This window comes from Haloarcula sp. 1CSR25-25, from assembly GCF_032027985.1.
GTDB lineage: Archaea > Halobacteriota > Halobacteria > Halobacteriales > Haloarculaceae > Haloarcula.
In genome coordinates this window covers 1-55,467 of the sequence record NZ_JAHYBW010000006.1, presented here as the reverse complement: position 1 = coordinate 55,467, position 55,467 = coordinate 1, and the positions used below count along the sequence as shown (strand labels likewise).

Below are 55,467 nucleotides of genomic sequence, written 5' to 3'. Positions count from 1 at the left end.
CATCTGGTCTTGCACGAGTCCCACCGGTGCATTCGGGACCCGAGCGTCCAGGAGAACATCGCGATTCCCGTCCACGAGATCAAACAGCCCTCGACCGCGTTCATCCAGGACGAGGTCGTCGGTATCGACACCGACGCCCAGGAGGTGGCCCTCGCCGAGTCCGACACCGTCGAGTATGACTACCTGCTGGTGGGGCTGGGCTCGCGGACGGCCTTCTTCGGTATCGATGGTCTCAGAGAGCACGCGCTGACGCTGAAGAGCCTCGACGACGCCCTGGAGATCCACGACGCCGTCCAGCAGGCCGCCCGTGAAGCTTCCCAGAACGACCCCGCGCAGGTCGTCATCGGCGGCGCTGGCCTCTCTGGCATCCAGACCGCCGGCGAGGTCGCGGAGTTCCGCGACGAACACAACGCGCCCATCGACATCCATCTGGTCGAAGGACTCGATAACGTTCTCCCCAACAGTGACCCGGAACTGCAGGGCGCGCTGCGCAAGCGACTCGAAGCCGCCGACGTGAACATCGAGTGCGGTGAGTTCATCGGCGAGGTCGACGAGGAGACCGTCTACATCGGCGACGAGGAGGAACTGGACTACGACGTGTTGGTCTGGACGGGCGGCATCACCGGCCGGGAGTGCATGCACGATGTCGACCTCGACAAGGACGAGCGCAACCACCGGGTCCACGCGGAGGGGAACTTCCAGACCGACGACGAGCGCGTTCTGGCCATCGGCGATTCGGCACTCATCGACCAGCCGGGCGACCAGCCCGCGCCGCCGACGGCCCAGGCCGCCTGGCAGGCCGCCGAGGTGGCCGGGGAGAACCTGGCCCGTGCCGTTCGGGGCCAGCCGCTGAAGACCTGGACCCACAAGGACAAGGGCACGGTCGTCTCCGTCGGGGAGAAAGCCGTGGCCCACGACGTGATGAACGTCCCGATAGAGACGTTCGGCGGGATGCCGGCGAAACTGCTGAAGAAAGCCATCGCCGCCCGCTGGATCAACGACGTGACCGGCATCGGTCGGGCCGCAAAGGCCTGGCCCGACATGTAGTACCTTTTTATTTTGTCGCCCTTCCTCGCGCGCTCGTAGAGTGCGCTGCGGGAGGGCTCTCTGCTCACGGGCGCAAAGCGCCCGTTCGCACGGCCAGCGGGACCGACGGTCCCGCTCGGCTCGGGAAAATCTACGCTACAAACACCTTCTCGCTCCCGCTGGTCGCGAGACGTGAAACCGCGCCGAAGGCGCGGTATGCCGGTTCTACCGCCGCCCTGAACGACGTTCGATTCGGGCGCTACCAGGCCGACTCTAATACGTCGACAATATCGTCTCGGGCTGGCTCCAGTCCCGACGGGGCGTTCGCCATGAACGAGTCTTCGAGGACGGCGTCGGCGACTTCGGGAAACTCCTCGCGGTCGGGGCCGGCTACGTCCCGGAGTCGCGTCGGGAGTCCAAGCGCCGTCACCACGTCGCTGACCCGGTCGACGACCGCAGCAGCGGGGTCGGCCTCGTCACCGACGCCGAGTGAATCGGCGAGCAGCGACCGCCGTCCGTCGACCTGCTCGAAGAGGTACGAGAGCGCGTGGGGAGCAACGACTGCGTGGGCCGCGCCCTGCTGGACCTCGTAGGTCCGGGTCAGCCCGTGACCGAAGGCGTGAATCAGCGAGAGCGTCGTCCCGTCGACCCGCGAGATGCCGTACTGGACGAGCATGATACCCTGCGCGAGCGACTGATACACCCAGGGGTCCTCGACGCCGTTCCCGAACGCGAGCAGTCCTTCTGTGAGGAGGCTGAGACCGTGTGACGCCGTGGCATCGGTTATCGGCGTCGCGTTGGCCGCGTACAGCGTCTCGATACCTTTATCGAAGCCGTTCATGGCCGACGCCGCGAGGACCGATCGGGGCGTCGTCGCAATCAGTTCGGGGTCGTAACAGACGGCCGCAGGCATCAGGTTCGGGTGGCCGACGCCGCCACCGGCCGGCTCGTTCACGGGGCAGGTGTCGGGTGCGGCTGTGACGCCGGCGACGATGGAGAGGTCGGCGCCGGCCAGCGTCGTCGGGACGGTGACGATGGGTGGGAGGGCCGCCTCTGGAACAGGTATCGTTCCGGAGTCGACAAAGGCCTGGCCGACAGCGGCCGGGTCGCGGTCGGTGGCCGCGAGGATACTGATGATTTTCGCCACGTCGAGGCTGCTCCCGCCACCGACGGCGACGAGACAGTCGGCGTTGACCCCGCGGAAGGATTCGAGCCCGTCGTAGGCGGTGCCGAGTCGCTTCGCCGGCGTCGTCTCCGCGAAGACGCCGCCCAGCCGGTCGCCGAGGCCCGCCCGAACAGGGTCCATCACGGCTGGCGTCTCGCCGACGGTTGTGCCACAGACGACCAGCGCGCGGTCACAGCCCTGTGCGGCCAACTCCGCGTCCAGTGCACGGGTGGCATCGGGCCCGTACCGAAGTACGGCAGGGTCGTACTCGAACCGGAACGGAGCTTCGAGGTCGCCGGCAACCGGTGTGTCGGGCATCGCTGTGACTCACTCTCGTGGCCACAGTCTCTACTTTTTCGATAGGAGTCCTGCAGCGATTTTTCGCGATAGGGCTCGTGTCTGGGCCGGCTTCCTCACTGCGGCTCAATGCCGGTCATCCCGTCGGTGAGCGAGTCGAGGTCGTCGAGCGTCTCGGCGAGCGCGCCGACGCTGTCCTTCTCCCGGCGGTCAGGATTCACCAGTACTCGAACCGGTTGCGTACCCAGCGAGACGAACCCGAGGTCGAGTTTCGCCGCCGTAGCGTGGAGGCCGAGGCCCGCGTCCGCATCGCCTGCCAGGACCTTCCTGGCGGGGCTTTCGTGTGCCTTCGTCGTGAGCTCGTAGCCGTCTATCGCGTCGACGACTTCGGCGCGGCCGAGGCCGCGTTCCTCGCCGAAGGCGTCGAGTGCGTCGTCGAAGCTCCGTCGCAGACCGGAGGCGGTGTCGCGGTTGACGAAGCGGTAGTCACCGTCGACGAGGTCGCCCAGGTCGGACACGTCGGTATCCTGGCCGACGACGAGTCCCCAGTCGCGCTGCCAGCCGCCGATGTCTGTCGCTCCGTGGTCGCTGTCGGTCGGACCCGCGACGACGGCAACGTCGGGCACGCCGTTGCCGAGGCGGCGGAGCCCCTCGGTCGACCCGAGGGAGAGATACCGCGGGCGGTCGACCGTGTCGAGCAGGCGCGAGAGGAGCGGGTCGTCTTCGCCCATACCCAGGAGCGTGGGCGGCCTGACTGCCGGGGAGAACAGCGTCACGTCGACTGCCTCCCCTTCGGCCAGGTAGTCAGTCCCCGGGGGCACGTCGACGAAGCCGTCGGCGTCGACGAGGCTCGTCGTCGCGCCGCTGCCCTTGTCGACGGGGTAGACCAGCAGCGACTCCGCTTCGTCCTCGACCAGCCCGGCCGGCATGAGGCGCCTGCGCCCCTCACCGTAGCGTTCCTGGACCGCCATCGTCCCGGAGACAGTTGCCGTCTGTGGCGGGTCCCGTCCGGCGGCGTCCCGGACCGCCGGCGCGACGAACGTCTGGAAGATGGTCAGCGCCGACACCGGATACCCCGGCAGACCGACGTAGGCGGAGTCACCGATGGTGCCCACGAGCATCGGCTTGCCGGGCTTGACGGCGACGCCGTGGAGCCTGAGTTCGCCGCGCTCCTCGATGACGCGGTAGATGACGTCGACGGCGCTCGCGCTGGTCGACCCCGAGGAGAGGACGAGGTCGCACTCGTCGGCCGCTTCGTGGAGCAACCGCTCCATCTCCGCGTAGTCGTCGCCGGCGTGGGGGTACATCACCGGGTCGCCGCCGGCCTCCGCGACCGCGCCCGCCAGCGTGTAGCTGTTCACGTCGTATATCTGGCCGGCGGCGCTGTCGAGGGGGTTCCCGGGTCGGACGAGCTCGTCGCCGGTCGAGAGGATGCCGACCCGGGGCCGGCCACGCACCGGAACCTCGTCGACACCCAGCGCCGAGAGAAGCCCGATTTCGCGTGGCGTGATGCGCGTTCCGGGGCCGAGCGCGCGCGCCCCGGCCGCGATGTCCGCGCCGGCGAGCATCACGTTGTCACCGGGCGCGACCGAGGTTCGTATCTCGACGCCGTCGTCAGTCTCGGTCGTTCGCTCGACCATCACGACGGCGTCCGCGCCGGGCGGCATCACTGCGCCAGTGGAGATTTCCGCGACGGACCCCGGCTCGACCGTTACGTCGGGCTCCTCGCCCGCGTGGACCTCGCCGGCGACCGACAGCGCCACCGGGTCGGCCTCGTCAGCGCCGAAGGTGTCTCTGGCCCGGACCGCGTAGCCGTCCATGCTCGCGCGGTCGAAGCCAGGCACGTCGATGTCGGCGTCGACCCGCTGGGCGAGGACGCGGTCGCGGGCGTCAGCCAGCGGGACCGTCTCCGGGTCGGGGTCGATGTCGAGGCCCGCGACGACGTCGTGGGCCTTCTCGGGCGAGGCCAGGTCGCGGAACTCGCGGCGGTCGCTCACTGTGACCACTCCCAGTCCTCGACGGGCACGGTGTCGCCGGCGTCGTACCCCTCGACTGACTCCGGCACGACGACCCAGCCGTCGGCGAGTGCGACGCTCGAGAGGACGCCGGAGCCGCTGGCCCGCGTCGGCGTCGCGGTCGTGCTGTCGCCGTCCTCGTCGTGCAGTTCCACCCGGGCGTAGGTTCGAGTCCCCGGTTCGCTGGCTATCTTCCGTGTCAGTTCGGCCTCGGTCGTCGGCGGGTCAGCCGTCGGGAGGTGGCCCACCCGACGGAGCGCCGGCCGGAGGAACTGGACGGCGTTGACGATGCAGGCGACCGGATAGCCCGGGAGCATGAGTACCGGCGTCCCTTCGACCACGCCCAGCGCGACCGGGTGGCCCGGCTTCAGCGCGACACCGTGGACCAGCACCTCACCGAGTCCGTCGACGACCTCCGGCAGCAGGTCGCGCTCGCCGACGGAGGAGCCGCCGGTCGTCACCACGACGTCGTGGTCCAGGTCGTCGCTGATGGCCGCCCGGAGCGCGTCCACGTCGTCGGTGACGATGTTGCGGTAGGTCGCCGTGCCGCCCCAGCGCTCGACGTACTGCGTGACCGTCTGGCCGTTCGTCTCGATGACCTCGCCCGGGTCCGGGTCGTCCTGCACCAGTTCCTCCCCGGTCGGAATCACGCTGACAGTCGGCCGCTCGTACACCTCGACAGTGTCGTTCCCGACTGATTTCAACAGCCCGAGGTCCGACGGGCGGAGCCTGTGCCCGTCCTCGTAGAGGGTCTGTCCTTCCGCCACGTCCTCGCCGATTGGGGCGACGTTCTCTCCGCCCGCGACCGCGTCGAACACCGTGACGGTGTCGCCGGCCACCTCGGTCTCCTCGACCATCACGACGGCGTCGGCACCCGCCGGGAGTTCGCTCCCCGTGTGCACGCGGGCCGCTGTTCCTGTGGTCACTGTGTCGCCGGCCCGGAGCGACTCCGGCGACCGCTGGCTCGCGCCGAACGTGTCCTCGGCTCTGACGGCGAAGCCGTCCATCGCCGCGCGCCGGTAGTGGGGCACCGCTCGCTCGGCAGTGATCTCCCCCGCGACGACGCGCTCGTCGGCGTCGCGCAGCGGGACGCGCTCCGTCCGCTCGTGTGGGGACACTGCGTCAAGCAGCGTCTCTCTGGCTGCCGTCACCGGCGTCCGGTCCTTGAACCCGGCCGACTTTCGGGACTCGTTGCTCATGTGGGTACGAATGGCCGACACACCAAAAAGCTCGTCAGGTTCAGGGTCGGAGGGGGACGTATGGCCGAGTCGGACCTGCACTGTCGCCTCTGCGGGAGCGAACTCTCGACGGGGCTGGTCGCGACCGACAGCCGCCACTGCTGTCTCAACGCCACCCCTATCGCCGGGACCTGTCCAGAGCACGGCCCGGTGGGGCCACACCACGCAGTGGAGCGGTGAAATACGCCGACCGTGTTCTGAATCAGTCGAGACGGTCGAGGTCTCCGCGACGTTCGCGGTGCATGACGCCCCCGGCGAACCGACGCAGTGTGTCGACGAGTTCTGCCGCTGTTTCATACGTCTCAATTCGCAGGTCCCAACGCACCGACGCCGACCGAATCATCGCACTCGTGACCTCGTCCTCGTGGACGAACACCATCCGGTCTCCGTGCGTGTCCGCGAGGCGCTCGAGGATACTGCCAGCCTCCTCGCCGACGCCGAAGTTGTGCCCGAGAAACGGCAGAATAAACGCAGTGGCGTTGCTGCATCGGGCGAACTCGATACTCTGTGTTGCCGCGTCAACGTCATCGGTGTCGATGTCGATATCGATGGCCAGGAAGGCGTTAACGCCCGGGTCGGCCCGAAGCGAGCCCTGCACCCGCCGTAACAACCCTTTCGCTGCGTCGATTTCGTCTTTATTCTGAAACAGCGTCCGAAGTGGTCCGGGCAAGTCAGCAATATCGATTTCGTCTCGTTCAGATTCGCTGAGAACGTAGTTGAGATTAAACGACTTGTAAGGACCCATCAGATAGAACAGGAACTGGTCGTATCGGACGTCTCCGACCTGGTCCGTAATTCGCTCACGGGTTATCTCAGTCGTCATGCTGACGGTACTTCGCTGTAGGTATATAAAAATAAGTATTTTCAGTATTATTTGGCTTGACAACAGCTAAATGGAGGCTGTACGTATACTTAACCAGGATGTCGACAGACAAACCGCGACCGGTGGACGGGCAACCGCCGGACGACCCGGCCGACCTGCTGCCCGATGACAGCGTTCTCAACCTCGATGAGTACCTGGACATGCACGCTGCGGTCGGTAACCGGACCCGGTACGAGATTCTCTATCGTCTCGTCCACGGTGGCGCGATGAGCCCGACAGAGCTGGACGATGTGCTGGACGTCGACGACAGCACGCTCCACTATCACCTCAACACGCTTGCCGATGCCGGCCTCGTCGAGAAGCGCCAGCGGACGGACCGCGGTCAGGACGGTCTCTACACCTACTACAGCGCGACGGTCTTCGGCGAGGTGACGCTTACCGAGGGTGTCGACGAACTCATCCGTGGCGAGCAGGGCTTCGACGGTATGTACGACAGTTCGGTGGAGTGAGGTGATGAAGACGCGGCCGGTGCGGAGATTCAAGTACGGGGACGCGGCCACGCCTCGGTATGCTCCCGGGGACGCCCACCGCCGACCCGACGACGACGCTCGCGCTACTCGCCGCGGTCGGCGCGGGTGTCGGGCTGGGAACACTCAGCGGGCTCGTTCCGGGGTTGCACGCCAACACGTTCGCGCTCCTGCTCGCGGCCGCGGCGAGCAGTCTGCCCGGGCCGCGGCTCTACGTCGGCGTCGCGATGCTTGCGGCCGGGGTGACACACACCTTTCTCGACGTGATTCCGGCGCTGGCACTCGGTGTCCCGGACCCGGCGATGGCGGCCAGTGCGCTACCGAGCCACCAGCTGGTCATCGAGGGGCGCGGCCGGGAGGCACTTCGCCTGTCTGCGCTGGGGAGCGGGCTGGCCGTGGCGTTTGCCGTCCCCCTCGCGGTTCCGCTAACCCTCGTTATGGAGCGTGTGTATCCGCTGCTCCGGCCGCGGCTCCCGGTGCTTCTCGCGGGGGTCGCCGTTCTGCTCGTGGGCACGGAACACGGCCGCCGCCAGCAGGCCGGCGCGGCGTGTTCGCTCGCCGCAAGCGGGCTGCTCGGGATCGGCCTGCTCGATGCACCGGTAACCGGAGCGTTGCCCGTGTCGGACGTGCTGGTCCCGCTGTTCTCGGGGCTGTTCGGCGCGCCGGTGCTCCTGGCCGCTATCGAAGGGGACGGCGTCCCGCCACAGGCCGACGCGACGGTGACGATGCCGCCCCGAACGGTCGGCGTTCTGGGCGGCATCGGCACGCTCTGTGGCGGTGCCGTCGGCTACATCCCAGGCGTCTCCAGCGCAATCGCGGCCACGCTGGCTCTGGGCCTGGTCGCCGACCAGGGGCCGCGGGCGTTCATCGTCACGACGAGCGGCGTCAACACGGCGACGGCGGTCTTTGCCCTGTTCGCGCTCGTCTCGCTCGGGACGCCCCGAACCGGTGTCCTCGTCGCGCTCGACCGGGCCGAGGTCCCGCTCGTGCTCCCGGTGCTGCTCGCTTCGGTCGCCATCGCCGCCGTCGCCGGCGCGATACTCGTTCCGACGCTGGGCGACCGCTACCTCCGGGTCGTCGGCCAGCTTGACCCGACATGGCTCTCGCTGTCGGTGATTGTGGTCCTCGTCTGTCTCTCCGCGCTCTTCGCCGGCCCTGTCGGTGTCGGCGCGTTCGGGGCCGCCACCGCCGTGGGTCACCTTCCCCCGAAGTTCGGGGCTCGGCGGGCGACCCTGATGGGGGTGTTGCTCGTCCCGCTGGCGCTATAGGTAGCCCCGCTGGCGGAAATGGCCGAGCAGTATGCCGACGACGACCCCCATCCCGACCATCACCGCCGGATAGCCGAACGTCCAGCCCAGTTCCGGCATGTTGTACGGGCTGTCCGCGAAGTTCATGCCGTAGACCCCCACGACGAAGGTCAGCGGGATGAAGATGGTCGCAACGACAGTCAGCACCTTCATCACCTCGTTGGTCGACTGCGAGACGGTGTTGAGATAGATGTCCCGCGCGCCCGAGACGAGGTCACGGTAGGTCTCGGTCAGGTCCACGATCTGGACGAGGTGGTCGTAGACATCCCGGAAGTACTTCTCAGTCTGTGGCTGGATCTGTTCGGGGTCCCCGCGAGCGAGGCTGCCGACGGCCTCGCGTGCGGGCCAGGCCTGCTTGCGGAAGGACAGCAGGTCCCGCCGGACGTCGTTTATTTTCTCGATGGTCTCGCTGTCAGTGGAGACGGTGACCTCCTCCTCTATCTCCTCGATGTCGGTTTCGATGTCGTCGAGCAGGTCGAAGTAGGCGTCGACGATCACGTCGACGACGCGGTAGGCGGTAAAGTCCGGGCCGCGCTGGAGCAACCGCTCGTCCCCCCTGCGGGCGGCGTCCATCACGCGCTGGACCGGCCGCGTGTCGTCCAGCCCCAGCGAGACGACCCAGTCGGAACCGACGAACACGCCCACCGGACTGGTCGTCACCTCTTTCTCGAACGTAGTCTCGCCGGGGGTTAGCCGCATCGTCTTCAGCAGGACGAAGGTGTAGTCGCTGTACTCCTCGGTCTTGGCCCGGACGTCGCCCCGGAGGTCGTCGATGGTGAGCGGGTGCAGGTCGAAGGCCGACTGGACGGCGGCGAGTTCCTCGTCGGTCGCTTCGGCAGCGTGGACCCACGTGGTGCCCGTGGCCGCGCGAGCCGCCTCGACGTCCTCGTAGGGCTCGGCCGCATCGCCGGCGTAGACGAGCGCGGATATCACGCCGCGGCCTCCGTCTCACCCGAGCGGCCGACGGCCAGCAGCGTCACCCCGGCCAGCAGCGCGGTCACCGAGAACGCGCGGCCGGGATAGGGCACCGCGACGCCCACGACGTAGCCGGCCAGTCCGACGACGGTGAGCCCCAGGCCCAGCGCCAGGACGGTGTTCATGGCCCAGCAATTACAGCGCCCAACAAAAAGCGTATGCCCGACGGATCGGGGACGGATGTCTGGCAGCGAGCGGTGGTAAACGGGAAAGCCCAGGCCGGGCCTGGAGCCGCTCAGTCGCGTAGCGAAGTACGACGGGACTCCAGTCAGTCGCCGCTGTGCCGGAGGCCGGTCAGCAGGTCGTCGACGGCGTCGGTTTCGTCGGTGTTCTCGGGGTGGATGGCGACAGCGATGATGACGTCACCCTCGTGTTCGAAGCTGACGAGGTGGAGCCGAACGTCGAGCGACTGGCCCGCCACCTGTGTCGTGCCGGTGAACTCACTGACCCGGCGGTCCGCGCCCAGTGCTCGGACCGTCCGGTTTCCGGCCGGTTCGACGTCGTCGGTGCCACTGGTCCGGCCCAGAACCGCCTCGAGGACCCGTCGGTTCGCCCAGTCCGCGGCGGGGTTGAGCGTCTGGCCGCTGACGGTCGCACTCGGCATCGAGACGACGATAAACCGCGACAGCTCCACCACGTCGACGCCGAAGACCGAGCCGCTTCTGGTGTACTGTCTGCGTTCGGTCACGAGCCGAATCGTCCGGTCCTGCCCGGCGACGGTCACGTCGCGAGTGATGTTCGCCTGCGTTGCGTTCTGGAGCTCGTAGCCGGTCGAGTCCAGCGTGCTGTCCGAGACGGTCGCGGGCGAGGCCTCGAACGTGATCGTTTCACCGGTGATGAGGCCGACACAGCCGGACGTTACGAGAAGGAGGGCGACCGCTACGGGGAGCAAACGACGTGACATCCAGTTGCAAAAACTATCGGTACGGCAAAACGTTTTGTGGCCGCTTCGTCGGCGAGTGGGCCGGCTGCCTCAGCCGAAGATGCCCTGAAGGACGCTCCCGACGATGTTGATGACGGCCCACTTCACCTGGCTGACTGTCCCGATGCCAGAGATGGTGATATCGTCGTCGACGACGGCGTTCTTGAACTCCGTCGAGGGACCGCTGGAGGCGATGATGCGGTCCATGGTCGCCTTGTCGGTGCTCATCTGGATCGTCGCGTCGTCACGGGTTCCCAGTTCCAGTTCCTGCATCCGAAGGTCGGTGTCCAGGGTGAACGACACGGACGCCTCGGTTCCGTTCGCCGGGTCGTCCACGACGAGGTTCACGTTCTCGCCTTGCAGCTGGCCGGCCATGATTCCGAAGTCACTCGCGTCGACGTTCGCGTTGTACGTCTCGACCATCGGCCCCATGTCCTCGAACATCTGGACGGCCCAGTCGGGCTGGTCACCCTGAGCTGTCGCCGGGCTGGCGACTGCGCCGGCCGCGGCGACGACGAGCACGAGAGAGACGACTACCCGGGCGAAATCTGTAGTAGTTGGTATGTATTTCATAACGAATATATAATCGTTCGGATAGTATATAAACTCGTAGTGAGCCGTGTTACACCGTCTCCGGTCCACTCTCCGTAGGTCGGAGCGTCAGAGCCGGTAGGTCGGCCCGTCGTCGGTGTCCTGGACCTCGACGCCGAGCGCTTCGAGTTCGTCCCGGAGCTCGTCGGCGCGCTCGTAGTTTCCGGCGTCCCGTTCCTGCTCGCGGACGTCCAGGACCAGGTCGACCACGTCGCCGGCCAGCGACACGTCGCCGCTGTCGTCGTCGCCGAACGCCAGTCCGAGAATCCCGCCGCCCAGCCCCTCGAACGTTTCGACGGCACGTCTGAGCCCCTGGTAGTCCCGCTGTTTTTCGGCATCCAGGTGGGAGTTCACTGCGGCCGTCAGGTCAAGCAGTGCGGTCGTCGCTTCCCGCGTGTTGAAGTCGTCGTTCATCGCGTCCTCGAACGTCGAGCGAGCGTCTTCGACGGCCGCACGCAGGGACTCGTCGGTCACCTTCGCGTAGGCGTCCACGTCGTCGCAGGCCCCGACCGCGCGCTCGTAGCCCCGGGAGAGGCGGTCCCAGCGCTCCTCGGCCTCCGCGATGGTCTCGTCGCTGTAGGTCGCCCGCGAGGTGTAGGCCGTCGACAGCAGGAACGTCCGGAGCACGTCGGGGCCGAACTCCGCGACGGCGTCGGCGACGGTGAAGTAGTTGCCAAGCGAGGAGGACATCTTCTCCTCCTCGGTCTCCAGCAAGCGGACGTGGAGCCAGTACTTCGCGAACTGTCGGCCGGTCGCGGCCTCGCTCTGGGCCACTTCGTTCTCGTGGTGGGGGAAAACGAGGTCCTGCCCACCGACGTGGATGTCGATGCTCTCGCCGAGGTGGGTCATCGACATCGCCGAGCACTCGATGTGCCAGCCGGGTCGCCCCTCGCCCCACGGCGAGTCCCACGTCTGGGCCGTCGCACAGGCCTCCTCGGCCGGGGCGGCCCCGGGGTGCTGGTGCTCGGCGATGTCCTCGGGGTCGACGCCGCCGGCCTTCCAGAGCGCGAAGTCCGCCGGGTGGCGCTTCTCGCCCGCGGTGTCCGCGCCCTGGGACTCGATGTCGTCGACGGACTGGTTCGAGAGCTTCCCGTAGTCCTCGAAGCTGGTCACGTCGAAGTAGACGGAGCCGTTTCGCTCGTAGGCGTGGCCCCCCTCGACGAGCCGTTCGACGAGGTCGATGATCTCCGGGACGTGCTCGGAGACGCGTGGGTACACCTCAGCGCGGCCGAGGTTGAGCGACCGCATGTCCTCGATGACCTGCTGGACGTAGTGGCGGGCCACGCTCTCCTCGCTGTCGCCGTCCTCGCCGACGCGGGCGACGATCTTCTCGTTGACGTCGGTGAAGTTCTCGACGTGGTGGACATCATAGCCCAGACGGTCGAGCCAGCGGGCCATCACGTCGACGTGGACCCAGCCGCGCGCGTGACCGAGGTGGGGCGGGTCGGAGGTCGTCAGCCCGCAGTAGTACAGCAACACGGAGTCGGGGTCGCGCGGCTCGAAGGGCTCTTTCTCACCGGTCAACGTGTTCGTCACGCGAAGCGTCATTATCGGGGGAACTGTGTCCGCCCGCATTAAGCCGTCGGAAGGCGACTCACCCCTGTACCGTCGCCTCGACCACGCGGAGCGCGTCCGGTCCCGCGCGGCGGCTCACTACCACTACGAGGGCGCCGTCGGTGACGCCGGCGGCGTCGACGGGAACGTCCGCCGCCCGCAGCCGGCCCAGCACCTCGGCCAGCGCCGGCGGCGAGAGGTCGCCGGTGGCGACGATGCCCGTCAGCGAGCCAGCGCCCCCGGCGAAGGCGGCGTCCCCGACTTCGAGGACAGTCTCGGCGTCGGCCGCCTCGACCCGTCCCAGCCCGCTCTGCATCGACACACGGGCGTCGCTGTCGTGGGCCGGGGCGTCGTGCAGTTCCTCGGCGAAGCGGCGGAGGGCAGTCGCGATGGCCTCCGCGTCGCCGTCGACATCGAGCGTGCGGGCGGCGGACGTGTAGTTGACGACGCCGGCCCGAAGTGCGTCATAGAGGAACGGGCGCTCGCGGACGGCGTCCCTTGTCGCGGCTGCGAGTGACATTGGCATCGGCCACGGCCGGCGCGGGCAAAAGTAGTTCCATCGGGGGCGAGCGGCCAGTGACGGCCGTAAGCGCCACATCGGCGGGCTACCCCCTCAGAACTGCGGGCCCACTCCCAGCGAGTGAGAACAGGCATGGGGGATTGTCCCTCTCGAGGGCCACTGTCTACACGAGGGAAGGACAATGGCGATTGCACAACGAGAGCGGAAGGCGTTCGGACAGCCCCTGGGAGCAGCGGAGCGAGTCATCGGCGGCATCGTCGTCGCTGCCGGCGCGCTGGGACACGCGGCACTGATTGCGGCCGCCGGAGTGTTGTTCTACGTGCTCCTGTTCGGACTGTGAGCGGACGGAACCGGCCGGAAACTACTCTCTCCGAGTTCAAGACCGGACAGCCTGCCGGCTGTCCCGACGGGCCAACGAAGGCCCTAAGAACGGCTCGCCCCAACCAGGCGGTATGGACGAAGCCCTCGTTATCGCGGCCCACGGCTCCCACCTGAACGCCGAGTCGAGTACGCCCACCTACGACCACGCGGACACCATCCGGTCGACCGGCGCGTTCGCCGAGGTCCGTGAATCGTTCTGGAAGGAGGAACCGTCGTTCCGGGAGGCCCTGCGGACCGTCGACGCCGACGAGGTGTATCTGGTTCCGCTGTTCATCTCTGAGGGCTACTTCACCGAACAGGTCATCCCCAGGGAATTCCGCCTGGAGGACTGGGACCCCGAGCTGTGGGACTCCGACGGGACGAGCGCCACACACGCGACGCTCAAAGCCGAAGACACGGGCCAGACGGTCCACTACTGTGGCCCCGCGGGCACCCACGACGCGATGAGCGACGTCATCGTCCAGCGGGCCGAGTCCGTCACCGGCGACCCCGACGTCGGCGAGGGCTTTGGCCTCGCGGTCGTCGGCCACGGCACGGAGCGCAACGCGAACTCCGCGAAGGCGATCCAGTACCACGCCGACCGCATCCGAGAGCGAGCCCGCTTCGACGAGGTGCAGTCGCTGTTCATGGACGAGGACCCCGAGGTCGACGACGTCGCGGACTACTTCGAGAGCGACGACATCGTCGTCGTGCCGCTGTTCATCGCCGACGGCTTCCACACCCAGGAGGACATCCCCGAGGACATGGGGCTGACCGACGACTATCGGACCGGCTACGACGTGCCGACCGCTGTTGAGGGCCACGACATCTGGTACGCCGGCGCGGTCGGGACGGAGCCGCTGATGGCCGACGTGGTGCTCGAACGGGCCGCTGACGCGGGGGCCGACGTGCGCAGCGCCATCGAGCAGGTACGCGAGGAGACCGGCGGCGCAACGCCCGCGACCGGCGACTGACGGCTCCGACTGTTGCCGTCAGGGCAGAAATCGCGACGGAATCCGCCGCTGGCTGGCCGGAACCAGCCGACTTTTGCCGACTGAGTCCCGTTTTCCGGTATGGACGGCGAGTACGTGGACGCGCTGGTGGCAACCGCCCCCGATGGCATCGCCTTCGACGACCTCCACGTGGCCCACGAGACCGACGGGTACACGTTCCAGACGCCGGACGTGGACCACAGTGGTATCGACGAAGAGACGCTCCGGACGGTGGCGGCGGAGTCGCCCCACGTCCGGAACTGGTATTTCTGGCACGCCACCGCACCTCAGAAGGCGGACCGCTGGGCGTTCCTCCGCTGGCTCGAAGGGGCACAAAGGCGGGACGTGGCCGAGCGCTACGACGCGCTCGCCGATGGCGTTTCCGCGACCTGGGGCGAACTCCACCTGACGGTCACACTCTCCGACGGGGAGCGTACCTACGGCGTCCGGCACCGCGCTGACGCCGATGTCGGAACCAGCGCGCTCGAGGGCTACGAGGACCCGCTCGACGCGCGCGAACTCGCGAAACACGACGACGACGGCGGCTACCGGCCGCTCAAAACCGCGCCGTCGCTCCAGACCGGCTGGGCGTTCTCCGAGCTAGGGGCAGGCGAGTTCGTCACGACGGTCGATGCGTTCTACCCGGCGACAATCGCGAACTGGCACCGCGAGCGGGAGGGCGAACTCGACGTGACCCACTGGCGGGACACCGTCGAGCGGCAGACCGGAATCTACGGAGTCGTCAAGACCTGGGACCGCGGCGACGGCCACGAACACGTCAACTGGGTCGCCGAGGCCTGCTGTGACGATTCCCAGTGTCTCAAACGCCGGGAGTGGCAGTACGACGACGAGACGGACCTCGACGTCGACGGTGGGTCGGGGACGTTCCCCTGCCGCGAACCCTGCTCGCTCGTGATCGCAGGGGCACGCAAGTGGACGAAGCTCGAAGGCGAGCAGTCACAGACCTACGAGTTCGAGCTCACGCCCAGCGAGAAAGAACAGGTCGAGGACATCATCGAGGCCGTCGCCGACGGCGAGGCAGACGACATCCGCGAGGCCGATATCTACGAGGGCGCCAACCGGTACCGGGCGCGGTTCCTGCGGGCGAAACTGTTCGACGACGCGGGGAACCTCGGCGGCGGCGAGACGGAACACTAAGGCTCGAGGCGTCAGGCCGAGCGGACAGCGACAGACAGGAGTCCCAGCACGACTGCGACCGCGAGGACCACGCCGACGGTCATCAGCACGTTCCCGGTGAGTACCAGCGTGACGAGTCCTGCAATCAGGGCCGTGAAACCGCCGGCCGCCAGAATCGGCCCCGGGGACAGGTCTTCGAGGCTGGGGTCCGACTTCCCCGCCGGTTTGGGCTGTGGTCTGGACAGCTCCTCGTCGACGATGACCGGTTCGTTCTCGACTCCGCCCTCCGGGATGTAGATGTCGACGTACCGGGTCTCGGCGCCGTAGGCCGTCACGACCTTGAGTTTGCCACGGACCGGCCCGTCACCGTCGACAGTCACCCTGACCAGTCGGTCGCTTTCTGCCTGCACGTGGTGGTTCGTGGCGTCGAGCGATGCGATTGACGACAGTGAGTCGTCGAGATGGAGATGGACGTGCAGTGCCTCGCCGTGGTTGCGTAACTGCACGTCGAAACTCCCTGTCGCGTCGAACTCGTTTGGAACCTCCAGGCTGTGGATGTCCGTCCGGTTCAGGTGCACGGGCAGGGAGTCAGGCACGGACGTGACTCCGCGGGGCGAGGAAAAAAAGGTTCAGGCCGGTGCCTCGTCGCGCATGTCCGGCGGGAGCAGGTTCGGAATCCCGTCCTCGATGGGGAACGTCTCGCCGCACTCGGTGCAGACGAGCTCGCCCGACAGTATCTCGCCGTCGTCGCGCTCAGTCACTTCGAGGTCGAGGTCGTGTTTGTCCAGAGGGCAGCAGATAATTTCCATCAGGTCCTCTTTCATACGGTCAGCCAGGACCGGCGGTCGCAAAAGTCTGCCGCTCTCCCAGTCGTGGTACGCGGGGATTCAGACGGCGAATCCGACAGGGAACTCCGTCAGAACGGCTGCTCGCGGACGATGGTTTCGCCGCGACCGGGACCGACACCGATGGCGTAGGCCGGCGTGTCGAGCTCGGATTCGATGTACTCGACGTAGGCCTTCGCGTCCTCCGGCAACGCGTCGTACCCCTCGTCGGCGACGTCCTGCCAGTCGACTTCGGGCCAGCCGTCGAAGCTCCGGAAGTTCGCCTCACAGTTCGCCCACTGCTCGGTGGTCGCGGGCATCGACGCCAGCTCCTCGCCGTCGAGCGTGTACGTGTGGCCGACTTTGACCTCGTCGAGGCCGGCGAGCACGTCGAGGTGGTTGATGGCGATGCCGGTAAAGCCGGAGACGCGCGTCGAGTGGCGCAACATCGGCAGGTCGAGCCAGCCGACCCGTCGCGGCCGACCGGTGACCGTGCCGTACTCGCCGCCTTCCTCGCGGATGTAGTTCGCCAGTTCCTCGTCGTCGCCCTCGCCCTGCTCGTCGTAGCCGGGCGTGTCGCCGACGACGCCGCCGATTTCGGTCGGCAGGGGGCCGCTCCCGACGCGGGTGAGATACGCCTTCACGATGCCGATGACTTCGCCGTCACCGACGACGCCGGGGCTGAGTCCGGTCCCGGTCGCCGCGCCGCCAGCGGTCGGGTTCGAGGAGGTGACGTAGGGGTAGTTCCCGTGGTCGATGTCGATTATCGTCCCCTGTGCGCCCTCAAGCATCACGTTCTGTCCCTCGTCGATGGTCGCACTGAGGAAGGCGCCGGCGTTGACCGTCATGTCCTCCGTCTCGAAGCGCCGGCCGAACTCGCGGAACTCCTCGAAGATCGCGTCCACGTCGAGGGCGGCAGGGTCCTCCAGGTCGGCGACGTCGAGGCCGTACACGTCCTCGACGACGGCCCGTTTCTGCGGGACGACGTATTCGAGGCGCTCCCGAAGCACGTCCGGGTCGAGCAGGTCGCCGACGCGAACACCGCGCCGGCCGGCCTTGTCCTCGTAGGTCGGGCCGATACCCCGTCCTGTCGTACCGACTTCCTGGTCTGTCTCGCTCTTTACTTGCTCCTCGATACCGTCGAGCACGCGGTGGAACGGGAGAATGACGTGTGCTCGTTCGGCGATGCGAACGTCCGGGTCGAGGCCGCGTTCCTGAAGCGTGTCTATCTCGTCGAACAGCGTTCGCGGATTGACGACACACCCGTTGCCGAGTACGCCGACCTTGCCGCGGATGGCTCCGCTCGGAACCAGCGAGAGCTTGTACTCCTCGCCCTCGTGGACGACGGTGTGGCCGGCGTTGTCGCCGCCCTGATAGCGCGCGACGACGTCCACGTCGTCGCCGTACAGGTCGACGATGCCGCCCTTCCCTTCGTCGCCGAGCTGTGAGCCGACGATGGTTACGGTCATCGCACGGACCTTCCAGCCACCGTGATAAACAGATTACGGTCCGGACGCCACGCTCGTGAGCAGTACCCATGTGAACCGTTACGACGGTTTTAAGACACCCCTGTTCGAACCTATCAACGACACAGCGGTTCGTCGAGGGAGAACCTTTAAATACCGCAAACACAAGTTAACAATTGCCATGATAGACAGGCTTGAAAAAGAAGTTGACATGCTGGAGCGCCACTTGCAGGTGCTTCGCATGGTTATCGAGAACGAGCCTATCGGTATCGTGAAGATGTCCAACGAAACCGGCTACCCGCACCACAAGGTGCGCTACTCGCTGCGCGTTCTCGAAGAGGAGAACCTCATCGAGCCCTCCAGCCAGGGCGCAATCACGACCGAACAGACCGGTGAGTTCGTCGACGACCTAGACGAGAAGGTCGACGAGATCATCGACAAGCTCGAAGGTATGAAGATCGAAGACGCGGCCGAAATCGAAGGCTAAGCTTCTTTCTCAGAGTTCCGGGACCGCCAGGTGGAACTCCTGGTTTCTCGCTTCTAACAGACAGAGGTGAAAGCCCTCCTTGCGCGAGAGGTTCACGAAGCTCTTTCGCTTATCTCGGTTGAACAGCCCGCTGGAGGTGGCTTCTTCGGCTGTTTCGAGCGCTCCCGGCTCGAAGAAGCTGCTCGTGACGAGAAACGCCGACGCAAACGACCCGGAGGCGTTGCCGACCCGCTCGGCGTTCCGGACGAGGTCCGACATCTGGCCCTCGGAGGCCGGTTCGCGCGAGTCGTTGATGTTTGCGACGACCAGCGGGTTCCCCATTCGGTCGCGGACGACGACGTCGAACCGCTCCTGCGAGCGGTTCTCCTGGCCGTCCTCGGTGTAGGTTACGGTCACGTTTCCGTTCAGTTCGGCGCGGTCGATGGCCGGGAGCGCTTCATAGAGGTCTTTCATCGCCCCCGCGTGACCGGTGTCCCTGATCTCGTAGAGGAGGTTCCGGATAAGCCAGTTGACAAAGCGGTACTGGATGCTGTCTTCGAGGAACTCCTCGAAGAGCGTCCCGTTGACTGTTGCGCCCTCGGCTTCGAACTGCGTGTGGTACTCCAGTCTGAGGTTCGCCTCGACGTCCTCGCGGCCCGCCTCGCCGTCTCTGGCCTCCTCCAGTGTCGCCTTGCCCTTCGAGTCGTACCTGACAAAGAGGTTCGTCCCGTTTATCGCCTCGCCGACGCCGAGTCGGTCACCGCCTCCGGCGGTGTCGGTCTGCTCGTCGAGTTGCTCCTCCAGCCGGTCGATTTCGGCCCGTGCGTCGGCTAGCTCCGACTCCAGGCGGTCGCGCTCGTCCCGGAGGTCCCGGTTCGTTTCTTCGAGCTCGGTGAGTTCGGATTCGAGCTCCGAGACCGTCTCGGCTCGCTGTTCCAGTTCGGATTCGAGTTCCGCGACGCGCTCTCCCCCGCGCGGCGACGGGTCTTCGTCGGCAGGCGGCCGTGACTGGTCTGCCGTCGGCGGCGTGTCGGCCTGGGAGTCCTGCTCAGGCGTACTGGGGCTCTCCTGGGCCGGCGCTGGTCCCTGCACGCCGGAGCCGGTCGACGGCGTCGAGTCGTCCCGTGCCGGCTGGTCACGCCGCGGCGTCGATGCCTGTTGTCTCCCCGGTGACGGGGCTTGCGTGGGAGACACGCCGGCGGTCGTGCTCTCCTGAACACCGCCGGACTTGTCGGGGTCAAGCGACGGGACCGAGCGCGTTTCCAGGTCCGTCCCCGACCCGGCCTCCGGCGTCGGAGTCGCCGCTGCTGTCTCGGGCTGGGCCTGAGACGGCCGTGACTCGGTGTTCTGACCCGGTTTCGGGTCAGTTGGTTCGCCGCGACGGTCGGTCGACGCGGCCGGTTCGCTCTGTGTCGACGAACCCCCGGCACTGGCTTTTTCGGCCTCCTGTGTCTGTGACTGGTCCGTGGCCGGATGCGTCGGTTCGGTCTCCCCAGCGTCCCGCTCGGGGGTAGTGTGGTCCGGTTCCGGCGGCGTCTCGGTGTCGGTGCCTGTTGCCGCCCCGTCAGCCGCCGGCTGGCTGTCCTCGCCCGGCCGGTCGTCCGACTCGGAACCCCGGCGGGACCGACCCGGGGTCGCACCGGCGGCTTTCGACCCAGGGGGGCCGCCGCTCGCAGGGCCGCGGTCCCGCGTCGACTCCGATTTCGGCTGGGTCTGGTCGGCGTCGTCGGGTCCGTCGGTTCCGATGTCTCCGACGGGGGGCGTCTCCGCCTGGTCGCCGGTAGCGTCGTCCCGTGGCGTCGGTTCGTCCGATTCCGTCGCATCTGCCGGGGCGCTGTCCGCCGCGTCATCGTCAACCGGTTCGTCGGCGACAGCCGTTTCGTCGGCAGCGTCAAGCGGGTCGGCGTCGGCGGCCGCGGGGTCCGCTGACTGCTCGTCGTCCTCCGCCGGTTCCGGGATCTCGATCGGCTCGATGTCGACCGGCATGACCTCGTAGATACCGACCTCGTCGTTGGCCGTCTCGAACGCCTCGTCGTCGGTGAGCAGATTGTCCGAGTTGCCGACCCAGGCGACGCTCATCGAGCGGCCCTGGTGATAGACGGTGTAGTAGTCCCCCGACAGGACGTTCTCGGAGAGTTCGATGAAGCCGGTAAAGTTGCCGTCCGACAGCGTCGTATCGACTTCCGCAAGCGCCGTGTCTTCGGTGTAGTACTGTGCTTTCACCTCGTCGGCACGCTCCTGCATCACTGCAAGCAGTGGCAAGGCCTCGTGTGGTGACTGCCTGGCTGTTCCCGACGCGTCCTCGAAGTCCTCGATACTGCCGTCGAGGACGCCAACGACGGTCCCGTTCAACATGAACAGGCGCGTCGGACCCGCGACGACTGCGCCGGAGAACTCCTGCCCGGCGAGGTCCCGCAGACCCGCGAACCCGCCGTCGAACGGAACCGACTCCCAGCCGTCGACCCGCTCGACCGTGCGTGTACTCATTACCCTCATCAAGCCGGATGGTGGACAAATAGTTTGTGCCCACGGACACAGTCCGATGGACCTATCACGATTCGACCGTTACTGGTGGTATGGCAGAGGAGCCGGGACTAAGCGACCAGTATCCGACTGCGAGTCCGTGGCCGCTGTTTGTCGCACTGGGATTAGCACTGTCAGAGGTCGGCGTGTTCGTCGGGCTCTTTCCGGTGGCCGTCTTCGGGCTGATACTGTTTGGCGGCAGTATCGCCGGGATTCTCACCGAGTCCGGCTACGTCGAGCGGCCGTGGCCGACCATGCTGGGCGTCGGAGTGGCTCTCATCGTCATCGCTGCTGCGTTTACGCTCTGGCAGGTCCCAGTCGCCGAGGTCACGCTCTCGAACGTCGGGACCGGGCCGCTGCTCACACGACTGGTGGCCGTCGCCGTGGCGGGCGCCGTGATGATGGCGATGGGCGGTGTCGCCTCGATAATGGAACAGACCGCAGCCTGAGACGGGCACCAGCCCGATGCGGAAACCAACACTCTATTTACTGGCCTGTTCTAACGGGCAGGCATGGCACTGTTCGGGTTCGAAAAAGACACCCTGCTCGACCTCACTGTGAACGTCATCCCGCTCGGGATTCTCCTCTTTTTCATCGTCGCGTTCGCCGCGTTCCCGGCGTTCGGTACGGATCCCGTCTTCTCCGGGCTGCAGTTCGCACTGATAATCTCGATGTTCCTGTTGCTCGCTGTCCTGACCTACTACGCGGGGAAGGCCGTCGAGAAAGGCGAGAAAGAAAACGAGGAACTCGGCCACGAGGACTGAAACGGTCGTCTCAGGAACAGCCCGCGCTCACGACCGGGTGCCACTGGCTGGTGGGTCCTTCTTTGCGAATTTTACTGCCGGATGGAGGCCGGATTGCCTCGTCCGTTGCTGCAGGAATCGACCCTTTGATAATGTCCGAGTCCTGAAAGTGGACTATGGTAGCAGGAGATATTGTGCTGACGGGACTGATGGCCGTCCTCCTCGTCGGCGTCGCCGCGCTTCTCACCCGTATCGAGAACTGGCGGTCCTACACGCCGCTCGCTGGCGGCGGGGCCGTTACGGGTGACGAGACGGCAGTCATCAGCCGTGAGAAACCCGCAGGTATCATTCGCTGGCTAACAACGGTCGACCACAAGGACATCGGCCTGCTGTACGGGGTGTACGCAGTCATCGCCTTCGCTGTCGGTGGCATCATGGCGATGCTCATCCGCATCCAGCTCGTCACGCCCGCCGGGGCCATCCTCGGCAACAACGCCTACAACTCCATCCTGACGAGTCACGGCATCACGATGCTTTTCCTGTTCGGGACGCCTATCATCGCGGCGTTCGCGAACTACTTCATCCCCCTGCTCATCGGGGCTGACGACATGGCGTTCCCGCGTATCAACGCCATCGCATTCTGGCTGCTTCCGCCAGCAGCACTGCTCATCTGGGCGGGGTTCTTCCTCGCGCCGGTGACTGAAAACATGATCGAGCCGGCTCGCACGGCCTGGACCATGTACACGCCGCTGTCGGTCGAGCAGGCGAACCCCGGCGTCGACCTGATGTTGCTGGGGCTGCACCTCTCCGGCGTCGCAGCGACGATGGGGGCGATCAACTTCATCGCGACCATCTTCACGGAACGCGGCGAGGAGGTCAACTGGGCGAACCTCGACATCTTCTCGTGGACGGTGCTCACCCAGTCCGCGATTATCCTGTTCGCCTTCCCGCTGCTGGGGAGCGCTATCGTGATGCTCCTGCTGGACCGGAACCTCGCGACGACCTTCTTCGCCGTCGAGGGCGGCGGTCCGCTGCTGTGGCAGCACCTGTTCTGGTTCTTCGGCCACCCCGAGGTGTACATCCTCGTCCTGCCCCCGATGGGACTGGTCAGCCTCATCCTGCCGAAGTTCTCGGGCCGGAAGCTGTTCGGCTTCAAGTTCGTCGTCTACTCGACGCTCGCCATCGGCGTCCTCTCCTTCGGCGTCTGGGCCCACCACATGTTCTCGACGGGCATGGACCCGCGGCTCCGGGCGTCGTTCATGGCCGTCTCGCTGGCAATCGCGATACCGAGCGCCGTCAAGACGTTCAACTGGATCACGACGATGTGGAACGGCCGTCTGCGCCTGACGACGCCGATGCTGTTCTGTATCGGCTTCGTCTCGAACTTCATCATCGGCGGTGTCACCGGTGTGTTCCTCGCTTCTATCCCCATCGACCTCATCCTGCACGACACCTACTACGTCGTGGGACACTTCCACTACATCGTGATGGGGGCCATCGGCTTCGCGGCCTTCGCCGGCATCTACTACTGGTTCCCGGTGTTCACCGGCCGGATGTACCAGCGCACGCTCGGGAAGGCCCACTTCTGGCTCTCGATGGTCGGGACGAACATCACGTTCTTCGCGATGCTCGCGCTCGGCTATCTGGGGATGCCGCGCCGGTACGCCACCTACCAGTTCGACGGCGCTATCGCGCCGCTGACGCAGGTATCGACGTTCCACCAGGCGGCAACCGTCGGCGCCGTCCTCCTGTTCATCGGTCAGCTGTTCTTCGTCTGGAACATCGTCCAGTCCTGGCTCGAAGGGCCGAAAGTCGAGGACGGCGACCCGTGGAACCTCGAACGCGACGGCATGCTTGACCGGGAGTTCCAGTGGTTCGACGAGCAGCTCAAAGCCGAGGAACCCGAGAAGGACCCGTCCCTGCTCGCTGACGGCGGTCAGGAAGAAGACGACGACTCGTAAGCGTCCCCCAGTTTTTCCAAGCCTGCTTTTGTCGCGCTCACCGACGAGCTGAGAGCGCCTGTCAGCTCGCGCCAGAAACGAGCACGATAGCTGTGACGAACATCATGAGCGCGATTCCAGTCAGGACGAGAAACATGAGTTCCTTCTGTGACATAGGCTAGCTACGGCGTGGAAGTGAAAAAGGCTAATCGTCTCCGCGCCGTTGATTCCACATGAGCGACCAAGCCGAGGGCAGGTCCGGACGGAAGATCGTCCTTCGCCTGTACGTTGCTATCGTGGTTCTCGCCGGCGTGATGGGGTTCGTGCTCGGCAGTATCCGGCCCGAGGACCTCCAGCCGGAACTGTTCGGCGTCATCGCGCTACCGCCGACGCCGTTTGGCGTCGCGGTCTACGGGTTCGTCACCATCGGTATCGTCCTCGGCGCGTTGCTCGGCCTCGTCATCTACGTCTCCGAGCGAGTCGACGACACGGCCGGGTCCTGACAAGCGCCCCAGTGGCCGAGACAGCGGTTATGCGACGCTCGCCGTCTCCTGATAGCTCCCGTATTCTGCCTCGAAGACGGCCATAATCTCGCCCATCGTCGCGTAGGCTTTCACCGCGTCGATGATGACTGGCATGACGTTCCCGCCGTCGGTGACCACCTGCTGTAGTTCATCGAGCGCCGCTTCCACGGCCGCGTCGTCCCGCTCCGCCTTGACCGTCGCGAGCCGGTCTCGCTGGCGCTCCTGGACGTCTTCGTCGACAGTCAGAATCTCGGGTTCGGTGTCCTCCTCGACGGTGTACTTGTTGACGCCGACCATGACTTCCGCCTCGCTCTCGACGCGCTCCTGGTACTCGTAGGCTGCGTCCTGTATCTCGCGCTGGAAGTACCCCTGCTGGATGCCGTCGATGACGCCGTCGCGAACCGACCCGTCGCCGAGTTCGTCTCTGATGTGAGTGATGTAGGCCATCGCCTTCTCTTCGATTTCGTCGGTCAGGGACTCGACCGCGAAACTGCCGCCCATCGGGTCGACGATGTCGGCGGCGCCCGACTCCTCCGCGATTATCTGCTGGGTCCGAAGGGCGACACGCACCGCTTGCTCGGAGGGCAGGGCCAGCGCCTCGTCGAAGCTGTTGGTGTGCAGGCTCTGGGTGCCGCCCAGCACGCCCGCGAGGGCCTGAATCGTCACGCGGACGATGTTGTTCAGCGGTTGCTGGGCGGTCAGTGACTGGCCGGCGGTCTGGGTGTGGAACTTCAGTTGCTTGCTCTGGTCGGCCTCCGCGCCGTACCAGTCGTCCATCACGCGGGCGTAGATGCGCCGGGCCGCGCGGAACTTCGCGATCTCCTCGAATATCGAGTTGTGCGAGTTGAAAAAAAAGGAGAGCTGTGGGGCGAACTCGTCGACCTCCATCCCGCGGTCCAGGCAGTCCTCGACGTAGGCGAAGCCGTCCGCGAGCGTGAACGCGAGCTCCTGGACTGCAGTGGAGCCGGCCTCCCGGATGTGATACCCCGACACCGAGATTGGCTTGAACTTCGGGGTCTCTTGACTGGCGAACTCGATGGTGTCGGTGACGAGCTTCAGCGACGGTTCCGGCGGGATGACCCACTCCTTCTGTGCGATGAACTCCTTGAACATGTCGTTCTGGAGGGTCCCACGGATCTGCTCGCGCGGGACGCCCTGCTGGTCGGCCAGCGCAATGTACATCGCGTAGATGACCGGTGCGCTGGGGTTGATAGTGAATGAGGTCGACACTTCGCCGAGGTCGATGCCGTCGAACAGCCGCTCCATGTCCGAAAGCGTGTCGACGGCGACACCTTCCTTGCCGACTTCCCCGTCGGCCATCACGTCGTCGGAGTCGATTCCCATCAGCGTCGGCATGTCGAAGGCCGTCGACAGCCCGGTCTGGCCTTCGTCGATGAGGTAGTGGAACCGCTCGTTAGTCTCATCGGCGGTGCCAAAGCCCGCGAACTGCCGCATGGTCCACTGCCGGCCACGGTACATCGTCGGGTAGACGCCGCGGGTGAACGGATCCTCGCCGGGGAAGCCGATGTCCTCGTCGTAGTCGATGTCGGCGACGTCGAGTGGCGTGTACAGGCGGTCTACGTCGAGGTTTGAAACAGTCGCGAACTGTTCTTTGCGCTCGCTGTAGGCGTCAAGTACGGGGTCCAGTGTCTCGGCTTCCCACTCGTCTTTCCGCTCGCGGATGCGCTGGAGGTCCGACTCGTCGAACATACCTCTCTATATGTCATGATTTAGCAAGAAGGTTCGGGCGACGTGGCGCCCTCCCGGTAGCGCCATCGCTGGAGGGCTAATCCTGCAGCCGTTCCGTCGTCTGAACGAGCGGGTGGTGCGCGTAGTCGACGACCTCGATGTCGTCGATCGACTCCAGGTCGGAGTCCGCGGCCGTCTCGGCCATCCCGAGTTGGACCGTCTCGTCGAGGACGATGACGTATGCGTCCATCTCGTCGATGCCGAGCCGTGCGGCGGCTTTCACGCGGTGGTGGCCGTCCGCCAGCAGTAGGTCCCCGCCGTTGTCGATGACGACGAGCGGTTCCGCAAGCCCGCGTTCGAGTTCGTACACACGGCCTTCGAGTTCGTCGGCGTACACCGTCGTCTGCGTCGGGGTCAGGTCGTCGAGACTCACCTCCCGGCGGCCTTCGTGTGTCGTGATGCCGTGGATGTTCTCCAGTGTCCGGCTGAGCTTGTCCACCTTGCCCGGGGTCGCCCGCTCGATCTGCGAGCGGATCACGTCGGCGTTCGAGATGATGCCGACCAGGTGGCCGGCGTCGTCGACGACCGGGAGCTTCTGGATGCCAGACCGCAAGATGACGCGCGCGGCGTCCTGAACGGCCATGTCCGGGTGCGCCACGAGGATGTCGTCGGTCATCACGCGGAACATCGGCTCGTGGTCCTCCGCGAGCAGCAGGTCGCGCGCGCTGACGAACCCTTCGACGCGGCGGCCGTCGGTCACTGGAAACCCGCTGAAGTGGTCGTTGTCGGCGATACGTCGGGCGACGTCCCCGACGGTGTCGTCGAGTTCGACGGTGGCAACCTCGCGTGTCATGTAGTCTCCGACCGTCGGGCGACTCGATTCCTCCATCGGTTCGGAGTTCTCGACCGACGGCAAAAAAGGCTCGCCTACGACGGCTCGCTGTCGTCGGGTTCGACGAGCGTCTCCGGGCTGTCTTCCGCCTGCTCTGGCTCATCGTCTGTCGGTTCATCGGTGTTTTCCGCCTGCCCGGGCTCGTCGTCGTCACCTTCGACATCGTCGCCGTTTTCCAGACGCGTCGCGTCGCTGTTCCAGTCCCCGGCGGAGCCGTCAGCCGACTCTGCAGACGCATCTCCAGCCGTCGCGGCGGTGTCTTCGTTGTCCTGTCTGAGCGCCGTCGACTCCGCGAACGCGCCCACGTCGTAGTCAGTGCGCGCGTAGACGCGCCCGAGCAGCCGATGGGACCGCGACTGGATGGCGTCGAGAAACCGGTCCGAGACGATAGAGCGGACGATTTCCTCGAGCGACTCCTCGCGCTCGTCGACGGAGGTCATCACCCCCAGGTCGATCTGTGCGCCCGCCATATCGGCGTGCCCGCCCGCGGACCCGATCTGTCCGAAGGCGTCCCGGAGGGCCTCACCGAGGTCGATGTCCGCCCCCCGTGCCCGTGCGGAGGCGTAAATGGTCTCCCCGACGACGCCATAGACCATCGTCGCCTGGACGCCTTCGAGGTCGAGCAGCCGGTCGGCCGCCTGTGCGAGCGCGTCCCGGTCGGTTATCTCGCCGACGCCGGTCAGGAGCACCGACCCCTCCTGTTCGCGGTTCGCGATGGCACGACCGATGACCGAAAGCGTCTCCGGGCTCACGCTCGGGTCTTCGATGCGCTGGAGCGTCGCCATGTCGGCGTTCGTCACGAGATGCGCGGCGGCCTCGAAGTCAGCGGCGGCGACCTCCCGCCGGAAGTCCCTCGTGTCGACCTGGATACCGAACAGCAGGCCCGTCGCGATGGGGGTCGGGATGTCGATGTTGAACCGCTGGAGATAGTCGACCAGCAGCGTGCTCGTCGCCCCGACGCCGCTCCGGAGGTCGACGAAGCGGGCTTCGACCGGGACGCGCGGTGGATGGTGATCGATGACGATATCGATGGGGGTCTCCGGTGGGAGCTGGTCGTTGACGCCGGCTCTGGAGTGGTCGACCAGCGCGAACCCGTCGAACTCGGCCAGTTCAGCCCCCGAATCGGTATCGAGGTTCCGGAGGTCGAACTCGAGGAGGTTGACGAACGCCCGGTTCTCCTGGTGGGATATCTCCCCGTAGTAACAGACGGTCACCTCACAGCCGGCCCGTTCCGCGATCGCTCCGAGGGCGACGGCGCTGGCGATCGCGTCCGGGTCTGGGTTGTCGTGGGTGACGACGGCGAGGTGGTCGTCGATGTCCCGCAGTACCCCATGGAGCTGTCTGGCCCGCGTTCCTTCGTCGCCGATCGACTGTGCGAGGTGGTCGGTGACGACGGTCTCCGGCGTCACCAGTCGGTCCGCCACGCTGTCGAGTCGGTCGCGCTGGTCGGTCGTCGCGCCGCGGCCGACGTAGGCGAGGAGGAACGCGTCGGGAAAGCAGTCACGCGCGGCCGTCGCCGCGTCGGCGTTCCGTTCGGCGTCCTCGCTGGCGACGATGACGCTCTCGGGCTGGAAGTCGAGACCGGCGAGAACAGACGGGTCGGCCTGGTCGGCTTCGAGTACGTTGATACCGTCCGCTCGAAGCGTTTCAGCACGGTGCTCGTCCTGCGTCACGACCGCCAGGTCGCCGCGGTCGTCGCTAATCGAGTCGAGAAGGTCTGCGGCCGTCGGCCCGAGTCCGAGCACCAGCCGAGAAGGCATACCGTGCAGTCAGCGCTGGAGCGTCTAAAAACCCGTTACTTCAGCCGTTCCTGGAGAAACGACGGATGCGCGGCGGTAACGCCGTCGAGCGCGAGAATCTTGTCTTCGATCACGTCGGCCAGCGAGTCCCCGTCTATCGCTCGGACCTCCGCCATCAGCATGTGGTCGCCGCTGGACGTGTACAGTTCCTCCATCTCCGGAATCTCCTTGAGGTTCCGCGTGGCCTCGACGTAGCAGTCGCTCGCGATGTCGATGCCGACCAGGGCAATCGACTGGCCCGCCAGCTTCTTCGGGTCGACATCGGCGGAGTACCCGACGATGACGCCCTCCTCTTCGAGTTTCTGTATGTACTTCCGGACTGTCGGCTTCGATACGTCGGCTCGATCCGCGATTTCTGCGTAGGAGGCCTGTGCGTCCTCTTCAAGGACCGACAGGATTCGACGCTCCGTGGACTCGGCACTCATGTACTATTCTTTTCCGTGCATGAAAAAATATCTTCCGAACCAGAAACCCGAGTTCGAAGGGGTAGCCGCAGTTCCGCAGCGGGCCTTATTTGTGATGCTGGAGGAGGTTGTCGTAGGTCCGCTCCCACTCCGCGTCCTCGTCGAAGTACCGCTCTGCGAGTGGCTCCTCGGGCATCTCGCCGATCTGGCGCTTCTCCTCGCCGTAGGACGGGCGCGCGTCTTCGACGTACATCCGACCCGTCAGCACTTCGCCCTCGTACAGCCGCTTTTCGGTCTTTCGCATCATCTCGGCGGCTTCCACGCGGTCCGAGACGTCGAACTCGAACTCGTCGGACTGCTGGACGTCGGTGTAGGGCACGTAGTGTTTCGCGTCCTTGTTCCAGGTCGGACACTGGGTCAGGAAGTCGATGTGTGCGAAGCCGTCGTGCTCGATGGCCTCGGCGATGATTTCCTTCGCCTGGTTCGGGTTGACAGCCGCGGTCCGTGCGATGTAGGTCGCGCCGGCGTTGAGCGACTGCGACAGCGGCCGGATCGGTGACTTCGCCGAACCGTGGGGCTGTGTCTTCGACTTGTGGCCCTTCGGTGACGTCGGGGACGTCTGGCCCTTCGTGAGCCCGAAGATCTCGTTGTTGAACACGATATAGGTCATATCGTGGTTCTCACGGGCCGTGTGGATGAGGTGGTTCCCACCGATACCGTAACCGTCGCCGTCCCCGCCGGCCGCGATGACTTCGAGGTTGGGGTTGGCGAGCTTCGCGGCTCGGGCGACGGGCAGCGAGCGGCCGTGGATAGTGTGGAAGCCGTAGCTGTTGAAGTAGCTGTTGAGCTTGCCCGAACAGCCGATGCCGGTAAACAGCGCGACCTCGTCGGGGTTCTTGCCGACCTCCGGCATGGCCTGCTTGAGCGCCTTGAGGACGCCGAAGTCGCCACAGCCCGGACACCAGGTCGCCTGGGGTTCGATACCGGGTGTGAACTCGTCGCGTTCGATCTCGCGTTCTTCGTTGATTGCTGAGAATGCACTCATAGGTTAGTCACCTGCCGCGGGTACGTACTTCATGTTGCTCGCGGCGAGTTCCTCGCCGTCGATGCTGGACTCGAACCCGTCGACGATCTCGGCGGGCTCGAAGGGGTTGCCGTTGTACTTAAGCAAGCTCGAGAGCTTGTCGCCGTACTTGCCGAGTTCCTTCTGGGTCAGGCCGCGGAACTGGGCCGTGGCGTTCATCTCGACGACGAGCGCCTCGTCGACGGAGTCGAGCCACTCGGAGACCTCGTCTTTCGGATACGGCATCATGTCGGAGACGCCAAGCGCCTTCACGGAGTGGCCGTTCTCGTTGAGCCGGTCGACGGCCTCGAAGACGGTCCCCTGCTGGCTGCCCCACACGAGGATGCCGTGGTCGGCGTCCTCGGGTCCGTGGTAGGTCTGGTGGGACGCGTTCTCGTCCAGGTCTGCACGGATGTCGTCGAGCTTGTTGAGCCGACGGTTCATCTGGGCGATGCGGTTCTCGGGGTCCTCGCTGATGTGCCCGGACGGGTTGTGCTCGTTGCCCGTCGCCAGGAAGCGGCCGTCCTTCTGGCCGGGTATCGTGCGCGGACTCACGTTCGAGCCGTCCTCGGGTTCGTGGAGGAACCGCTGGAACTTCCCGGAGGAGTGATGGGCCGCGTCCTGGATCTCCTCTTCGGTGAGGACCGAGCCGGGGTCGGTGTTTGGCTCCTCGTCGAAGTGGCTGGCCGGGAGGTTCCGGAGTTCGCCCTGGATCTTCTGGTCGTAGACGACGATGACCGGGATCTGGTACTCGTAGGCGATACGGAACGCCGAGCGGGTCTGCGTGTAACACTCGCGGATGTTCGCCGGCGCGAACACGACGCGAGCCGAGTCGCCCTGTGACGTGTACAGGACGTGTTCGAGGTCCGCCTGCTCGGGCTTGGTCGGCATCCCCGTCGAGGGGCCGGCCCGCATCGCTTCGACGAGTACGATCGGCGTTTCGGTCATCTCCGCCAGTCCGAGCGGTTCGGACATCAGCGCGAAGCCACCGCCGGAGGACCCGGACATGGCTTTCACGCCGGCGTGGGACGCACCGAGCGCTAGCGCGGCGGCGGCAATCTCGTCCTCGACCTGTTCGGAGATTCCGCCGAACTCGGGCAGGTGCTGTGACATGATCGTGAACACGTCGGTCCACGGGGTCATGGGGTACCCCGAGATGAAGCGACAGCCCTCGTCGATTGCGCCGTAGGAGATGGCGTTCGAGCCCGAGAGGATGACCTGCTCCTCGTCGTGGGAGTCCTCGGGGACCTCGATGTCGTGGTCGATATCGAGTTCGCTGGCGGCTTCGTAGGCGTCGTGCAGGACGTTGAGGTTCGCCTCCTGCATGTCGCCGCTCATGTTCTGTGTGATGAGCTTCTCGAACTCGTCGGTGCTGATGTCGAGAATGGCCGCCGTCGCGCCGATACCGGCCGTGTTCCGCATGATCTCGCGGCCGTGCTCCTTGGCGATGCCGCGGAGGTCCATCGGGACGACGTGCCAGTTGTTCTCCTCGGCGGCCTCCTCGAGACCGATCTCATCGACGTCATCCTCGTCGAGCAGCCCCTCGTCGTAGAGGAGAACGCCGCCTTCCCGGAGGTCGTCGAAGTTCTCGTACAGCGGTTTCAGCTCCTCTTTGCCGTAGTAGGCCTCTTCCTGCGGGTTCCGGGCGAAGGAGTCACCCAGGGCAAGCAGGAAGTTGTAGCCGTCCCCGCGGGACTGTACCGGTTCGTCCTTCGCACGGACCTCGACATATGTGTGGCCGCCGCGGATACGCGACGGGTAGTGGCGATGTGTGAACACGTTCAGCCCCGACCACATCAGGGCCTTTGCGAAGTTCTGGCTTGTCGAGTCGATTCCGTCACCGGAACCACCGGCGATTCGCCAGATTAGTTCGTTGTCTGTCATGGTGAAATCCTCGGCCCCAGCTCTGGTGCCGTATCAGTCCGTTGGGGGGCCATGACTAAAGATTTTCCACTACAACACCACTCATTAATCGTTATCTTTCGGCTCAGGTACCTCAGATTGCCGTTTTCGAAATAGCGCATCCTCACCGTTAGGACGTATTCACAGACCGATATGTGCGACTGAGTCACATCTGCCAGCCAACACTGGTGACCCTGCCAGCCAACACTGGTGACGCGCCTCCCGCAACGACTAACACAGTGACTGCCGATGTATAGTCGAGGATGTCGTTAACGGAACTCATCGCTGGCGTCGAAGACCATCAGAAGACGCTGACTATCTTCAACGCCGGGCCGAAAGTGGCCGAAGACCTGCGCGAGCGCTTTGCGGACCGCAACGTCCGCGTTCATAGCGAGCGGACTGAGAGCGGGCGGCCGGGGGAGTTCATCACGCTCAGCGAGGACGAGGAGGTCATCGCGGCCGCGAGCCTCAACTCGTTTACCGACTCGCTCGACGAGGGCCGACAGTACATCACGCGGGACAACAGTCCATACGCGTCGATTCTGGACCACCTCGACGAGACGATGTTCACCTCGTGGTCCATCCAGCGGATGACCGCCGCGTCGCGCGAGATAGAGGACCGCGCGTGGCGAGTGGGGCAGGGAACCCTACACGCCGGCTTCCAGACGCTCTCGACCCTACAGGGAGAACTGGACCTGTACGAGCGGCTGGGTGAGACTGACGTGGACGTCCACGCCTATGCCGTCCCTGACGTCGAACCACCCGAGTATAGCACGTTCTCGCTGCATCTGGAGCGGTCGAAGGAGATTGCCGACTCGTGGTTCGTCGTCTTCGACGGCGGCGGTGATCCGACCCAGAAATGCGCCCTGCTGGCCGAGGAGCGCGAACCCCGCGAGTTCTACGGCTTCTGGACCTACGATGAGTCCACGGTCGACTGGATCATCGACTATCTGGAGGAGACGTACGGCTATCTTGAGCAGTAAGGGCCGCGTTCGAACCGGCCATCTCACCAGCCATCTTGTCGGCTGTCATCCGGGCACGACACCACTTGTCGGCTGTCACCCGGTCACGACATGACACCCAGCACCGAACCCCGAGAGTTCCGCATCGAGGAGACCGGAGCGCACGTCAGCGGTCTCGAACTGGAGTTGCACCTGTTTTTCGGCGTGTGGGCCGTCGTCGAGCGCCACGAGGGTCGGTGGGTCGTGGCGACTGAGGACGGTGAGCGCCGAACGCTTGTGTCTGTGTCGGACTGACCTGACACGGACCGCGTATCAGTCCGCAGCGCCGGACACGGCTTCGAACACCGAGAGGTCGTGGCCAAGCAGCACCTCGGCCCCTGTGGCCCGCTGGCGGTCGCGGCACCGCTCCAGGCTCTCTTTCCACGCGCCGTTGTTCCACAGGAGGCTCGTCGCCATCGGCTGGCCCGCGTAGTTCGCCTCGACATACGCTTCGTCGCCGACGACGAGAAGCGGTTGCTCCGGGCGGTCGATGAAAGCTCCCATGAGTCCCGGCGTGTGGCCGGGGAGGTGGAGCAGTTCGATACCGTCGGTGAGGTGATAGCTGTCGCCGTGGACGACCTCCCAGTTCAGGTCGCGGTCGAAATCGCTGGCGAGGTAGGCCATAGAGCCCTCGTCGGTGTTGGCGCTGTAGTACGCGTACGGGAGTTCCTCGCGATGGACGTAGATCGGGACGTCCGTTCCTGCGAAGTTGTGCAGGCCGCCGGCGTGGTCCAGATGCAGGTGGCTCATCACGACGGCATCGATCTCGTCGATGCTGTAGCCCGCGTCCTCGAGATCGACCGCCAGCGCGTGCTCGGCGGCATCGACGTGTGCGAAGGCCTCGTACAGCGGCGTCGGCCAGTACCCGTCCCCGGCCTCCGGATGAGAACCGGTGTCCCAGAGGACAGTCAGCTCCGGTGTCTCCACGACGAGGTTCCAGACGACGTACGTCTCGTACTCGTGTTCGGGGTCGCGGTCGGACGCCGTTGCGACGCTGTGACAATCGACGACGAAGTTTCGGTCAGCCTGTACGCGGCCCCGGTCGACGAACGTCACCGTGGTATCGTCCATAGACTATCTACGTCCTGTCAGTAAGTAAAGAGCGGTGCCGTGGGTCGTGCCGGTGGCCTGGGTGTCCAGATTGGCTCTTTCCACTGTGGGGTCCTGCATCACCTGCTCTGTACCGTGGAATCGGTTCGTTCTTCGTAGACGACGAGGTCTTTTTATATCGAATTCTCGTCAGTAGAGCGGGACCCACACACACCACCCTGCAAGTGTTCTCGGTGTATGCGGGGGTGGGGGCGGGGAGGGGTTCCCCCTCAGCACGTATTTAAATGGCGTCGATGTGGGTCAGGCCTATCGAAACTCAGGGTGTACTCGTCCATCCAAAATTCGCTAATTGTGGGACGAAAGGGCTGATAAGTCTGTTTTAGCGATGTAGAATGCTCTTCGATAAATAGGCTATTTCCTCTGCTACCATAAGATATAAATTAGTTTTACTAGTTTCATATATACTCTAGAACAGACAATCCCGAAATCACAGGACTCAAGTGGGTTAACTCAAGAACTGCTACAGCAGACTGCTCCTGTCTATCTGCGGTGTCGTCTGGAGAAACACTTGCAGGGTGGTGTGTGGCTGAAGGCGGGAAAACACTTGAAACACTTGAATGGTGGTCACTGGTTTTATATATAGTCACTCAAAAGGTGGGATACGATGGTCGACGTGAACGAGAACCCGTTCGACGGGACTGACGCGATCTTCGAACGAAAGCAGCCACTGAAGAAGGACACGTTCACGCCGGATACGATCTTCCACCGCGACGAGGAGATCGAGTTCTACATCAACGCCTTGCAGGACGTCATTGTCGGCCACGACCCGAACAACGTTTTCGTGTACGGTCCGACTGGCGTCGGCAAGACAGCAGTCACGAAGTGGGTACGGGACAAGCTCGAAGAGAAGGCCGAAGCCGAGGCCATCCCGCTCACCGTTGTCGGGCCCATAAACTGCCGGAACTACCGGTCTGCGTACGCGCTGGTCAACACGCTTGTCAACGAGTTCCGGGACCCGGAGAACCAGCTCCCGGAAAGCGGCTACAGCACTGACAGCGTCTTCGAGTTCCTCTACGAGGAAATCGAAGCTGTCGGTGGGAACGTGCTCATCATTCTGGACGAGATAGACAACATTCCCGCGGACGCACGGAACGACTTCCTGTATGAACTGCCGCGGGCCGAAGCGAACGAGAACACGCCGATCACCGACGCGAAGGTCGGACTCATCGGCATCTCGAACGACCTCAAGTTCGTCGACGTGTTAGAACCCAAGGTGAAATCGACGCTCGGGGAGCGAGAGATCAAGTTCGGACCCTATGACGCGACAGAGCTTCGAGACATCCTGGGCTACTACGCCGATATCGCGTTCCGGGAGGACGTGCTCGGCGAAGATGTCGTCCCGCTGGCGGCGGCCTTCTCCGCACAGGAGCGCGGTGACGTGCGGCAAGGGCTTCGAATCCTCGAAAAGGCCGGGGAGTACGCGCGGATGGAAGGTGCGGATGGTGTGACGGAAGCGCACACGCGACGAGCGACCGACACCATCGAGACCGACGAACTCCTCGATTACTTCGAGCACGACCTGAGTTCACAGCAGGCGCTTACGTATCTCGCGACGACACTGGCGCTCATCGAACCGAAACACGAGGCGTCGACGAAGCGAATCTACAATCTCTACTCCTCGATTGCGGAATCGAGCGGCCGCCGCGTGAAATCCGAACGCAAGATCTACGAGTTCCTCGACCAGCTTTCGATGCAGGGACTCGTCCGCTCTGCCGAACGTAACCTCGGGCGGAAAGGCGGACGCAAGTACATCTACGAGGTCACCGACGACCCGACCGACATCATCAACGCCGCGCTCCAGTCCTCGTACAGCGACGCTGTGCCGAGTAACGTCAACGGGATTCTCGAACACTACCTGGAAGACGAGGCGACCGAGTTCGAGGCACCGGACACTACCGACGACGAGCAACAGAACCTCTGGCAGTTCACGTAGCTGACGTATCTGCACACCCCCACCGGCTTCCACGGCAGAACACTTGCACGGTGGTGTGTGTGTGTTCAGCGGCAGTCTCACCACAGGGCAGTCCAGAACAGTTGCAGGGTGGTGTGTGTCTCCACTAATTACCGTGAAATCGGGGTGACAACAGGCAGTCGCGTGGTCTGTCCGCCCCGATGTGACGGATAGAACACTTGCAGACCGGTGTGTTCGTCCGGTTCGCCCTCAGCACCGCCGCATTCCGTTTTGAAAACACTTGCAGGGTGGTGTGAACGCCGATTCACCGGAAAAACCCCCTCGAACGGGCTCTCTGGAACACTTGCAGGGTGGTGTGACTGCGTGCTTTCGCCCAGGTACGGGAAACACTTGCAGGGCGGTGTGTGAGTGGCGTCCCGAAACCGCGAATCACAGCAGGAAAACACTTGCAGCGTGGTGTTTTCGAACACTTTGCGGGCTCGTATGGGCCTGTGGGAACACTTGCAGGGTGGTGTGTGAACACGTATACACTCCTCCAGGCTGATTGTGCTCGAATCGAAAACACTCGCAGGGTGGTGGGAGAACACTTGTTTGGTGGTGTGGGGAATGCTGGTGAGCGGTGTCAGAACACTTGTGGGCTGGTGTGAGGAGTTCTGTTGAGTGGTGTCAGAACACTTGTGGGCTGGTGTGCTTGCCCTGTAGCGGTGCTGACGGTGTACTGGCCCTCTCACGGTCACCTGCATCTGTGAGGCAGGGCAATGACCAGTCTGGTCGGGACGCTGAGAGTACGTGATAGGGACTCCCGCAGCTACCAGCTAACTGCCGGAGAACACTCGTAGGGTGGTGTTGCCCACCGACCGGTCGTCGGTTGCGACGTGCCTGATCAACCGAAGGTCCCCGAGCGATACCGCCGTTACAGCGGGGCCTGTTTGTAGATGAGGTTCCGCTGGATGTCGTTGGCACCCTCGTAGATGACCGGAATCCGCACGTCCCGGTACACGCGGGAAATGCGGTTCTCCGTCAGCACGGACCGCCCCCCGTGGAGCTGCATCCCCTTCTCCGCGCAGTCCATCGCGGCCTCGGTCGCCTGGGTCTTTGCCAGTGCGGCCCAGTAACCGGCGTTCTCCTGATTAGCGACGCGCTCCGCCGCATGCCAGGTGAGCGTTCGGGCAGACTGGAGGCCGAGTTGCATGTCGGCCAGTTTGTGCTGGACCGCCTGGAACTCGTCGACGGTCTTGCCAAAGGCCTCGCGGTCGTGGACGAACTCCCAGGCTTCCTCGATGGCCGCAGCGGCGAGGCCGATGCCGTGCCCGCCGACGACGACGCGCCCGTGGTTGAAGAACTCGGCGAGCATGTAGAAGCCGGCTCCTTCGACGCCGACCAGGTTCTCCTCCGGAATCCGGCAGTCCTCGAGCACGATGTGAGCCTGCTTGGACGCCCGGAAGCCCATCTTCTCGGGGATGTGCTCGGCGTGGTATCCGTCCGCGTCCGTCGGGACGATAAACATCGAGTAGTTCCCGTATCGGTTGTTCGGGTCGTCGTCGGTCTTGGCGTACAGCGTCACCCAGTCGGCCTCGACGCCGTTACCGATCCAGTACTTCTCGCCGTTGAGCACCCACTCGTCGCCGTCCTTCTCGGCGGCTGTCGTCATCCCGGCGAGGTCACTCCCCGTCTCCGGTTCGGAGACGGCGAGGCCGGTGAGTTGGTCACCGGCGGCGACGGGCCGGAGGAACTCCTCTTTCTGCCACTCGGCGCCGTGGTCCTCGACGATCTCGGCGCCGAAACTGGCAAGCTGGAGCGTCAGCGCGATACCTGCGTCGGCCCTGTACAGTTCCTCCGCCATCGCCAGCATCTGCTGGAGGTCGTAGCCGCTCCCGCCCCACTCCTCGCCGATGTCCTGTGCGACGAGTCCGGCCTCCGTGGCCGCTTCGAGCACCTCCCAGGGGTACTCCCCGGACGCGTAGTACTCGCCCGCGACTGGTTCGATGTGCTCCGTGGCGAACTCCCGAGCCTCCGCCTTGACCTCGTGTGCGTGCTCCGGAACGAGTTTCTCCGACAGTAGATCCATAGGAAATGTCATGGTTTGTGTACTCATATACTCCGTGGAACTCTGTCAAACACCGTCGTAGTTGTTTCTCTGAAATCACTGATAATCGGCCAGCACGCTTTTGCATGGCTGTGGCCATCCTCGGACATGAACCGCCGAGACTACCTGCTTGCCGGAGCCAGCCTCGGAACCGCCGGGCTCGCGGGGTGTTCGTTTCTGGCCGCCGCCAGAGTACCGCCGCCGGACGTTCCGAAACAGCGCCTCGATGAGGGCGGCTGGACGCGAACGGACCAGTCCTCGGAGACGGTGTTCGACCGGAGCTACGGCCCGGTGTCCGTCGAGGCCGTCTCCAGCACGGTCCAGTACACCGACGAACAGTTACAGGAACGTGTCGCGGACCGCACCCTCGACCAGGTTCAGACCGCCCTCTCCGTGTTCTTCGCCACGCGGGTGGACTTCAGCCCCAATCTGGACAACCTCCCGGGTGGCGTGGGACGCGAGGAGCTGCTAACGGAGGTCAGGACGAACGCCCGCGATAGCTTCGAACAGCAGATGGAAGCCCAGGGGCTGACCGACATCGAGAAGACCGGCGAGGGGACCATCGACATCGACACCGGCGAGACGGCCGAGACAGTGGAACTGTCCGCCGTCTACCCTTTCCAGGGGATTTCCTTCAACGTGACCGAGTCGGAGGCCGTCGAGATACCGGCGAGCGACATCGACATCTCGGCGATGTTCGCCGTCTGGCACCACGGCGATTTCGTCCTCATCTCCGGGGGCGCGTACCCGGCACAGGACTTCGAACAGGCCGTCGAGAACTCCCTGAGCAACGGCATCACGGTCACCGTCGACGTCGACCTCGGGCTGGAACCCGACGCCTACCGGTCCGAAGTCCGGAATCTCGTCGCTGGCGTCCAGTAACGTCTGCTCTCACTCCGGGGCGGCGTCGTCGGGGACCCGACCCTCTACGAGTGATTCGTCGGCGTACTCGTCACGGAGCGCCTTCTTGTCGAACTTCCCGGTCGCCGTCTTCGGGACCTCGTCTATGGTGATGAAGTTGTCCGGCACCCACCACTTGGGGTAGGAGTCGAGAATGTGCTCTCGGAGTTCCGCCCCGAGGGTGTCCTCGTCGGCCGCAGCCGCTGGGACGATCATCGCGAGGGGCCGCTCCTGCCAGCGTTCGTGCGGGACGCCGATGACCGCCGCCTCGTTCACTCCGTCGTGGGCTATCAGCTCGTTTTCCAGTTCGAGCGAGGATATCCACTCCCCGCCGCTCTTGATGACGTCTTTCGCCCGGTCGACGATCTTGATGTAGCCGTCCTCGTCGACGGACACCACGTCGCCGGTCTTCAGATAGCCGTCCTCGAACTCCTGTTCGTTCGCCTCCGGCCGCTTGAAGTACTCCGTGGTCACCCACGGCCCGCGGATGTGTAACTCGCCGAAGTCCTCGCCGTTGTGGGGGACCTCGTCGCCGTTGTCGTCGATGACGCGGAACTCGAGCCCCGGCGTGATGAGCCCCTGTTTCGAGCGCTTGTCCAGTTGCGTCTGGTAGTCTGCGTCCTGGAGGTTGCTCCGCAGGGACGCGACCGCACCGACCGGTGCCGTCTCGGTCATCCCCCAGGCGTGGACGAGTTCCACGTCGTGGTCGTCGAAGAACCGTATCATCGCCTCCGGCGCGGCGCTGCCGCCCACGATGAGTCGCTCGAGCGAGGAGAGGTCGACGTCGTTCTCTTTGATGTACTCCATTAGCCCCAGCCAGACGGTCGGGACGCCGGCGGTGACGGTGACGTCCTCCTCTTCGATGAGTTTTGCGAGGTCCGCGGGTTCGGGCTGTGGACCGGGGTAGACGTGTTTCGCCCCGCCTGCCGTCGCCGAGAACGGAAGCCCCCACGCGTTGACGTGGAACATCGGGACGACGGGCATAATCACGTCGTCGTCGTCGAGTGGAATACCCTGTGGCGACTGAATCGCCATCGTGTGGCTCCACAGCATCTGCTGGGTGTACTCGACGCCTTTCGGCCGCCCGGTCGTGCCGGAGGTGTAACAGAGGCCCGCAGGGCGGTCCTCGTCGAGTTCGGGCCAGTCGTACTCCGTCGGCTGGTCGGCGATGAACGATTCGTAGGCGACGGCGTCGAGGTCCGTGTCGGGGACGGACTCGCTCATCACGATGAACTGTTCGACCGACTCGAACGAGTCCGGGTCCTCGACGGCGGCCCCTTCCAGTTTCGGCAGGAGCGATTCGTCGACGAAAATCACTTGGTCCTGTGCGTTCTCGACGATGTACTGGATGTGTTCGTCGGGCAGGAGCGGATTGATAGTGTGTAACTGCGCACCGATTCCCGGCACGCCGAAGTACGTCTCGAAGTGGCGGCTGTGGTTCCAGCAGAACGTCCCGAGCCGTTCGCCGTCACCGTAGCCGGCGTTGTCGAGCGCGTTCGCTAACTGTGCCGTCCGCTCGGCGTACTCGGCGTAATCGTGACGGACCATTCCCTCGTGCGTACGAGAGACGACTTCTGTGTCGGGATACAGCGATTCTGCACGCCACAGGAACGGTCGTAGGGTTTGTGGGCTACCTCCTGGCATATCACGACGCAGGGGCCCACGGTACAAGAAACACTGCTAAATCTTTCATGAAGGAAAAGGAGTTCATCCGCAGCGACCGCCGGCACGTCCGTCCTTACACTTCGATTTCCTGCATCAGGTCGACCAGCTCTTCCAGTTCCGGGAACGTGTACACCTTCACGTTGATGTCTGACTCCAGTGCGTGGACGCGGGAGTCGAACATCAGCGCCATCTCGTTGTCCCGGCCGCCGACGAGCTGGTCTACCATCCCGCTCCCGGGCCCGAACGTGAAGCTTGGCGTCGAGATGTCGATGGTCGTATCGAGGACGTTCGCCCAGCCGTCGATGAAGCCGCTGGTCATGATGTTGCCGATCTCCTGGATCGCCGACCGCTCCATGTCGGTGAAGCCGCTGGCGTTGGGGTCTGTCTCACCCATATCGCCGATCATCCCGGTGGCGAGGTCCTTCGCGCTGGCGGCGTTGAACAGGAACAGGATGTGGCCGTGGGGCTTCTCGACCATCTCGATACTGATACCGATCTGCTTCTCGTCGCCGACGTGTGTCTTGATATCCGGAATGTCGATGAAGTTTATCTTCGTAATCTCCATCTCCGTCTCCATCCCCGTCATCTGGCTGAGGTGGTTCGCAACGGTGTTCCCGCCCTCCTTAGCCATCTGATTGAACAACCCGAGCTTCCGAATATCTATCATCAGACTCATTCGTTGGGACCAGCGTTGCCGCTCAGTTATGCGGCCTCCTACATAAGCTATGCACCCGCATTTTCGTCGGCGAGAATCGGAGAGGCGGTCAGAACTGTTCGGCCGTATCGATACCGATAACGATGCCACACTCGTCGGCGTCGAAGTTGTCGTCCCCGTGAACGGATTTGGCGAACAGGAGCTTCGCCTGCTCGGTGTGTGCGAGCCTGACGCCGGCCGCGACGTCCCCCTCGAACCCGAACTCCGAGAGGAGTTCATCGCAGACGGCGTCCGAGACGCGGTACGCCCGCGTACCGTCGACGGTGACGTAGTCGAACGTACGCTCGAACTGACTGTGGCGTCCGATGAGGTCCGCGTGGAGGACGACCAGCGCGTCACACAGGTCCTGTTCGTCAATGCCCGCCCATTCGGCCGCACGCTCGATGACGGCGGTGTCCAGTCCCGATTCTGTCGACGCGGTGCCGGTGTCTGCTTTCGCCATCTTTCATGCTAGTCATCAACACACATGATAATAGCGTTTGGGTGAGACCGCGACAGCGGCCCCGGTGTGCATCACGCCACGCGGACGCTCACGGCGACGCCCTCACCGAGTGGCAGCAGTCCCGTCTCGAACGCCGGGTCGTCGCCGACGCGGTCGAGATACGCGGCGATGCCGCGACTGGTCTCGTTGGCGTCGATGTCGTTTCCGGCCAGCAACGCCTGCACCTCCTCGAACTCCAGTGGCCCGGCCTCGATCATGTTGTCGGCAACCACGGCCCCACCGACCGGCACCTTCTCCCGGACGGCCTCGAACGCCTCGACGTACCGGTGTTTCTCGTTGTCGATGAGCACCACGTCGAACGGGCCGTCGTAGTCCTCGACGGTTTCGATGGCGTCCCCGTGCTCGAAGGCGGCCCGGTCGGTGAATCCGCCGCGGTCGAGGAACTCGCGGGCCTCCGCAAGTTCGTCGGCGTCGACCTCTGTCAACACGATCCGCCCGTCGTCGGATACGGCGGGGGCCATCCAGTACGCCGAGTAGCCAAAGCCGGAGCCGAACTCGAAGACACGGTCGGCGTCGACCATCCGGGCTATCAGGCGGAGCCACCCGCCGACTGCGGGGCCGACCGTCGGGAACCCCTCCCGGTCGGCTTTGGCGTCCATCTCTTCTATGACCGGATCGCTGACCGGCGCTATCGTACGGGCGAACTGCTCCGTAACCTCCGGGAGCGGCGTCTCGTCCATGTCAGGCTATGCCGGCAGCGGTGACATAAATGAGTGGGTGGCCGCCGGGACTACCCGAGTTCGAGGCGTTCGACGTACTTGATTACCGATTCCAGCGCGGGATTGGGATAGTACTCGACAGTGTTCGTCTCGGTCTCGTAGGCGAGAATGCCGAGGTCGTCCAGCCGCGGAAGGTGGTTGTGTGCCAGCGACACGCCCACTTCGTCGCGTGACTTCGGCGTCGCCCTGGCCGGGATGGCCTTCTCGCGTTCGTAGACGCGGTCCACGAGTTCCTCAAGCGGGACCTCGTGTTCCGACCGGTCTTTCAGGTGATACAGGAGACTCCGTCGTCGCGGGGCGGAAAGCAGCTCCAGAACCTGGTCGAACGAGTAGGGGATCGGAATCGTCTCGGGTTCCTCCGGGTCGCCCTTCCTGACGCCGCCGGGCGGGGTGACGGTGTCCCGGAACGTGGGCGTCTCGTCTGCGTCCTTGGATGCCGTGACGGTCCAGCCGTGGTCCGGGAGGTACTCGTACACAACGTCATACAGCGGCCGGAACATCTCGACTGTCTCCTCCGTGTGGGCTTCCGGGTCCATGTGATGGTGGCTCGAGACGCCCATGTCGGCACACTGACGGTTCAGCGTAGTCACCAGCGCGATGACGCGGTCACGCTCCCAGGACTCAAGCAGTTCAGTCAGCGAGTGCAGGCACAGCAGCAGCGGCGCATCTGCCTGTTCCAGTCGGCCGAGATGGCGAGAGACGCACACGCCGATGTCTATCGGCTCCACCGTCTCGGGGAGGGTATCGAGTGTCAGTGACGGGAACGCGCCGGACGCTGCCGCCTGTGAGTTGGCCGGTAACTCGCTGCCGGCGTCGATGATAATCGCCTCCTCGGGCATCTCGTCGTCGAGGTGCTGTTGCCACAGCGAGAGGCGGGAATCGGGCGACTCAGACACTGTAACACAGATGGCTTTCGATTCACTGGCCCCCTGTTCGGTCAGGAACCCGGCACACCCCTCTCGTTCGGCATCGCTCGAACCGCGTGCCAGCACCAGAACGGACGCGGCCCCGTCCAGAGGCTGGTCCGCTGTCCCACTCCTGGAGGTCATTACGTGTTGTATCGTATCAGGAACCATAAAACCATCAACAAATAAGAGTTACTACGGTATTTGCTACCAGCTCACTCGGAAATCGCAACTGTGAGTGCTGGAGCGGGGTCGAGCCGCTGGACGAGATTTGGCCGCCAGGTTCCCCGGTCCGGTTCCCGGGGTGTGGCTTCGCCGGCCGTGGCGGGAAACTGGTGTCCCGGTCGGTCTCAGAGCTTGTCGACGTCTCTGGCTGCTTCTGCCTGGTCCCGTACGGAACCCAGCGTGGCGTCCGGGCTGGTTGCAGCCACCGCCGCGTTGACTGCTCCCTCCAGCACGGGCGCATCCGCTATCACGGCCTCGACGTCGCTCATCTCGATAGCTACCTCGGCGTTCATGACGGCGCTGCCGAGGTCGACGAGGACGACGACGCCGTCGCCGTCGTCCGCCGCGGCGAGTGCCGCTTCGATGTCGTCGGGGACCGTCCCGATTCCACCGTCGCCGTCGCCACCGACCGGTTCGATGTTCGTCTCCCCCGCCATCTCCGCGGCTATCTCGGCGATGCCCTCGGCAGCAGTGTGACTGTGGGAAACGACGACGAGCCCAACCATCACTCCTCGGTCGCCTCCGCGTCGGGAACCGTCGGAGAACTGGCGTCGACTGACGGAGCCTCGCTGTCGAGACGAGCCGCGGCCGTCCTCAGCAGTTCCTCCAGTATGTACAGCGTGCTCGTCGCCCCCGGGTCCTGGTGGCCGACCGACCGCCAGCCCAGATACGACGCCCGACCCTTGGCGGCCCGGATGGGGACGGTGAACGCCACTCCCCGCTCCGCCGCTTCGACGGCTTTCGCGAGCGCTTCAAGCGGCGGCAGGTCGTCCGTCTCGACGGATTTCTTGAACGTGTGTACCGCCGGAACGAGCGCGTCGACCATCGTCTTGTCCCCGACGCTTGCACCACCGCGGTCCCGGACCTTCTCGGCGTACGTTTCCGCGAAGGCGACGGCCGATTCGGCGGTGAGCCCGCCGTCCAGTTCCGCGCTGGCGAACACGAGCGAGCCGCCGTACAGCGGCCCCGACGCCCCGCCTACCTCCGACAGCAGCGTCTTGCCGGCGGTCTTGACGACCGTCTCGACGTCCGGGTCGTCGAGGGCGGCGACCGCCTCGGCCGCCGCCTGCCACCCGCGGGCCATGTTGCCGCCATGGTCGGCGTCGCCGATTGCGGAGTCGAGGTCGGTGAGTCGCTCCCGCTCGGCCTCGATTCTGGCTGCGACGTTCTCGACGGCCGCGACAGCAGCGGCCCCAGCGTCGTTTTCCGGGCTCATCGGATCGTCAGGGCCGGTGTCTCGGCCGGCGCGCCCAGCAGCGTTTTCAGTTCCTCGTCGACCGCACAGACCGTGATGGAACAGCCCGCCATGTCCAGCGAGGTCATGTAATCTCCCACCCACGCGTCCCACGTCTCGATGTCCCGCTCGCCGAGAAGCTCCTGGAGCCGGCGGTTGACGACGAACAGCTCCATCTGTGGCGTCCCGCCCATCCCGTTGACGATGGTGACGACCTCCTGTCCGGCGTCCAGTTCGAGGTCGTCGAGGACGGCCTCCGTGAGTTCGTCGGTAACCTCGTCCGCGGACATCGTCTCGGTCCGTTCGACGCCCGGCTCGCCGTGGATGCCGATGCCGAGTTCGATCTCGTCTTCGCCGAGGTCGAAGGTCGGCTCGCCCTTTTCCGGAGTGACACAGGAGGTAAGCGCCATGCCCATCGTCCCGACGTTGTCGACGACCTTCTGTGCGACGCGCTGGACCTCGTCGAGACTCCCGCCCTCGGCGGCCTTCGCGCCGGCCGCCTTGTGGACGAGAATCGTTCCGCAGACGCCCCGGCGGCCGCTCGTGTACAGCGAGTCCTCGACGGCCACGTCGTCGTTGACCACCACCTCGGCTACCTCCGTCCCCTCCATTTCGACCATCTCCCCGGCCGTCTCGAAGTTCATGACGTCGCCCTCGTAGTTCTTGATGACCAGCAGGACGCCCGCACCGCTGTCACAGGCATCGATCATCGCTTCGAGTTCGTCGGCCGTCGGCGAGGTGAACACTTCTCCGGCCGCTGCGCCGTCGAGCATCCCTTCGCCGAGATAGCCGGCGTGTGTCGGTTCGTGGCCGCTGCCTCCGCCGCTGACCACCGCGACCTTGTCGTCTACCGGCGCGTCGTCCCGGACCAGCACCTGTGTGTCGGGCAATCGACGAACGGTGTCGGGGTACGCCGCGACCATCCCGTCGAGCATTTCGTCGACGACCGTCTCCGCGTCGTTGAGTAGCTTCTTCATGGTCCATGTTGACGGATGGCTCACCACTGGATAAAACTACCCGTGGCCGGCCATCCCACGCTGGAGAACACAGCTCTCAGGGTCACCGGCAACGAACCCGGCCCCGACGCACTGCTTACCCCGCCCGTCCCGGTCAGACGTCCCAGTACGCCGGTTCGTTACCGGGCTTCCACTTTATCGAACAGCCCCTGGACGGTTTTTCTGCGGCTGTAATCTGTTCGCCGTCGAGCAGCGTCTCGACGTGTGCGGCCATCTCCCGCTCGCTCGGTTCGTCGTCGGGGTTCGGTGCGTCGTCGAGGCGGCCGTGGTACGCCAGCTTGAACGCCCCGTCGTCGTTCCGGAACAGGAACGGATCGGGGGTACAGCGGGCGCCGTACGCGGCTGCGACGTCCTGGGACTCGTCGAACAGATACGCGTCGTACCCTACCTCCCCGCGGTCGACGAGTTCCTGCATCCGCTCGAAGGAGTCGTCGGGGTACTCCTCGGGGTCGTTGGCATTGACCCCGACGACAGCCAGGTCGTCGTACTCCGTCGCGAGCCGGTTCAGCTCCTCGACCTTCGCTTTCGCGTACGGACAGTGGTTGCACGTGAACACGACCAGCAGTGCGTCCCTGTCCGCGAAATCCGACAGTTCGTGTGTCGCCCCGTCCGCTCCCGGTAATTCGAACGACGGTGCTTCGTCCCCACGCCCGAGCACGTCGGACTCCGAATCGAGTGAAACCATCGCCTCTCACTACGACTGTCGCCGCTAAAAGTCCACGGACACAGTAGAACATCTCGCTGATCTGGGCGCTTTGGTCCTCAATTGTCCACTTCTCCGGCTGTCGCCGCCGCAGTATCGAATGCCTCCGCCGCCTCGAACGCGGCACTCCCGTTGTCGACGGAGAACAGCGTCTCCTCCCCCTCCGCTTCGTGCTTCTCCAGCAGTCCGACCGTCACTAGCTCCTCGAGTGTCCCGTCGAGGTACAGCGTCTTCAGCGAGACGCCGGCTGCTTCGCTCAGCGCAGTTTTCGTATACGTCTCGTCCGCGTCGAGCCGGAGTATCGTGTCGATTACTGTCGCCGCCTTGTCGTGATTCGCGACGTGTGCCCATCCCGTTGTGGAATCCGCCCGCCCGCCACCCTCTTCGAACATTAACCGATGCCTAACCCTGAGAGATATTAAAAGTGTCTGGTGGGTTCCACCGCCGACGGTGCGACGCCCTCCCACTATTGAGCAAGGCTTTTGTCCGCGTCACTCCCCTGGCACTGTATGAGCAGTCGCCGCGAGATACTCGACCTGCTACGGGAGAACGCTCGCTACACGACCGAGGACATGGCTCGGTTAACGGATTACTCCGAGAGCGAGGTAGCCGAGATTATCGACGAGTTCGAGGAGGCAGGTATCATTCGCGGCTATCAGGCAGTCGTCGACTGGAACGCGGTCGAAAGCGACGAGGAACGGGTCCGCGCCACCGTCGAGCTCAACGTCACGCTGGACCGTGAAACCAGCTACGACGACATCTCCGACCGGATTGCGAAGTTCCCGGAGGTGACCTCTCTGCGCCTCGTCAGCGGTGATTACGACTTCGACCTGGAGGTCGAGGGCGATTCGATGCGCGAGGTCTCGCATTTCATCAGCGACAAAATCGCGCCCATCCCCGAGATCACCCAGACGGTGACCCACTACATCATGGAGTCGTACAAGGAGCAGGGGATGGAGTTCGACGACCGCGACGACGACGACCGGCTGTCCGTCTCACCATGACCTTCGAGGCAGCAGACAGGGTCGACAGCGTGCCGCCCTCGGGCATCCGTCGGTTCTTCGAACTGGCCGAGGAGATGGACGACATCATCTCGCTCGGGGTCGGCGAACCGGACTTCTCGGCCCCGTGGGCGGCCCGTGAAGCCGCTATCGCGTCGCTCGAACGCGGTCAGACCTCCTACACCGCCAACCGCGGGAAACGGGAGCTCAGGGAACGCATCGCGGACTACGAGGCCGCAACGCACAGTCTGCAGTACGACCCGGACGAGGAGATTCTCGTCACGGCGGGTGCGAGCGAGGGTCTCGACCTCGCCTTCCGGGCGCTGCTGAACCCCGGCGATTCGATCGCGATTGCCCAGCCCTGTTACGTCTCGTATGTCCCCGGCGCGACGTTCGCCGGCATCGACGTTGTCGACGTTCCCACACGCGCGGAGGACGAGTTCAAACTCACCCGGGACGTCCTGGAATCGTCCGGTGCGGCCGAGGCCGACGCCCTCGTGTACTGCTATCCGAACAACCCGACCGGGGCGACGATGACGGCCGAGGAGATGGCGTCTGTCGCGGCCTTTTGCCGGGAGAACGACCTGATCGTGTTCGCCGACGAGATATACGCCGACCTCACGTACGAACACGACCACACGTCTATCGCCACCCTTCCCGGGATGCGCGAGCGGACCGTCGTGTTCAACGGCTTCTCCAAGGCCTTCGCGATGACAGGATTCAGGCTGGGGTACGCGATGGCCCCGCCGGAGGCTATCGAGGCGATGAACCGCATCCATCAGTACTCGATGCTTTCGGCCCCGACGACGGCCCAGCACGCCGCCATCGAGGCACTCGACAACTGCCGCGACGAGGTCACGGACATGGCCGCCCAGTACGACCGCCGGCGGAAGTACGTCCTCACGCGCTTCGACGAGATGGGTCTGGACTGTTTCCCCGCGGCCGGGGCGTTCTACGCGTTCCCGGAGTGCCCGTGGGACGATGCCGGCGAGTTCGCCGAGAGTTTGCTTCAGGAAAAGCGGGTCGCCGTCGTCCCCGGAACCGCCTTCGGCGAGGGCGGGTCGGGCCACCTGCGAGTGTCGTATGCGACCGGTCTCGGCGACCTCAAAGAGGCGATGGCTCGAATCGAGTCGTTCCTCGATTGATAAGTAAGACCGGCGAAACATTCAGTAGGGTCCACTTACTACCGTAAGGAGACCGTGATACGAACAGCCGGAACTTCTTTTTCAGTGACAGTTGGTGGGGGTAAAGTTTTTTCCCACCTAACGGGAGATGAATAACAATGGCCATCGATGACACAGGGGGAGGTGAGTCAGATCAGGTCAACAGTGGCGGGCAACTGACTGACGAGCCTGCACGGGTCGGCGAATACACGTGGGACGACCTTCGCCGGGAGGTACACGATGGGGGCCGGTTCGACCGGAGCGCATACCTCGGCTTCGAGCCGAGAGAACTAAGCCAGCGACTCGAAGACGCCGCGAGTGCCGGCAAGACACTGCACGCGCCGTTCGAGGAGTACTTGGACCCGACCACGACGCCAGTCGCGAAAGGCGTCTACACCTGGGAGCATTTCAAACAGGAGTACTACTACGAGGACGGCAGTCTCCCCCGTGACAGTGATGGTGAAGCAATCCCCTTCGACGGAAGTGAGTATCTGCAGTTCGACCCCGAACACACGGAAAACAGACTGTCTGCCGCCGAAGACATCGCGAGTGAACTGCACGAGTACGTTGACGACAACACCGTCGACGTGAACCCGGAGCTAGACGAGGACGAATTCTTCTCGACGCGAGACGGCCACACGACTGTCGTCAACCGCTACGACCTGGAGAAAGCCGTTCCACAGTCGAAGAAGTCCCACTTCAGTGAACTGGAGCGGTACTGGGTCAACAAGCCCTACGCCTGCGTCATCATCTTCCACTCCCGGAAGGAAAACGAGAAGAAGTACTACGTCATCGAGCCGTACCTCACCGATATCGAACTCGACCTCCGCGAGTTCCTCTCGGGCAAGCTCAAGACCGCAATCAAGTACTCCGAGGACGACGTCATCGTCCAGGGGACCGACGCCGACCGGGCACAGGTCATCCAGCGAGAGGCCGAACAGCTCCTCTCGCGGTACGACCTCTACAACGGGTCGGTCTCCGGAGGCGACGAAGAGAGCGTCCTCGGTCAGGTCAAGGAGCTGTTCGGGATGGAAGACGAAACGCAAAGCGAGACCACGGGACAGCTCTCCGGCATCTCGACCCGTCCGGAGCCGGCCATCCTCGAAGACGACGAGCCGAAGCTAAACGAGTACCAGGTCGAGAAGCTGCTGTACATGCTCAAGCGGGACTTCGTCGGCTACGCCCGTATCGACGGCGTCAAACACGACATCAACGTCGAGGACATCTCCTGTGACGGGTACAACTCCCGGGTGTTCGTCTACCACACCGACTACGAGCAGATAATCTCGAACGTCGAACACGGCAAGGGCGAACTCGACGACTTCGTCGTGAAGCTCGCTCAGCGTTCCGGGAAGGGTATCTCGAAGCGCCAGCCACAGGTCGACGCCACGCTGCCGGACGGGTCGCGTGCCCAGCTGACCCTGGGTCGGGAGGTGTCCGACCACGGGACGAACTACACCATCCGGCAGTTCAAAGACGTGCCCTTCACGCCCATCGACCTCATCAACTGGAACACCTTCTCGCTGGACGAGATGGCGTTCCTCTGGCTCTGTATCGAGAACAACAAGAGCCTCATCTTCGCCGGCGGTACCGCCTCGGGGAAAACGACGAGCCTGAACGCCGTCTCGCTGTTCATCCCCTCGAACTCCAAAATCGTCTCCATCGAGGACACGCGGGAGGTCGAACTGCCACAGCGAAACTGGGTGGCAAGCGTCACGCGCCCCTCGTTCGGCGAGGACGACAAGGGCGACGTCGACGAGTTCGACCTGCTGGAGGCCGCGCTCCGCCAGCGCCCGGACTACATCGTCATGGGCGAGATTCGTGGTGAGGAGGGTCGGACGCTGTTCCAGGTCATGTCGACGGGCCACACCACCTACACCACCTTCCACGCTGACTCCGTCGGCGAGGTCATCAAGCGGTTCACGACCGAACCGATCAACGTCTCGAAGACGCTGTTTACCGCACTCGACCTCGTCTCCATTCAGACCCAGACCCGGGTCGACGGCAACAAGGTCCGCCGGAACAAGTCCCTGACAGAAATCAACGAGTACTCCGCCGAAAACGACGAGATCAACGTCCGGGACGTCTACGAGTGGCGCGCCGAGACCGACGAGTACATCCAGATGGGGAACTCCAACACCCTCGAAGAGATCAAGTTCGACCGCGGGTGGACCCAGGAGAAACTCGACGAGGAACTGTTCAAGCGCAAGGTCGTCCTCGCGTATCTCATCGACAAGGGGCTGAACACCTACACGCAGGTCGCGGCGACCATCCAGGCGTTCATCAACGACCCCGACACCATTCTCACGCTCATCGCCAACGACCAGCTCGAACTGTCACTCGAGGACCTCCGGGAGATGGAATCGGTCAAGATCGATATCGACCCGGAGAAAGAGGAGATGGTGCCCCGGCCGGACGCGCCGTCGGAGATGGTCGAGGAGACCAAGCAGGTGCTTGACAACGCCCAGCCGCTTTTCAACACGTACAAGAGCCGCGAAACGCCGGACATCGTCTCGGCGTTGATGGACGGGTCCGAGGAGAGCTCTGACGAAGACAGCATCGACTTCGGCCAGTTCGTTCCGAAGGCCGGTGCGGAGGCAGATAGCGAATGAGCCTCGACACACCGAGCCAGCAACAGGTGGGCAGCGGCGGTGCGCTCGGTGACACGTTCTATCCGGCGTACCAGATGGTGTTCGACGACGAGGGGGACTTCGTCAACAGCGTCGAAAACAAACTCGGCGAGGCCCGGATGGCCGACAACGTGGAGATGTTCCTCGCACGTGCGCTCGCAGTCGGTGTCATTGCGGGACTGGCGCTGTGGCTCGTCGGCACGTTCCTCGGCTATCTGCTGGTCCAACTGCTGTTTGCGGGCGGGGAAGCCCCGACGCTCATCGGGATTCCCGTGCCCGAGAACGTCTCGGCGATTCTGGCCGTGCTGAAACTGCCTTTCCTCGTCCTCTTGACCGGCGTCGTCTTCGGTGCCATCGGGTTCGGTATCGGGTTCGGTTCGCTGGTCTCTATTCCGTACTTCCGCGCGAGCGCGCGCGAGCGAGAGATCAACGTCCTATTGTCCGACTCGATTTCCTACATGTACGCGCTGTCCGTGGGCGGGCTCAATCAACTCGAAATCCTGCAGTCCATGGGGAAGGCCGAAGACACGTACGGCGAGGTCGCAAAGGAGTTCCAGTCCATCGTGCTGGAGACGGAGTATTTCGATACCGACTACCGGACGGCAGTCCGGAACCAGGCGCTGCAGACGCCCTCAGACGAACTGTCACAGTTCCTGACGGACATGCTCTCTATTATCAACTCTGGCGGTGACATGACCTCCTTCCTCGAAGACCAGAAGGAAAAGCACATGCGAACCGCCAGGCAGGAACAGGAGAAGATGCTGGAGACGCTGGAGCTGTTCGGCGAGATGTACATGACACTCTCGCTGTTCCCACTTTTGCTCATCATCATTCTGGTCATCATGTCGATGATGGGCAACGCCCAGAAGTCGCTCATCTACGGCACCGTGTACGGGCTAATCCCCCTGACGGGCCTGGGCTTTCTCGTCCTCGTCTCGACTGTCACGCAGGATTCTATCGGGGACGGCTACCTGCGTTCGAGCCCCGGCGAGAAGGAACTCGTCGTCGACGAGGGCGTCGGCGTGTTCAACCTCGGGCTCATCGAGAGCTACACGGGGACCTACAGCGTCTTCGACCGGATCAAGAGCCGGGAGGGGACTCACGAACTCCTCGCTATCCTCAAACGGCCGGACCTGTTCTTCCGTGACCACCCGCTGTTGGTGCTGTGGCTGACGGTCCCGCTGTCCATTCTCGCTATCGTCGCGGCTATCGTCATCGGCTGGGCCCCGCTGTCTCTGGACGGGATGATCGCCGTCCCGGTCCGCTCGACGTTCTTCTGGGTGTACGTCCCGATGTATATCAACTTCATCCCGCTGATGGTCTTCTACGAGTGGAACCAGCGCTCGCGGAAAGCCATCATCGGGAAACTCTCGGAGAACCTCCGGAAGCTCGCGTCCGCTAACGACACTGGGATGACACTGCTCGAGTCGGTCAAGGTGGTCTCCGAGACGTCCTCCGGGAAGCTCTCCGAGGAGTTCGAGACGATTCACGCCAAGGTCAACTACGGGACGAGCCTGAAAGACGCCCTCCGGGAGTTCAACAACAAGTACCACGTCCCGCGGCTGGCGCGGACGGTCAAGCTCATCGCGGAGGCACAGGAGGCCTCCAGCCAGATCCAGGACGTGCTCTCGACGGCGGCCCAGGCCTCGGAGAACCAGGACGACATCGACCGGGATCGGAAGTCCCGCACGCGGATGCAGACGGTCATCATCCTGATGACCTATCTGACGCTGCTTGGCGTGATGGCGCTGCTGAAGACGCAGTTCCTCGACGTGATGGCCGGGCTTGCGACGGAGGCCTCCGGGTCCAGCAGTTCGAGCGCGCCCGGCGGCGGGTTCGGTGGCAGCGTCGACACGGAACTGCTGTCGATGCTGTTCTTCCACGCGGTGACGCTGCAGGCGCTGCTGTCGTCGTTTATCGCCGGCTACATCCGGGAAGTGAAACTGGTCGCCGGCGTGAAGTTCGCGGTCATCCTGTCGTCGATTGCACTGGTGGTGTGGATCGCGGTCGGATAGCCGTGAGTCGATTCCGTTGTATGGGTAGCAGGGCGGTGGGATATGGGTTCGAAAACACAGGCGCTGCTGGACGACGCTGCGGGTGGCGAGCGCCTTTCTCGTGACGGTACTCGGAGTCTCCGCGTTCGGTGTATAGACGGCGTGTACGCATCCCCAGATGGCTAGCGTGGCTAATCTCTTACGGACAGACAGAGAACGTCTCTCCTCGCGGATTATCTGACCGAGAGGCGCCACTACGCCATAACCCCACAGGCGGGGTAGCACCCGTCCCGCAACGTCGTCACGGATGTCCTTCGCGACCGAATGGGAATACACGACCCAGAGGGTACGCCGGTTTCACCATCGCCACGAAGTGTCCCAAGAATCCGCAGATAACCGCTAATGCCGACTCTGCTACTGTCTGCAGGGAACAGACCTGCCGCTGTCGGATACTGTACTACTGAGGGGTGAGAAGGCCGTTATGCAGCAGCCGTCAGCGCGGCGATGAACGACCATCGTGTTCCGCTGTTTGCTTCTTCCTGTTTCGCCATAGCCGTAGTCTCGTTTCGTGGGTGTTTCCAGTTCATTACGAACATAGTTATGTGCCCCACAGGTAAGAAGTGTTCGAAAACTAATATATTGTCGTGGTCTTTCGTGATTGAGAGCTCTTCGCAGGCCAGCAGAGCCCTCGATAGCTGCCAGACTCACTCCGGGCGCCAATGATACCCATTTGTCATGACATCGCGCCCCTGCTTGGTTTAATATTAGGCCAAAATATTCGAATCTTTCATACGATATCCGCTATCGTATATACAGGCGATTATACGTCGGTATCCAGTTCTATATCTGCATCTGAGATTGGTGAGAGTTGTAGCCGAACGATAGCTACGTGTGAGTCGTTGGCAAGGTAGTACTATTACCCTCCACTCCATACGATGGGACACTAATGAAAAAGCAGGAACTCATTCACCTTCACAGTCTCCTCGCGCAGGTACAGCACCACTACGAGCACGAAGCAGACACGAGCGTTGAGCACGATCTGTATGCCGACCTGGGTGTCAAACCGACATCGATCCACAAGTCGAAGACGGACCACAAGGAAGCGGTGTTCGCTCTCGCGTCCGGACTGACTGATGCGATGGCAGAGGAAGCCGACGAGCCACAGGCGCTGACTGCCGACTGAGCCGGCCCGTACTGTTCTCATCGGTTCACATTTCTCGGTAGCAATCGGTCAGTCACGGCTCTGGGATGGCTGTTAGGCCGACTGCATGGTACACGCTATCTCATCTCTCAAACGACTTATACGGGAGGCCGCCGTATTTATATTGTGAGCGACGATTCAGGGCGGCGGAATCTCCGCATGCCTACAAACGACGAGATGTTTGCAGTGGTAACAGAACACCTTGGCGGGAACCACGTCCGCATTCGCTGTGAGGACGGCGAAACCCGACTCGGTCGGATTCCGGGCCGGATGAAGTTCCGGACCTGGATTAACGAGGACGACATCGTTCTCGCCGAACCGTGGGACTGGCAAGACGAGAAGGCCAACATCGAATGGCGCTACAAGGGGCAGGATGCCGACCAGCTCCGTTCGGAAGGCCACATCGATTCACTGACCGCCTGATTTTACCACTGTACACGCGTCTGGTTCGCGACAACTCCGAGAGAGTTCTCTACCGTGATCCGGGGCTATCCCCGGTCAGATCGCTGGGCTGTCACGCGTCCCGACTGGAGCTCCCCATGCGCTTCGGCTGTTTACTGACGGGTTCGTAGCACTCCCGTTTGATATATAATGGCTGACCGGAATTCCTGTGGTTCACCCGATGTCAGAATTCAAATACAAAGACCGGTTGGCTTATCGACAGCCTAGCGTAGTCTGGCGATTATCCGTGTCACGCCATCACGTTACGTATGCGTCGTGTGTGTCCTACACAGGGCAGGTGCGAGACGATTCATTTATGTGTTCCCCCGTCTTCTGAACTAATGCGAAGGTCGCACCGGGCAGCGAGCCCGGGTCGACACCCCAACGCCTCCGTCGAGGTGGCCTGGGTCATTCGCTTAGAGCACGAGGCCATCCTGGCTCCGTGCTCGTGTATGAGGATTCCACCCCTGCGGTCCGCCGTTAAGATGGAATCTGATGTGAGCCCACGGACCCATGCAGTAGTCAACACTGGCGTAGGAACCAGTGTGTTAGCTTCCGACGGAGTGCAACCACTTCCGCCGCTGACTTAGTCAGCACATTCCGGTTGATCCTGCCGGAGGCCATTGCTATCGGAGTCCGATTTAGCCATGCTAGTCGCAC

At 64.2% G+C, this 55,467-nt stretch carries 54 protein-coding genes and 1 rRNA gene (1 of these 55 only partly in view); 23 read left to right on the top strand and 32 right to left on the bottom strand.

The window, feature by feature from the left end; all coding sequences use genetic code 11:
- Positions 1 to 1,047, top strand: the 3' portion of a protein-coding gene (locus tag KZ498_RS16615) for an NAD(P)/FAD-dependent oxidoreductase (RefSeq protein ID WP_312620237.1). The gene continues 123 nt to the left of window position 1, outside the view; the window shows 1,047 of its 1,170 coding nt (coding positions 124–1,170); its start codon lies beyond the left edge, outside the window; its stop codon occupies positions 1,045 to 1,047.
- A 238-nt stretch (positions 1,048 to 1,285) separates the two neighbouring features.
- On the opposite strand, the gene KZ498_RS16610 is transcribed toward KZ498_RS16615, so the two are convergent.
- The 3 genes from KZ498_RS16610 to glp all read right to left on the bottom strand — a co-directional run bounded on the left by KZ498_RS16610 (position 1,286) and on the right by glp (position 5,702).
- The gene (locus KZ498_RS16610) at positions 1,286 to 2,509 is read right to left on the bottom strand and encodes an iron-containing alcohol dehydrogenase family protein (RefSeq protein ID WP_312620235.1); all 1,224 of its coding nucleotides are present in this window, start codon (positions 2,507 to 2,509) and stop codon (positions 1,286 to 1,288) included.
- 95 nt (positions 2,510 to 2,604) lie between these two features.
- Positions 2,605 to 4,485 carry a molybdopterin biosynthesis protein gene (locus KZ498_RS16605; protein WP_312620234.1) on the bottom strand — a complete coding sequence of 627 codons (1,881 nt, stop codon included), beginning with the start codon at positions 4,483 to 4,485 and terminating at the stop codon, positions 2,605 to 2,607.
- Entirely contained in the window at positions 4,482 to 5,702 is a 1,221-nt protein-coding gene (gene glp / locus KZ498_RS16600; RefSeq protein WP_312620233.1) for a gephyrin-like molybdotransferase Glp, read from the bottom strand. The genes KZ498_RS16605 and glp overlap by 4 nt, the downstream gene beginning before the upstream one ends.
- A gap of 60 nt (positions 5,703 to 5,762) precedes the next feature.
- On the opposite strand from glp, the gene KZ498_RS16595 reads away from it, so the two are divergent.
- Positions 5,763 to 5,921 (top strand): hypothetical protein, encoded by a 159-nt coding sequence (locus tag KZ498_RS16595; RefSeq protein WP_312620232.1) that lies wholly within the window; start codon positions 5,763 to 5,765, stop codon positions 5,919 to 5,921.
- Between the two features lie 22 nt (positions 5,922 to 5,943).
- Here the strand turns inward: KZ498_RS16595 and KZ498_RS16590 are convergent, their stop codons facing one another.
- Complete coding sequence (locus KZ498_RS16590) at positions 5,944 to 6,564, bottom strand: hypothetical protein (RefSeq protein ID WP_312620231.1); 621 nt, start codon at positions 6,562 to 6,564, stop codon at positions 5,944 to 5,946.
- A 98-nt stretch (positions 6,565 to 6,662) separates the two neighbouring features.
- Between KZ498_RS16590 and KZ498_RS16585 the strand changes: the two genes are divergently transcribed.
- Together KZ498_RS16585 and KZ498_RS16580 are read left to right on the top strand one after the other, a co-directional pair.
- Positions 6,663 to 7,073, top strand: a complete 411-nt coding sequence (locus tag KZ498_RS16585) for a winged helix-turn-helix domain-containing protein (RefSeq protein WP_312620230.1) — start codon at positions 6,663 to 6,665, stop codon at positions 7,071 to 7,073.
- 59 nt (positions 7,074 to 7,132) lie between these two features.
- Positions 7,133 to 8,359 carry a tripartite tricarboxylate transporter permease gene (locus tag KZ498_RS16580; protein ID WP_312620229.1) on the top strand — a complete coding sequence of 409 codons (1,227 nt, stop codon included), beginning with the start codon at positions 7,133 to 7,135 and terminating at the stop codon, positions 8,357 to 8,359.
- Here KZ498_RS16580 and corA read toward each other — a convergent pair.
- The 6 genes from corA to KZ498_RS16550 form a co-directional block, all read right to left on the bottom strand.
- Positions 8,354 to 9,331, bottom strand: coding sequence for a magnesium/cobalt transporter CorA (corA, locus tag KZ498_RS16575; RefSeq protein WP_312620228.1), 978 nt, complete (start codon positions 9,329 to 9,331; stop codon positions 8,354 to 8,356). The genes KZ498_RS16580 and corA overlap by 6 nt on opposite strands.
- Positions 9,328 to 9,498: a hypothetical protein gene (locus KZ498_RS16570; RefSeq protein ID WP_312620227.1), complete on the bottom strand. Its 171-nt coding sequence runs from the start codon at positions 9,496 to 9,498 to the stop codon at positions 9,328 to 9,330. Before KZ498_RS16570 ends, corA begins: the two co-directional genes overlap by 4 nt.
- A 143-nt stretch (positions 9,499 to 9,641) precedes the next feature.
- Positions 9,642 to 10,277 (bottom strand): DUF6517 family protein, encoded by a 636-nt coding sequence (locus tag KZ498_RS16565; protein WP_312620226.1) that lies wholly within the window; start codon positions 10,275 to 10,277, stop codon positions 9,642 to 9,644.
- A gap of 69 nt (positions 10,278 to 10,346) precedes the next feature.
- A complete protein-coding gene (locus KZ498_RS16560) occupies positions 10,347 to 10,868 on the bottom strand; it encodes a hypothetical protein (RefSeq protein WP_312620225.1) in 522 nt (173 codons plus the stop codon).
- Between the two features lie 87 nt (positions 10,869 to 10,955).
- Positions 10,956 to 12,434: a cysteine--tRNA ligase gene (gene cysS, locus KZ498_RS16555; protein WP_312620223.1), complete on the bottom strand. Its 1,479-nt coding sequence runs from the start codon at positions 12,432 to 12,434 to the stop codon at positions 10,956 to 10,958.
- A 46-nt stretch (positions 12,435 to 12,480) separates the two neighbouring features.
- Positions 12,481 to 12,960, bottom strand: coding sequence for a hypothetical protein (locus KZ498_RS16550; RefSeq protein ID WP_312620221.1), 480 nt, complete (start codon positions 12,958 to 12,960; stop codon positions 12,481 to 12,483).
- Between the two features lie 181 nt (positions 12,961 to 13,141).
- On the opposite strand from KZ498_RS16550, the gene KZ498_RS16545 reads away from it, so the two are divergent.
- The 3 genes from KZ498_RS16545 to KZ498_RS16535 all read left to right on the top strand — a co-directional run bounded on the left by KZ498_RS16545 (position 13,142) and on the right by KZ498_RS16535 (position 15,470).
- A complete protein-coding gene (locus KZ498_RS16545; protein ID WP_312620220.1) occupies positions 13,142 to 13,300 on the top strand; it encodes a hypothetical protein in 159 nt (52 codons plus the stop codon).
- Positions 13,301 to 13,412: 112 nt separating this feature from the next.
- Positions 13,413 to 14,294, top strand: a complete 882-nt coding sequence (locus KZ498_RS16540) for a CbiX/SirB N-terminal domain-containing protein (RefSeq protein ID WP_312620219.1) — start codon at positions 13,413 to 13,415, stop codon at positions 14,292 to 14,294.
- 99 nt (positions 14,295 to 14,393) lie between these two features.
- A complete protein-coding gene (locus KZ498_RS16535) occupies positions 14,394 to 15,470 on the top strand; it encodes a DR2241 family protein (RefSeq protein WP_312620218.1) in 1,077 nt (358 codons plus the stop codon).
- 11 nt (positions 15,471 to 15,481) lie between these two features.
- On the opposite strand, the gene KZ498_RS16530 is transcribed toward KZ498_RS16535, so the two are convergent.
- From KZ498_RS16530 to KZ498_RS16520, 3 genes are all read right to left on the bottom strand, one after another.
- The gene (locus KZ498_RS16530) at positions 15,482 to 16,045 is read right to left on the bottom strand and encodes a hypothetical protein (protein WP_312620217.1); all 564 of its coding nucleotides are present in this window, start codon (positions 16,043 to 16,045) and stop codon (positions 15,482 to 15,484) included.
- 33 nt (positions 16,046 to 16,078) lie between these two features.
- Positions 16,079 to 16,273: a methytransferase partner Trm112 gene (locus KZ498_RS16525; RefSeq protein WP_053969444.1), complete on the bottom strand. Its 195-nt coding sequence runs from the start codon at positions 16,271 to 16,273 to the stop codon at positions 16,079 to 16,081.
- A gap of 92 nt (positions 16,274 to 16,365) precedes the next feature.
- Positions 16,366 to 17,742 (bottom strand): adenylosuccinate synthase, encoded by a 1,377-nt coding sequence (locus tag KZ498_RS16520; RefSeq protein WP_312620215.1) that lies wholly within the window; start codon positions 17,740 to 17,742, stop codon positions 16,366 to 16,368.
- 178 nt (positions 17,743 to 17,920) lie between these two features.
- On the opposite strand from KZ498_RS16520, the gene KZ498_RS16515 reads away from it, so the two are divergent.
- Complete coding sequence (locus KZ498_RS16515) at positions 17,921 to 18,226, top strand: hypothetical protein (RefSeq protein WP_004516266.1); 306 nt, start codon at positions 17,921 to 17,923, stop codon at positions 18,224 to 18,226.
- A 9-nt stretch (positions 18,227 to 18,235) separates the two neighbouring features.
- Here the strand turns inward: KZ498_RS16515 and KZ498_RS16510 are convergent, their stop codons facing one another.
- The gene (locus KZ498_RS16510; protein WP_312620209.1) at positions 18,236 to 20,692 is read right to left on the bottom strand and encodes a hypothetical protein; all 2,457 of its coding nucleotides are present in this window, start codon (positions 20,690 to 20,692) and stop codon (positions 18,236 to 18,238) included.
- A gap of 89 nt (positions 20,693 to 20,781) precedes the next feature.
- Here KZ498_RS16510 and KZ498_RS16505 point away from each other — a divergent pair, with 89 nt between their 5' ends.
- The 4 genes from KZ498_RS16505 (at position 20,782) to KZ498_RS16490 (ending at position 23,914) form a co-directional block, all read left to right on the top strand.
- Positions 20,782 to 21,177 (top strand): hypothetical protein, encoded by a 396-nt coding sequence (locus tag KZ498_RS16505; RefSeq protein ID WP_312620208.1) that lies wholly within the window; start codon positions 20,782 to 20,784, stop codon positions 21,175 to 21,177.
- Between the two features lie 63 nt (positions 21,178 to 21,240).
- A complete protein-coding gene (locus KZ498_RS16500; protein ID WP_312620206.1) occupies positions 21,241 to 21,492 on the top strand; it encodes a DUF6684 family protein in 252 nt (83 codons plus the stop codon).
- Positions 21,493 to 21,647: 155 nt separating this feature from the next.
- Complete coding sequence (locus tag KZ498_RS16495) at positions 21,648 to 23,432, top strand: cytochrome c oxidase subunit I (RefSeq protein ID WP_312620205.1); 1,785 nt, start codon at positions 21,648 to 21,650, stop codon at positions 23,430 to 23,432.
- 212 nt (positions 23,433 to 23,644) lie between these two features.
- Entirely contained in the window at positions 23,645 to 23,914 is a 270-nt protein-coding gene (locus tag KZ498_RS16490; RefSeq protein ID WP_312620203.1) for a cox cluster protein, read from the top strand.
- A 27-nt stretch (positions 23,915 to 23,941) separates the two neighbouring features.
- Here the strand turns inward: KZ498_RS16490 and KZ498_RS16485 are convergent, their stop codons facing one another.
- From KZ498_RS16485 to KZ498_RS16460, 6 genes are all read right to left on the bottom strand, one after another.
- Complete coding sequence (locus tag KZ498_RS16485) at positions 23,942 to 25,645, bottom strand: methylmalonyl-CoA mutase family protein (protein WP_312620201.1); 1,704 nt, start codon at positions 25,643 to 25,645, stop codon at positions 23,942 to 23,944.
- 76 nt (positions 25,646 to 25,721) lie between these two features.
- Positions 25,722 to 26,513: a CBS domain-containing protein gene (locus KZ498_RS16480; RefSeq protein ID WP_312620200.1), complete on the bottom strand. Its 792-nt coding sequence runs from the start codon at positions 26,511 to 26,513 to the stop codon at positions 25,722 to 25,724.
- Positions 26,514 to 26,551: 38 nt separating this feature from the next.
- On the bottom strand, positions 26,552 to 28,276 hold the full coding sequence (locus tag KZ498_RS16475) for a DHH family phosphoesterase (protein ID WP_312620198.1): 1,725 nt from the start codon (positions 28,274 to 28,276) through the stop codon (positions 26,552 to 26,554).
- Positions 28,277 to 28,311: 35 nt separating this feature from the next.
- Positions 28,312 to 28,740, bottom strand: coding sequence for an HTH-type transcriptional regulator LrpA1 (gene lrpA1, locus KZ498_RS16470; protein ID WP_312620196.1), 429 nt, complete (start codon positions 28,738 to 28,740; stop codon positions 28,312 to 28,314).
- 85 nt (positions 28,741 to 28,825) lie between these two features.
- A complete protein-coding gene (locus KZ498_RS16465; RefSeq protein ID WP_312620194.1) occupies positions 28,826 to 29,764 on the bottom strand; it encodes a thiamine pyrophosphate-dependent enzyme in 939 nt (312 codons plus the stop codon).
- Between the two features lie 3 nt (positions 29,765 to 29,767).
- Positions 29,768 to 31,666, bottom strand: a complete 1,899-nt coding sequence (locus KZ498_RS16460) for a 2-oxoacid:acceptor oxidoreductase subunit alpha (RefSeq protein ID WP_312620193.1) — start codon at positions 31,664 to 31,666, stop codon at positions 29,768 to 29,770.
- Positions 31,667 to 31,947: 281 nt separating this feature from the next.
- Between KZ498_RS16460 and KZ498_RS16455 the strand changes: the two genes are divergently transcribed.
- Together KZ498_RS16455 and KZ498_RS16450 are read left to right on the top strand one after the other, a co-directional pair.
- Positions 31,948 to 32,667, top strand: coding sequence for a DICT sensory domain-containing protein (locus tag KZ498_RS16455; RefSeq protein ID WP_312620192.1), 720 nt, complete (start codon positions 31,948 to 31,950; stop codon positions 32,665 to 32,667).
- 90 nt (positions 32,668 to 32,757) lie between these two features.
- The gene (locus KZ498_RS16450; protein WP_312620190.1) at positions 32,758 to 32,940 is read left to right on the top strand and encodes a hypothetical protein; all 183 of its coding nucleotides are present in this window, start codon (positions 32,758 to 32,760) and stop codon (positions 32,938 to 32,940) included.
- 18 nt (positions 32,941 to 32,958) lie between these two features.
- Here KZ498_RS16450 and KZ498_RS16445 read toward each other — a convergent pair whose 3' ends face one another.
- Positions 32,959 to 33,756 (bottom strand): N-acyl homoserine lactonase family protein, encoded by a 798-nt coding sequence (locus tag KZ498_RS16445; protein ID WP_312620188.1) that lies wholly within the window; start codon positions 33,754 to 33,756, stop codon positions 32,959 to 32,961.
- Between the two features lie 643 nt (positions 33,757 to 34,399).
- On the opposite strand from KZ498_RS16445, the gene KZ498_RS16440 reads away from it, so the two are divergent.
- Positions 34,400 to 35,728: an orc1/cdc6 family replication initiation protein gene (locus KZ498_RS16440; protein ID WP_312620186.1), complete on the top strand. Its 1,329-nt coding sequence runs from the start codon at positions 34,400 to 34,402 to the stop codon at positions 35,726 to 35,728.
- A gap of 892 nt (positions 35,729 to 36,620) precedes the next feature.
- Here KZ498_RS16440 and KZ498_RS16435 read toward each other — a convergent pair.
- The gene (locus tag KZ498_RS16435) at positions 36,621 to 37,775 is read right to left on the bottom strand and encodes an acyl-CoA dehydrogenase family protein (RefSeq protein WP_312620184.1); all 1,155 of its coding nucleotides are present in this window, start codon (positions 37,773 to 37,775) and stop codon (positions 36,621 to 36,623) included.
- A gap of 126 nt (positions 37,776 to 37,901) precedes the next feature.
- On the opposite strand from KZ498_RS16435, the gene KZ498_RS16430 reads away from it, so the two are divergent.
- Positions 37,902 to 38,675 (top strand): hypothetical protein, encoded by a 774-nt coding sequence (locus KZ498_RS16430; protein ID WP_312620183.1) that lies wholly within the window; start codon positions 37,902 to 37,904, stop codon positions 38,673 to 38,675.
- Positions 38,676 to 38,684: 9 nt separating this feature from the next.
- Here KZ498_RS16430 and KZ498_RS16425 read toward each other — a convergent pair whose 3' ends face one another.
- The 10 genes from KZ498_RS16425 to KZ498_RS16380 all read right to left on the bottom strand — a co-directional run bounded on the left by KZ498_RS16425 (position 38,685) and on the right by KZ498_RS16380 (position 46,769).
- Entirely contained in the window at positions 38,685 to 40,337 is a 1,653-nt protein-coding gene (locus KZ498_RS16425; RefSeq protein ID WP_312620182.1) for a long-chain fatty acid--CoA ligase, read from the bottom strand.
- Positions 40,338 to 40,431: 94 nt separating this feature from the next.
- Positions 40,432 to 41,034, bottom strand: a complete 603-nt coding sequence (locus KZ498_RS16420) for a chemotaxis protein CheC (protein ID WP_312620180.1) — start codon at positions 41,032 to 41,034, stop codon at positions 40,432 to 40,434.
- A gap of 88 nt (positions 41,035 to 41,122) precedes the next feature.
- Positions 41,123 to 41,515: a hypothetical protein gene (locus tag KZ498_RS16415; protein WP_312620178.1), complete on the bottom strand. Its 393-nt coding sequence runs from the start codon at positions 41,513 to 41,515 to the stop codon at positions 41,123 to 41,125.
- Between the two features lie 71 nt (positions 41,516 to 41,586).
- On the bottom strand, positions 41,587 to 42,255 hold the full coding sequence (locus tag KZ498_RS16410; RefSeq protein WP_312620177.1) for an O-methyltransferase: 669 nt from the start codon (positions 42,253 to 42,255) through the stop codon (positions 41,587 to 41,589).
- 50 nt (positions 42,256 to 42,305) lie between these two features.
- Complete coding sequence (locus tag KZ498_RS16405) at positions 42,306 to 43,343, bottom strand: hypothetical protein (RefSeq protein WP_312620176.1); 1,038 nt, start codon at positions 43,341 to 43,343, stop codon at positions 42,306 to 42,308.
- Between the two features lie 206 nt (positions 43,344 to 43,549).
- Positions 43,550 to 43,930 (bottom strand): dihydroxyacetone kinase phosphoryl donor subunit DhaM, encoded by a 381-nt coding sequence (gene dhaM, locus KZ498_RS16400; RefSeq protein ID WP_312620175.1) that lies wholly within the window; start codon positions 43,928 to 43,930, stop codon positions 43,550 to 43,552.
- On the bottom strand, positions 43,930 to 44,640 hold the full coding sequence (gene dhaL, locus KZ498_RS16395) for a dihydroxyacetone kinase subunit DhaL (RefSeq protein WP_312620174.1): 711 nt from the start codon (positions 44,638 to 44,640) through the stop codon (positions 43,930 to 43,932). Before dhaL ends, dhaM begins: the two co-directional genes overlap by 1 nt.
- On the bottom strand, positions 44,637 to 45,635 hold the full coding sequence (gene dhaK / locus KZ498_RS16390; RefSeq protein ID WP_312620173.1) for a dihydroxyacetone kinase subunit DhaK: 999 nt from the start codon (positions 45,633 to 45,635) through the stop codon (positions 44,637 to 44,639). The genes dhaL and dhaK overlap by 4 nt, the downstream gene beginning before the upstream one ends.
- A 133-nt stretch (positions 45,636 to 45,768) precedes the next feature.
- A complete protein-coding gene (locus KZ498_RS16385; RefSeq protein ID WP_312620172.1) occupies positions 45,769 to 46,359 on the bottom strand; it encodes a thioredoxin family protein in 591 nt (196 codons plus the stop codon).
- A gap of 77 nt (positions 46,360 to 46,436) precedes the next feature.
- Entirely contained in the window at positions 46,437 to 46,769 is a 333-nt protein-coding gene (locus tag KZ498_RS16380) for a hypothetical protein (RefSeq protein ID WP_312620171.1), read from the bottom strand.
- 117 nt (positions 46,770 to 46,886) lie between these two features.
- On the opposite strand from KZ498_RS16380, the gene KZ498_RS16375 reads away from it, so the two are divergent.
- The 7 genes from KZ498_RS16375 to KZ498_RS16345 form a co-directional block, all read left to right on the top strand.
- Positions 46,887 to 47,381, top strand: a complete 495-nt coding sequence (locus tag KZ498_RS16375; RefSeq protein ID WP_312620170.1) for an Lrp/AsnC family transcriptional regulator — start codon at positions 46,887 to 46,889, stop codon at positions 47,379 to 47,381.
- The gene (locus KZ498_RS16370; RefSeq protein ID WP_312620169.1) at positions 47,378 to 48,523 is read left to right on the top strand and encodes an aminotransferase class I/II-fold pyridoxal phosphate-dependent enzyme; all 1,146 of its coding nucleotides are present in this window, start codon (positions 47,378 to 47,380) and stop codon (positions 48,521 to 48,523) included. The genes KZ498_RS16375 and KZ498_RS16370 overlap by 4 nt, the downstream gene beginning before the upstream one ends.
- 137 nt (positions 48,524 to 48,660) lie before the next feature.
- On the top strand, positions 48,661 to 51,153 hold the full coding sequence (locus KZ498_RS16365; RefSeq protein WP_312620168.1) for a type II/IV secretion system ATPase subunit: 2,493 nt from the start codon (positions 48,661 to 48,663) through the stop codon (positions 51,151 to 51,153).
- Complete coding sequence (locus tag KZ498_RS16360; RefSeq protein WP_312620167.1) at positions 51,150 to 53,186, top strand: type II secretion system F family protein; 2,037 nt, start codon at positions 51,150 to 51,152, stop codon at positions 53,184 to 53,186. The genes KZ498_RS16365 and KZ498_RS16360 overlap by 4 nt, the downstream gene beginning before the upstream one ends.
- A 925-nt stretch (positions 53,187 to 54,111) precedes the next feature.
- Positions 54,112 to 54,348, top strand: a complete 237-nt coding sequence (locus KZ498_RS16355; protein WP_004516302.1) for a UPF0058 family protein — start codon at positions 54,112 to 54,114, stop codon at positions 54,346 to 54,348.
- 144 nt (positions 54,349 to 54,492) lie between these two features.
- Positions 54,493 to 54,789 carry a translation initiation factor eIF-1A gene (locus KZ498_RS16350; RefSeq protein ID WP_049909223.1) on the top strand — a complete coding sequence of 99 codons (297 nt, stop codon included), beginning with the start codon at positions 54,493 to 54,495 and terminating at the stop codon, positions 54,787 to 54,789.
- Positions 54,790 to 55,404: 615 nt separating this feature from the next.
- Positions 55,405 to 55,467 (top strand): 16S ribosomal RNA (locus KZ498_RS16345); the annotation flags it as partial.

Bases quoted from the DNA above. Each gene is read 5' to 3' on its own strand.
- dhaK (WP_312620173.1), bottom strand. From the start codon at position 45,635: ATGAAGAAGCTACTCAACGACGCGGAGACGGTCGTCGACGAAATGCTC.
- KZ498_RS16460 (WP_312620193.1), bottom strand. From the start codon at position 31,666: ATGACAGACAACGAACTAATCTGGCGAATCGCCGGTGGTTCCGGTGAC.
- KZ498_RS16520 (WP_312620215.1), bottom strand. From the start codon at position 17,742: ATGACCGTAACCATCGTCGGCTCACAGCTCGGCGACGAAGGGAAGGGC.
- KZ498_RS16610 (WP_312620235.1), bottom strand. From the start codon at position 2,509: ATGCCCGACACACCGGTTGCCGGCGACCTCGAAGCTCCGTTCCGGTTC.
- KZ498_RS16355 (WP_004516302.1), top strand. From the start codon at position 54,112: ATGAAAAAGCAGGAACTCATTCACCTTCACAGTCTCCTCGCGCAGGTA.
- KZ498_RS16515 (WP_004516266.1), top strand. From the start codon at position 17,921: ATGATAGACAGGCTTGAAAAAGAAGTTGACATGCTGGAGCGCCACTTG.
- KZ498_RS16465 (WP_312620194.1), bottom strand. From the start codon at position 29,764: ATGAGTGCATTCTCAGCAATCAACGAAGAACGCGAGATCGAACGCGAC.
- KZ498_RS16580 (WP_312620229.1), top strand. From the start codon at position 7,133: ATGCTCCCGGGGACGCCCACCGCCGACCCGACGACGACGCTCGCGCTA.
- KZ498_RS16455 (WP_312620192.1), top strand. From the start codon at position 31,948: ATGTCGTTAACGGAACTCATCGCTGGCGTCGAAGACCATCAGAAGACG.
- KZ498_RS16380 (WP_312620171.1), bottom strand. From the start codon at position 46,769: ATGTTCGAAGAGGGTGGCGGGCGGGCGGATTCCACAACGGGATGGGCA.
- KZ498_RS16430 (WP_312620183.1), top strand. From the start codon at position 37,902: ATGAACCGCCGAGACTACCTGCTTGCCGGAGCCAGCCTCGGAACCGCC.
- lrpA1 (WP_312620196.1), bottom strand. From the start codon at position 28,740: ATGAGTGCCGAGTCCACGGAGCGTCGAATCCTGTCGGTCCTTGAAGAG.
- dhaM (WP_312620175.1), bottom strand. From the start codon at position 43,930: ATGGTTGGGCTCGTCGTCGTTTCCCACAGTCACACTGCTGCCGAGGGC.
- KZ498_RS16590 (WP_312620231.1), bottom strand. From the start codon at position 6,564: ATGACGACTGAGATAACCCGTGAGCGAATTACGGACCAGGTCGGAGAC.
- KZ498_RS16405 (WP_312620176.1), bottom strand. From the start codon at position 43,343: ATGACCTCCAGGAGTGGGACAGCGGACCAGCCTCTGGACGGGGCCGCG.
- dhaL (WP_312620174.1), bottom strand. From the start codon at position 44,640: ATGAGCCCGGAAAACGACGCTGGGGCCGCTGCTGTCGCGGCCGTCGAG.
- KZ498_RS16425 (WP_312620182.1), bottom strand. From the start codon at position 40,337: ATGCCAGGAGGTAGCCCACAAACCCTACGACCGTTCCTGTGGCGTGCA.
- KZ498_RS16365 (WP_312620168.1), top strand. From the start codon at position 48,661: ATGGCCATCGATGACACAGGGGGAGGTGAGTCAGATCAGGTCAACAGT.
- KZ498_RS16595 (WP_312620232.1), top strand. From the start codon at position 5,763: ATGGCCGAGTCGGACCTGCACTGTCGCCTCTGCGGGAGCGAACTCTCG.
- KZ498_RS16370 (WP_312620169.1), top strand. From the start codon at position 47,378: ATGACCTTCGAGGCAGCAGACAGGGTCGACAGCGTGCCGCCCTCGGGC.
- KZ498_RS16440 (WP_312620186.1), top strand. From the start codon at position 34,400: ATGGTCGACGTGAACGAGAACCCGTTCGACGGGACTGACGCGATCTTC.
- KZ498_RS16415 (WP_312620178.1), bottom strand. From the start codon at position 41,515: ATGGCGAAAGCAGACACCGGCACCGCGTCGACAGAATCGGGACTGGAC.
- KZ498_RS16485 (WP_312620201.1), bottom strand. From the start codon at position 25,645: ATGTTCGACGAGTCGGACCTCCAGCGCATCCGCGAGCGGAAAGACGAG.
- KZ498_RS16570 (WP_312620227.1), bottom strand. From the start codon at position 9,498: ATGAACACCGTCCTGGCGCTGGGCCTGGGGCTCACCGTCGTCGGACTG.
- KZ498_RS16550 (WP_312620221.1), bottom strand. From the start codon at position 12,960: ATGTCACTCGCAGCCGCGACAAGGGACGCCGTCCGCGAGCGCCCGTTC.
- KZ498_RS16510 (WP_312620209.1), bottom strand. From the start codon at position 20,692: ATGAGTACACGCACGGTCGAGCGGGTCGACGGCTGGGAGTCGGTTCCG.
- KZ498_RS16505 (WP_312620208.1), top strand. From the start codon at position 20,782: ATGGCAGAGGAGCCGGGACTAAGCGACCAGTATCCGACTGCGAGTCCG.
- KZ498_RS16375 (WP_312620170.1), top strand. From the start codon at position 46,887: ATGAGCAGTCGCCGCGAGATACTCGACCTGCTACGGGAGAACGCTCGC.
- glp (WP_312620233.1), bottom strand. From the start codon at position 5,702: ATGAGCAACGAGTCCCGAAAGTCGGCCGGGTTCAAGGACCGGACGCCG.
- KZ498_RS16525 (WP_053969444.1), bottom strand. From the start codon at position 16,273: ATGAAAGAGGACCTGATGGAAATTATCTGCTGCCCTCTGGACAAACAC.
- cysS (WP_312620223.1), bottom strand. From the start codon at position 12,434: ATGACGCTTCGCGTGACGAACACGTTGACCGGTGAGAAAGAGCCCTTC.
- KZ498_RS16500 (WP_312620206.1), top strand. From the start codon at position 21,241: ATGGCACTGTTCGGGTTCGAAAAAGACACCCTGCTCGACCTCACTGTG.
- KZ498_RS16545 (WP_312620220.1), top strand. From the start codon at position 13,142: ATGGCGATTGCACAACGAGAGCGGAAGGCGTTCGGACAGCCCCTGGGA.
- KZ498_RS16490 (WP_312620203.1), top strand. From the start codon at position 23,645: ATGAGCGACCAAGCCGAGGGCAGGTCCGGACGGAAGATCGTCCTTCGC.
- KZ498_RS16475 (WP_312620198.1), bottom strand. From the start codon at position 28,276: ATGCCTTCTCGGCTGGTGCTCGGACTCGGGCCGACGGCCGCAGACCTT.
- KZ498_RS16410 (WP_312620177.1), bottom strand. From the start codon at position 42,255: ATGGACGAGACGCCGCTCCCGGAGGTTACGGAGCAGTTCGCCCGTACG.
- KZ498_RS16450 (WP_312620190.1), top strand. From the start codon at position 32,758: ATGACACCCAGCACCGAACCCCGAGAGTTCCGCATCGAGGAGACCGGA.
- KZ498_RS16480 (WP_312620200.1), bottom strand. From the start codon at position 26,513: ATGGAGGAATCGAGTCGCCCGACGGTCGGAGACTACATGACACGCGAG.
- KZ498_RS16540 (WP_312620219.1), top strand. From the start codon at position 13,413: ATGGACGAAGCCCTCGTTATCGCGGCCCACGGCTCCCACCTGAACGCC.
- KZ498_RS16445 (WP_312620188.1), bottom strand. From the start codon at position 33,756: ATGGACGATACCACGGTGACGTTCGTCGACCGGGGCCGCGTACAGGCT.
- KZ498_RS16535 (WP_312620218.1), top strand. From the start codon at position 14,394: ATGGACGGCGAGTACGTGGACGCGCTGGTGGCAACCGCCCCCGATGGC.
- KZ498_RS16385 (WP_312620172.1), bottom strand. From the start codon at position 46,359: ATGGTTTCACTCGATTCGGAGTCCGACGTGCTCGGGCGTGGGGACGAA.
- KZ498_RS16435 (WP_312620184.1), bottom strand. From the start codon at position 37,775: ATGGATCTACTGTCGGAGAAACTCGTTCCGGAGCACGCACACGAGGTC.
- KZ498_RS16420 (WP_312620180.1), bottom strand. From the start codon at position 41,034: ATGAGTCTGATGATAGATATTCGGAAGCTCGGGTTGTTCAATCAGATG.
- KZ498_RS16560 (WP_312620225.1), bottom strand. From the start codon at position 10,868: ATGAAATACATACCAACTACTACAGATTTCGCCCGGGTAGTCGTCTCT.
- KZ498_RS16585 (WP_312620230.1), top strand. From the start codon at position 6,663: ATGTCGACAGACAAACCGCGACCGGTGGACGGGCAACCGCCGGACGAC.
- KZ498_RS16360 (WP_312620167.1), top strand. From the start codon at position 51,150: ATGAGCCTCGACACACCGAGCCAGCAACAGGTGGGCAGCGGCGGTGCG.
- KZ498_RS16565 (WP_312620226.1), bottom strand. From the start codon at position 10,277: ATGTCACGTCGTTTGCTCCCCGTAGCGGTCGCCCTCCTTCTCGTAACG.
- KZ498_RS16495 (WP_312620205.1), top strand. From the start codon at position 21,648: ATGGTAGCAGGAGATATTGTGCTGACGGGACTGATGGCCGTCCTCCTC.